Here is a 57671-nt window from a genome sequence, read left to right as displayed (position 1 = left end):
AACCCCCCATCAATCTCACGAGTAACTTGCACCTTTTCACCATCAACCACAACTTGCGATGCAAATGTGCCTTGTGATGCGTTCATGAGTGCTGAGAGCATTTGCCCTGTCTGATTATTATCATCGTCAATCGCCTGCTTGCCAAGCAAGATAAGTGGCACATCTTCTGACTCTGCCACGCCTTTTAGGATTTTGGCGACGTGTAGTGGGTATGGCTTTTCGTCTGTCTGAACCAAAATACCACGATCAGCACCAAGTGCCATCGCTGAACGCAGTTGTTCTTGGGCTTGGGTCGTGCCAACAGACACAGCAATAATCTCACTCACCACGCCTTTTTCTTTTAGGCGAACCGCTTCTTCAATGGCAATCTCACAAAATGGATTGATGCTCATCTTGGCATTGGCAAGCTCCATGCCAGATTCATCTGCCTTGACACGCACTTTGACGTTGTGATCAACAACACGTTTTACCGCAACTAATACTTTCATGATAGCTCCGTAATTTATTATGGGTACGCCTTTCTTTATATCATTTACACGCTGTTTTGTAAATAGTTTCAAATCATTCGCAAGCAGGATACTTATCCGCTTAAGATTTATTTTGCAAAATAAGTACCAATTGAGCAAACGATTAACGTGAACGGCAAGTCATTTTTTTTGGTATATTTTTTTTATCGGCATAAAAAACACCGCAAAAAGCGGTGTTTTTAAATCAAATAAACTTAGATTTTTTCGATTTCTTCGGCTTGTAGACCTTTAGGGCCTTCACCAAGAATGAAAGAAACCTTTTGACCTTCGGCAAGAGTTTTAAAACCTGAACCTGAGATAGCACTAAAATGAGCAAATACGTCTTGACCGCCGTTGTCTTGAGCGATAAAACCAAAGCCTTTTGCTTCGTTAAACCATTTTACAGTGCCTTGAACTTTGTTTGACATGAGATAATTCCTAAATGAGTTGAAAATTAAGACGACTAACGTCTATGAATGCCATTCATGTTGCTGAATGTATAAAACAAGATACAGACGTTGGGTTGCCCCATTTTTCACTCACCAAAAAGGCTTTCAAAAACGCCTTGACTATCACTGCCTTGTCATGGAAACGGTGCATTAGCACAAAACCATGATTTTAGTCTAAACTTACAGCGGTACATAAATACCATACGCCTAGTATAACAAAATTTATCCCGTTTGGGGATTATTTTTTCAAAAAAAATTAAAATAATCTTGCTAACAACTTTATTTTAGGACTTCAGGCACTATCACAAACACAATCTATACGATTAAAATGAGCATATCTAGCTCATCCTTATCATGGTATAAAATAGGTCGTACATAAGACAAAGATTGATAAAATGGCGAACGCAATGGCAAAAGATTTAGAAAACACAAGATATTTGGCAGGAACCACAAAATCAGCTGGATTATCTGGAACATCTGTCTTAGCCATAAGTTTAGCACCATAGAACCAGCCTAATACCGAGTACACCCCATACATCACAGGCACAGCCATCGCAAAGCTGTCAAATTCTAAGAACCACAAAGCAAGTCCAGATATCACAAGCCATGATGATGTAATCATACTCACCATCATAAATCCCACTTGCTCTGGTAGCTTGCCGTCATTACAACTTAGCATGGTCGCTTCTATCCAAATCATCACCGCAACGATCAAACTTGCCACAATATACGCTTTTTCCCAATAACCCAAGGAGATAGCCAACATACTTACATCAAAATTATTCATATCATTCTAGTAATTTATAAAAAACGATCGCCTAAGCGACCGTTTATTGTACAACAAATCAAGGCAAAAAATCAGTTCTTTTGTTTATCAATGATTTTGTTGCCACCAATCCAAGGCATCATGGCACGCAGTTTCGCCCCTGTTTTTTCAATCTCATGCTCAGCCGTTTGGCGGCGGCGAGCGGTCATTGATGGGTAGTTAAGCTGACCTTCACTGATGAACATCTTGGCATATTCGCCTGATTGAATGCGTTTTAGGGCATGACGCATAGCTTCACGAGACTGCTCATTGATGACTTCTACGCCTGTTACATATTCGCCAAATTCAGCGTTGTTCGAGATAGAATAATTCATGTCAGCGATACCGCCTTCATACATCAAATCCACGATGAGTTTTAGCTCATGCAAGCATTCAAAATACGCCATTTCTGGGGCATAACCTGCTTCCACTAAGGTCTCAAAGCCCATCTTGACAAGCTCCACCGCACCACCGCACAGCACGGCTTGCTCGCCAAATAGGTCGGTTTCGGTTTCGTCTTTAAAGCTTGTCTCAATGATACCAGAGCGACCACCACCCACACCTGACGCATAAGATAACGCCAGTTGCTTGGCATTGCCTGATGCGTCTTGATAAATGGCTATCAAATCAGGAATACCACCACCTTTGACAAATTCAGAACGCACGGTATGACCTGGGGCTTTTGGGGCAACCATAATCACATCAAGGTCGGCTCGTGGCTCAATTTGGTTATAATGAATGGCAAAGCCGTGAGCAAAGGCAAGCGTTGCCCCTTGTTTAATATTTGGCTCAATGGTGTCTTGGTATAATTGACGCTGAAATTCATCAGGGGTCAAAATCATCACCACATCCGCTCCTGCCACCGCTTTGGCAGTTTCGGCAACTTTTAGCCCAGCGTTCTCAGCCTTTTTCCAAGATGGTGAACCTTCACGCAAGCCTACGGTTACGTCCACACCGCTGTCTTGTAGGTTTAGGGCATGGGCATGACCTTGTGAGCCGTAGCCGATGATGGCAACTTTTTTGCCTTGAATGATGGACAAATCACAATCTTTGTCATAATAGATGTTTAAGCTCATACGAGTTTCCTTAAATTATGCCACCAATGAGATTGGGGCGGTTGGGTTGAGATATACTCAAAAATAAACTTTATGATTTAATTGAGGTCAAAAGCCCAACAAATATCAATAAAGCACCAATGTAACCATAAAATCCTAACAAATCACCAAAAAATATAAACGCAAATAAGGTGGCAAAAAGTGGGTCGCTTGTTTCTATAATTTGCACTTTACTTGCCTCACCCAATTCTACGGCTTTGGTTGTAAAATAAAACCCGCCAATAGTAGGCAATAACACCAAACAAAGTATAGCAACCCATGCAAAACTTGCTGGTATTTGCATACCATCTATTAACCATGGTACAAACAAAATAAACTACCAAATAAAAACAACCAAAAAAGTTGAGCGATACCACTGCCTACTTTTAAAATTTTTGACATAAAAATAAATAACGCATAACCTAACCCACCAAGCAGTGCAAAAACAACACCAAACAAACTACCCTTGACATCTTTTGCAAACAACAACATAAAAAAGACACCCGCAATAATACTACAAAATGCGATTATCTTATAAACTGTGATTTTTTCTTTTAAAAATATTACCGATAACAATAAAGTAATAATACCTGCTGCATAAGTTAGAAAGGACACCAAAGGGATACTAGCCTGATTGAATGCCCAAGTTTCAAAAAAGTATAAACAAAAAATCCCCAAAAAACTCAATAACGCAAATTTTTTCCAATGTTTTACAAGCCCTATTACATCTTTTGTGAGCTGATTATTGATGGTGCAAAAAATTGCCATCAATACAAAAGCCAAAAAACACTTCCAAAATGCTAATGTCGCAGGCGTGGTATTTAAATTAAACGCCCACCTTGTGAATACGCCACTTGTGCCATTTAATATGGCGGCGATGACAGCAAAAATCTCTGGTTTAAAAATTATTTTATTCATCATCATATTGCGATTAGGGCGGTTTTTTTAAAATTACAATCTGCAAGATTTTATCGCAAGTTTCTTTTATTGTGTCTTATATCGCGTCTTATTTGACAGTAAACCGCCCTTGCACCAACCGAACGAGCGTCCCTACAATGAGTAAGCACACACCTGCATTAGCTACCCAAAACGCCGTGTGTGCCACCACACCGAGCTGGCTGTGCTGATAAAGAATCCCTGCCGTACCCATCATAGATGCCAAACCAAACGAAAACGACCAAAGTCCAATCACAAAGCCTTTTTCGGCAATCCAAGGCAATAATCTTAATAAAATCAACGCCTGCAATAAACCATAGCCCCACAGGATTTTTGCGAAAGTATCTACCTGACCATGATTGATACTAAGATATGCCATACTGCCCACAAAAGCAGGAGCCAGCACAATTCCCAAGGTTGGACGCAATGCCTGATTATGGGTATAACTGCGTAGGTTTTGTAGGATAATCGGCTCAATAATCACCCATGCAATCATCCCTGCCCCAAAAAATAAATACGCCACATCGGTAAAACCAAGCAACGCCATTGCCCCTGCACTGCTAAAATTCGCCGCCACAAAAGGCAAATAAAACGGTGGCATCACCGATTCTTGACAAAAATTACCCTTCCAAAGTGGGGCGACCCGCCAAAATACAAACGCCAATTGCCCAACAATGCCTAATATCATGAGTAGCTCGCCCACTGGTCTGTACCACGCATACCAAATATCGCCCATGATGATGGTTGTGATGGGTATCATACTTAAAAACGAAAATTGTATGGGGTGTTGCCATTCATCAGACAGCTGATTTGGATAGCGTATCATCTTAATGATAAAGGCGATGATGTGCAAAAGCCACACCACACTTGCCATCACACCCAGCACCAAGCTTATTTGTGCATATCCATCAAAAAACACCTGCGCGTGTCGCCACGCAAGAGTCGATGCCCCAAGCCCCAATGAAATCCCAAGATAACTGGTGGGAATAGGAAATTTTCGCTCATTCATGTTTGTCATACGTTTTTACATTAGTCCAACAACTCAATCAAAGGCTCATCACATCTTTTGACATCAGTAGAAATTTTGCCCCAAGCTGATGAACGAACGCGGTTTTTAATGATATTCAAAAGCAGCTTTATTAACAAATTTTTCATATATCCAGTATTTATTTTGACATTCATTATCTAAGCGAATGTCAAATACCAAACAGCCTTGTTCTTGCTTAGTCAATTTAATATGCTCATCTAATGCTGACAAAATCTGTACTTTCTTCTCATTTGGGATAAAAATAAAGCCTTTTAAAACCACTTTTGTCATCTTTAAGCCTTTATTTGATTACACCGCAAGCGTCCGCTCGCCCCGTGCAATACCAATCACCCCAGACCGCACGACTTCTAGAATTTTGTCTCGTCCGATGACATCAATAAAACCATCTAATTTGCCTGTATCGCCTGTAATCAAGATGGTATAAAGATTTGCCGATACGTCCACGATTTGGGCACGAAAAATATCCGCCGTGCGATACACTTCTTCACGGCACGCCCCCACCGCTCGTACTTTAATTAGCATAAGTTCTCGTTCTATTTGATTGCCATTAGACACTTCTGATAAATTTTGTACTTTGACCACTTCAATGAGCTTGTGTAGCTGTTTGGTGATTTGCTCTATCTTGTCGGACGTGGTGATGGTCGTCAAAGTCAAACGAGACAGCGTCGGGTCTTCAGTGGCGGCGACATTGAGCGTATCAATATTATAACCACGCTGACTAAATAACCCCACCACACGAGACAACGAGCCTGCTTCGTTTTCCATGAGTACTGAAATTAAGTGCTTTTGTATTTGGTCTTGTTGTACATTCGCCATTAGGTACGCTCCCCTTTTGATAGCCACATATCACGCATGGATTGCCCTGCAACCTGCATGGGGTAGACATGCTCGCTTTTATCCACATACACATCAATGAATACCAATCCGTCCATTTCTAGGGCTTGTTTTAATTCTTGCTCCATGGTGGCAGGATTGGTAATTTTTACCCCTTTATGTCCATAGCTTTCGGCAAGTTTGACAAAATCAGGCAACGACTGCATATAGCTTTGGGCGTGGCGACCTTCATACAGCATATCTTGCCACTGCTTGACCATGCCAAGCTGAGCGTTGTTCAGATTTAAAATTTTGACAGGCAGGTTGTATTGTAGACACGTGGACAACTCTTGGATATTCATCTGAATAGAGCCTTCGCCTGTGATGCACACAACCGTGCGTTCAGGATAAGCAAGTTTGGCAGCCATCGCATAGGGCAAACCCACACCCATCGTGCCAAGTCCGCCAGAATTTAGCCACTGTCTAGGCTCGTCATATTTGTAATATAAAGCGGCAAACATCTGGTGCTGACCGACATCGCTTGTGATAATCGCTTTGCCATCAGTTAGTTTATAAAGCGTCTCCACCACACGCTGGGGCATGATGGCATGAATGGGTGCGTCTGTGTCAGGGTCATAACGCAATCCATGGCGAGCTCGCCACTCCAAGATTTGTTTCCACCAATCAGCCAATGCTTTGTCATCTAAGCGTCTGTCGCCCCCTTTGATGATGTTTAACATCTCAGCAAGGACGAATTTGACATCGCCGACAATGGGAATGTGGGCGTTGATGGTCTTTGAAATACTGGTTGGGTCAATGTCAATGTGGATAATTTGGGCATTGGGACAAAACTTTTTGACGTTATTGGTAACACGGTCATCAAATCTTGCTCCCACCGCCAAAATCACGTCCGCATGGTGCATGGTCATGTTGGCTTCATAAGTCCCGTGCATACCAAGCATACCCAAAAACTGTCTGCTTGTGGCAGGATACGCCCCAAGCCCCATCAATGTGTTGGTAACAGGCAAATTGAGCAAATCCGCCAATTCACGAAGCTTATCACACCCATCGCCTTGCACCACACCACCGCCTGCATACACTACAGGGCGTTTGGCGGATAATAAAACATCGATGGCTTTTTTGATTTGACCGCCATGTCCTTTACTGGTGGGTTGATAAGAACGTAGTGACACACTGTTTGGCATGACATAATCAAATTTATCCGCAGGATTGGTCATGTCTTTGGGGATATCCACCACCACAGGACCCGGTCGCCCTGAGCTTGCGATATAAAAGGCTTTTTTGATGATGGTTGGAATGTCAGCAGGGTTTCGGATTTGAAAGCTGTGTTTGACCACAGGACGAGAGATGCCAACCATGTCGCATTCTTGAAAAGCGTCATCGCCAATCAAAGTCGTAGGCACTTGCCCTGCCAAGACCACCATCGGAATGCTATCCATAAAGGCAGTGGCGATGGCGGTAACTGTATTGGTTACACCAGGACCTGATGTGGCAAGCACCACGCCTGTTTTGCCTGTTACACGGCTATAAGCGTCCGCCATATGCCCTGCCGCTTGTTCATGGCGGACGAGAATGTGTTCAATTTTATCTTGTTTAAAAAGGGCATCATAGATGTGTAGCACCGCCCCACCTGGATAGCCAAAAATGTGTGTAACACCTTCATCTACTAGGGCTTGGACGAGTAGCTCAGCACCACTCATGGCAACTGTTTCACCACGGGCGAGTTTGGCTTGATTTTCGTGGAAATTTTTGGCGGCATCTGCCGTCTGAGTATGCCCTGTCATATTAGGGGCTTGGGTGGTTTGCTCTGTCATTGCCAATCCTTTTTTTAATTTCCCAAAATAGGTAAATCAACCGAACACAATAAAGTCGCTACAAAAGACAGGCACAAGCATGACCGACAAAAAAGGAGATTTTGACATAGGTTGTCTTGCTGACCGATAAGCCTTAAGCAATGTCAAATCATCACAAGCAAACGGTAATCTGCTGATTTTGATTTGACAAACGTCATCTTGGATAAAAATAACGCCGACTTAATGATATAAACCATCATTAAAATATTACACCAATCTTACCCCAATTTCTCGCCTTTGCCAAGCAATTTTTTAGCATTTCATTTATAGAAATAATTTTAAAAATTTATTATTATTTCATAAATTATAATAAAATTAAGCTATAAATTATAATTAAACACCAAAGCGACTTTGTTAAGCTTACTTATTTTATTTCCTACCATAATGTTCTATAATGGTCAAATATTTGCACCTAGATTAAACAAAAGATATGACCCCATCTGTTTGGCATAATTTATCAAAAACTGCACGACTTTCTACGTCGTCTTTTTGTCATGCCAAAACTAAAAAGCAAAAAAAACACACCCTTAAATCATCAAAAAAACTGGTGGTGATTTTGGTATGCTTGGCTTTAGCAAATGGTCAAGCAGCCCATGCCAAGCCTAGTATTTTTGAGCCACTTCTAAAGATTTTATTGCCCTTTTATCAAGGCGATAAGGCAAAGCACGAAAATCCACCCATTGACGAGCCGATACCTACCAAAGAAGTTCTTGAGACCGATGAGATACCTTCTGTGCCAGATGATGGTAGCGATGAAGATTATACACCAGCGTACACATATACTCCTAACCCTAGCACGAATGCTTTAATTTGGGAGCTTGATTGGCTGGCAGCCGATGACAGCCAGCCTGTGCTTGATAAGCCTGATTTATTACAGTTACTGACAGCAGAGTTTGCCGCCGATCGTAATGCCCCCGCTACAGCACTGGCGATTTATAAGGCTGAATCGTTTAAAAAAGATGCCACACCTGTCTTTGAGCGTGCCTTAGCATTATCAATCCGCTATGAAAGCCCAAAGGATTCTCTTGCCTTTGCCAGTGCATGGCAAAAACGCAATCCTGAGCATACGCCTGCATGGTTTTATGTAACCCATCTGGCAATTAAAGCTGGAAAGTATGAGCAAGCTGCTAAAACCTTAGCGATGATTTTAGACTACGATCCTAGTGCTGATTTAACTCAGATTTTTACAGGGATTTTTCCTGATGAGCCTGATGATCAGCGTGCATTATTTATTGCACTTCGTGGCGTGCATAGTAATAACGCTTCGGTATCTGTTTTAAGGGCAGGTCTATTAACTCGACTTGGTGATCACAAAGCAGCATTATTAAATATCAATCACGCCTTAAAGCTTGAACCAAAAAACCTTGCTTTTATTAACCTAAAAATTGATATTTTAAAGGCAGATCATCAAACGGACGCGATGTGGCAATTTATCAAAGAAAAAAGAAAGCAGCTACCACATGAGCAAAGCCTATATCTGTATGAAATCCGCACCTTAATCAATCAAGGTGACCTTGCTGGGGCGTGGCAACTGCTCGAACAAGCCATTAAAAATACCCACAATCCAGACGTGGCACTGCTTGGCGGGTTAGTTGGGCTTGACCTTGGTAAATATAAAGAATCCATCGCCATTTTAACACCACTTACTCACAATCCAGAGCTTAGCAGTCAGGCACACTATTATCTAGGCATTGGTTATGAAAGACTACAAGATTCATCTAAAGCACGCACTCATTACGAAAAAGTGAGCGACTACGACCATGTGCTAGATGCTCGCAAAAAAGTAGTAGCGTTCTACTTACTTGAAGAACGCACCGATGCTGCAATCGCAACTTTAGTGCGTCTAAGAGATGAATATGAAGCCTTCGCTGCCGACAGCTACATCTTACAAGCAGAAATCTACTTACGCCAACAAAACAAGCAAGCTGCCAAAGACTTACTAACCGCCGCTAATCAAAAATACCCAGATGATGATCGGCTGCTGTTTGCTAGTTATCAGTTGCTAGAAAAAGAACTCAGCGATGACGAAAAACAAGAAGTGGTCAATGCCTTGTTAGCACTTGATGATCAAAACCCCAACTACCAGCTTGCCGATGCTAAGCTTAAACTTAACAAAAATGCTAGCGATCAAGACACCATTGATACTATCACAACGATAAGTCAGCTTGATATTAAAAATCCTTATTATAGCAATGCATTACAGCTAGAAGCACTTTTATTGCTTGCTGAGCACGCCTTAAGCCAAGGGGACTATGCTATGGTTATTGGGTATCTGCAAGCCCCTTATAATGCCGCTCCCAATCTTCAAGCGGGCATTTTATTATTACAAGCATATCGAGAGTTAGGAGATATTGATAAAACTCAGCAGCTCATCAACGACCTAGAAAACCGCTTCGCCTTCGGACAAAAAGACGAGTACACAGAACAAAATTACTAACCTACTCTTTTCACGCTTTATACTTTTATTAAACGTGATAGAATGTAAAAAATTGTAATGATACGCTTATGAATACCATCAAAATCCTAATTACAGCAGGACTGCTTAGCCTTACTCTGGTAGGCTGTCAGTCAATGAACCAGCCAACCGTCGCACCAATAACTGCTACCATCAATCAAGACAGCTTACAGTTTACCATCACAGGTAAAATTGGCGTCATGCAGCCCACGACAGATGGTAAGCAAGCTGGCAGTGCCTTTTATGCATGGAATCAAGACGATGACAGGTTTGCCATTGACTTAACAGGTGCTTTTGGGATTGGAGCGACTGCCATCAGCTATGATGGTAACACTGCCACACTAACAAGTGAGCGTACAGGCAGCATTACTGCTGATACGCCAGAAGATTTATTATATCATGCCACAGGCTGGCAAGCCCCCATCAGTCAGCTGCCCTACTGGATTATGGGACGCTCTACACCCAGCGATATCTCTAAGATGACAGATGAAAAAGGTCGCCTAATCACAGCTAAAAATGACGCTTGGACTTGTCATTTTATTTATGATGGCGATAACAAACACCCCGATCGCCTACGTATCACCCACACAGATGGCACACGAATAACGCTCACCATCAATCATCAGGCATAGCAATATGGCGACCATATCATTATTTTCACCCGCCAAGATTAATCTATTTTTACACATTATAGGTAAAAGAAATGATGGCTATCATGACTTGCAAAGCGTCTTTCGAGCTTTAGATTTCGGTGATTGGCTTCATTTTACGACCAATGATGGTGCAGATGATATGATTACTTTGCTTGGTGATAATTTACCTTGCGATTTTTCGGATAATTTAATCATCAAGGCGGTCAAACTGTTAACTGATAATTTTCCAAGACAGGCACGTCCAATCACCATCACACTTGATAAACACATACCAACTGGTGCAGGACTTGGCGGTGGCTCATCAAACTGTGCAACCACACTCATCGCCATAAATAAACTATGGAATCTTGAGCTTAAGATGGATGATTTGTTAATCTATGGTGCAGCTTTAGGTGCTGATGTACCCTTTTTTATTTTTCATCACTACCAAAAAACCGACGCCATCGCACTTGGCATTGGAGAAAAGCTGACTGCCATCTCATTGCCAAGTAGTCGCTATCTACTAGTTATGCCTGATGAGCACTTAGCGACGGCTGACTTTTTTGCACATAACACTCTCCAAAAAAACACAGCTCTTATCACCGATCTTAGCCATCAAACAGAAAAATTCACTTGGCACTTACAAGCCCCTTTTCATAACTGCTTTGAGCCATTGGCTGTAACTGCTTCTGCCAAAGTTGCTAATGCTTTATCATACCTTCGCACACTACAAGAACAAGCTGATGCTACTGCTCGCATGACAGGCACAGGCAGTGCGGTATTTTTACCCATTAGTGATGATGTTGATGATAAAACCTTACATGCTTGGCAACAAGCCTCCCCAAGTCGTGCCATCGTCACAAGCAGCCTGCCGTGATTAGCTCATTTTTTATAATAATTTTAAAAAAAATTTTAAAAATACACTTGCAAATTTTGAAATTATCTGTATAATTGTCGCCCTATATAGGGGTATCGCCAAGTTGGTAAGGCATCAGGTTTTGATCCTGACATCCGTTGGTTCGAGTCCAGCTACCCCTGCCATTTTTTTGGTAAGTTTTGTAAAACTTGCACCCTAGGGGTATCGCCAAGTTGGTAAGGCATCAGGTTTTGATCCTGACATCCGTTGGTTCGAGTCCAGCTACCCCTGCCATATATAAAAAGCCAATTCATCCGAATTGGCTTTTTTATTGCATTTTTGTTACTTTAAACTAAAAAATAGCCTGTAAAACTTCTGTAAAAATGCTAAAATAGACAAGCCAATTTCCCTTTATCGGGCGTTTAACTTTATTACGCCCAACAGACTTTTATTAGGACTTTGCTTATGTCATCTTATATAGCCGTCTTTTCGGGTTCTGCCAACCCACAGCTTGCAAAAACTGTCGCTGATCACCTGCACATTCCTTTGGGTAAAGCAGACATTACTCGCTTTTCTGACGGCGAGATTGCCATCGAGATTAAAGAAAACGTACGTGGTAAGGACGTCTTTATCCTGCAGCCAACGTGTGTACCAACCAATGACAATCTGATGGAAATCGTACTTCTAGCAGATGCCCTGCGTCGCTCAAGTGCAGGTCGTATCACAGCGGTGATTCCATACTTTGGCTATGCACGCCAAGACCGCAGACCACGTTCAGCTCGTGTGCCAATCTCTGCAAAAGTTGTGGCAGATATGTTATCTATCGCTGGCATTGACCGTGTGATGGTGGTAGATTTACACGCTGACCAAATTCAAGGTTTCTTTGATGTGCCAGTAGATAACCTATACGGTACACCTGTCTTGCTGCGTGATCTGAAACAAAAAAATTATGACAATCTAATGGTTGTCTCACCTGATGTTGGTGGCGTGGTGCGTGCTCGTGCTATGGCAAAACTACTGGGCGAAGCTGAACTTGCCATCATCGATAAACGCCGTGCCAAAGCCAACGAATCTCAGGTTATGCACATCATCGGTGATGTCAAAGACCGTGATTGTGTGATTGTTGATGACATCGTTGATACTGCAGGTACACTATGTAAAGCCGCTGCCGCCCTTAAAGAAAAGGGAGCAAGACGTGTCGTAGGCTATATCACACACCCTGTGCTTTCAGGTAAAGCGATTGAGACCATCTCAAACTCTGCACTCGATGAGCTTGTGGTAACTGATACCATTCCACTATCAGAAGAAGCACAAAACTGTGCAAACATTCGCCAAATCACCATAGGCCCTATGATCGCTGAAAGCCTTCGCCGTATCAATAATGATGAGTCAATCAGTGCCATGTTTGAGTACGAATCTTAATAAATCACTGATAGACCATCTATTAATAAGCCGTCATTATTTTAATGATGGCTTATTATTTGTATTGATAAAGGCAATGGTTGAATAAACACCATCTACTGCCATTTACCCAAAATTAAAACCCAGCTCATCATGAACTGGGTTTTATATTCATAGCAGGTTAATGCATTAGAGTTATTTTTTCTCGGTTGCTTCTGGCTGAGTTGTTGATGTTTCTTCAACTGCCACTGCTTCTTTATCCGCTACTTCATTACCCACTGTTGCAATCTTCTCACCATCTTGAACTAGGCGAAATTCAATACGACGGTTTTGGAAACGCCCTTGTTCAGTAGCGTTACTTGCCACAGGGAAGTCATAGCTTGCACCCAAGATTGTCAAACGATCAGCTGACACGCCTTTAGATACTAAATAATCACGAACAGCTGCAGCACGCTTTTCTGATAACTCTTGGTTATACTCGTGAGATGCTTGGTTGTCAGTGTGTCCAACGATTGTTAAAGCTAAATCAGGTAGCTCTTTGAACTTATCAGCTGCCAAATCAAGAATTTCTTTATTCTCGGCAGGGATTTCAGCAGAATCTAATTCAAAGTTGATGATTTGTAGGTTTAATGCACGAATTAAGCCTTCAACTGTTGGTTGCTCGCCCATATTTGTGATGGCAACTTTAGCTGACTCAACGCTTTGAGCAACTTTAGCAGCAACGTCAAGTGCTGGCTCAGCAACGACGGTAAAGTCGCTTGGTACGATTGCTGTGGTGTCTGCGATCAATTTCTCAATATCAGCTTCATTAGCTGCGTTAAAATAGATAGTCTTATCAACGATATTAACCGTTGAGCTTGGTACATCTTTCATCAAACCAAAAATGGCTGGTAAATATTCGGCAGCTGGTAGGTTATCTGCATAATCATTGTGCGTATTTAGGCTACAGTTCTCAGTACCGAACACGCCTGCAATGGCAGTACGTACACTGCTTAGTACGCCTTCAGAGCTTGCATTAGCAGAGCATGAGTAGATTGCTTTACCTGTTTCGTCAACTGCTAAGCTTACAGTAGCAGGCTGAACGTCGGCATTGGCAGCAACTGCTGGCACTTCTTGAGTACTTGCAACTGGTGCAGCGACTGGAGCAGGCTTATCTTGGCAAGCACGCAATAAAAGCCATGCAAGTAAACCTAGGATAATTAGACCAATTAACGGCAACAACCCTTTTAAAAATCCGCCTTTGTTTTCTTTTTCTACTTTTTCAAGCTTACCAACTACTGGAGCAGGCTCAACATGCGTTGCCGCTGGAGCTGCTAACAGCCCTGCTGGTAGTAGTGCTAATGCCCATGCAGGGATATGGCTCTTAAGACCGGCAAGTTCGTCACGCAAATAAACGCCTGTACCCTTAACGCTTGACCATTCTCTAATTTTCGCTAAAATTAATGGTGCACTCACTGAAGTCAAAGCACCAGCAGTCTCAGCTGATAGATTATGATCTTGTGCCAAACGGCTGTTTAGTTCTGCTTCTTCAGAACCAAATAATGCACGCAAAATGCTGTTACCATCTTGCTGATTAGCTACTAAAGCAGCTTGTTCGTGTTTATCTTCTGATAAACGAGCGGCAAAAATAGCATAAAAGGCTGTCAATAGGTTTGACTTATTTGCTTCATCGCCAGCACGGTCAACAGTAGCTGCCAATACATTTGGCGTAACTTCATGTTGCAATTTATTAATAAGGGTCATAAAAACTCCAATTATCTACGTTAATATTACTTTTTCCGTTGGTCTTGCTTGATTTTTTCACAATCTTGCAGATTAATGGCATTATGACCGATTTTGCTTGAAATTTAAAGACTTGGAAACAATAGTTAAACAAAAATTTCCATAATTCTTGTATAATTTTATGATAAATTACAAATAATTACATTTTTTAATGATTGTGTATAATAGATAGGTCTTGTTAAGTCTTTTTAAATCGTCATCAAACTGCTATACTGACCTAAAACCAAAAGTAATCACTATGAATCACACAACCGCTATTATCATCATCACCGTCATCGCAAGTATTCTTGCTTGGCAAAATAACTCGCTTATGGGAAGGCTAATTTTTGACCCTACACGCATTAGTCGTTATAAGCAGTTCGACCGCTTTATCACGCATGGCTTTATCCATGCTGATGGCATGCACTTGTTATTTAATATGTTTACGCTGTACTTTTTTGGTCGTGCTATTGAGCGATTTTACCTTGCTAAGCTTGGGCAATTTGGCTTTTTGGCGTTCTACGTTATTGCCATCATCATCGCTGCCATACCAAGCTACCTAAAACATAAAAACAACCCACGCTATCTATCGCTTGGGGCGTCTGGCGGTGTATCTGCTGTGCTTTTCGCCTTTATCTTATTTGCACCATGGGAAACGCTGTATTTATTTGCCATCTTACCCATTCCCGCCATCGTCTTTGCCATCGCTTACACAGCTTATAGTCTATATGCCCAAAAGCGTGGCACAGGCAATGTTGATCACTTGGCACATTTAACTGGGGCGGCATTTGGCATTATTGCAAGCATTCTTATAGAGCCATCACTTGTGCAGCATTTTTTCTCACATTTGCTACATCCAAGTTTTTAGTGGGTAAATAAACTATGGTTTATGACATCATCGGCGATATCCATGGGCAGGCAGATAAATTAAAAGGACTGCTCACCAAACTGGGCTATCGTCATAATGGCGTGTGTTATATCGCTCCAAAGGGTCACCAAGCCGTATTTATCGGTGATTTGATTGATCGTGGCAACCAAGAGCTAGCAACACTCTTTATCGTCTTTGATATGATTGACAATAAGCAAGCCATCGCTGTCATGGGCAATCATGAGTACAATGCCATCGGCTATGCCACACCAAACACCATCACCAATGACGGTTCGTACTTAAGAGTGCATAGCCAGCATAATACCCATCAACACCAAGCTTTCTTAGATGAAGTGGGATTTAACTCCAAGCTTCACCGCCACTGGATAAGCCGTCTATACGAGTTGCCCTTATGGATTGAAACACCACACGCCATTTTTATCCATGCCTGCTATGACACTTGTAGCATGCGGCAGCTACAGCCTTTATTAACCCAGCACAATCAGCTAACAGAACACGCCGTTCAGCTAATGGGACAACCGAACACGCCCATATTTTTTGCAGCTGAACGCCTATTAAAAGGCATTGATGTACCGTTACCAAAGGGTATAACCAAAACCGACAAGACAGGCATCAGTCGCACCAGAGCCCGAGTAAAATGGTGGGAGGATGACTGGCAAAACCGTCCTATCAGTGAAATCTTAATGGCAGATAACCTACCAAATACCACACTAAGCTTATCGCCTGACCTACAAAACTTTCATATCAATACAGATAAGTTTATTTTTATTGGGCATTATTGGCTTGATGGCAAGCCTACTCCCTTAACTGATCAAGTGGTGTGCATTGACTACTCAGCAGGTAAAGATGGAGTATTAACCGCCTATCGCTTTGATACGAATAACCCCACCTTAAGTGCTGATAATTTCATCTGGTAACCTATTAACGCCCCAAGTCTAATGCATAAAGTGATTGCTATTTTAGCTCAATTATGGTAATTTTTTTGTTTTAACTTAAGGAAAACCATGTCAAATACGCTTCCTAGTCCAATCATCTCACCTAAGGGCGAGCCTAAAGTTGGTATCATCATGGGGTCACAATCTGACTGGGAAACCATGCAGCATGGCGTACAGCTTTTAGCAGATTTTGGTGTACCATTCGTATGTGAAGTGGTGTCAGCTCACCGTACCCCTGACCGTCTGTTTGACTTTGCCAAATCTGCCAAACAAAATGGACTTCAAGTCATCATTGCAGGGGCAGGTGGGGCTGCCCATCTACCTGGTATGTGTGCGTCTCAGACCGCCCTACCTGTGCTTGGCGTGCCTGTCAAATCAAGCACGCTCTCAGGCTGGGATAGCCTGCTATCCATCGTGCAGATGCCAAAAGGGGTGGCGGTAGGAACGCTTGCCATCGGTACGGCAGGGGCATTTAATGCAGGGCTTTTAGCCATTCAAATGCTTGCTTTACATGATGAAAAGCTAGCAAAGCAGCTAGAAGAGTTTCGTCAATCCCAAACCGAAAGCATTTTGGCAAATCCAACCCCAGGGATTATAAGCTAACCTAACATCAAGTAGCACCCATCAACGCACAAATAATCCATAACGCTGATACAGCTATGCAAATGTGCGAATATTTACGCCAATTTTCATCAAAATATGCGATAATATCCGAAAATTTTACTTAAGTTTTCGGATATTTTTATGGCAAACACCACCAAAACCATCGGTATTTTAGGAGGCGGTCAGCTTGGCATGATGCTGGCCAAAGCCGCTTTGCAACTTGGGCATACTTGCGTGTTTTTAGAAGACGCACCCCATGCTCCTGCCAGTCTGTATGGGCAGGTGTACAGCAGTGAGCAGTTAGACGAATTTATCAAAGCGTCCGATGTTTTTAGCCTAGAATTTGAAAATACGCCCATCGCCACCGCCAAGCTTTTGGCGACCCAAAAAGGCGGTATTTTCCCACCACCCATCGCTTTGACAGTCGCCCAAGACCGTTTGCGTGAAAAAGCCTTATTTAATGAGCTTGGCATCACCACCGTGCCTTATCGTGCTATCCATTCATTAGATGAACTAAACCAAGCCTGTGATGAATTGGGTCTGCCACTTGTGCTTAAAACCTCTCGTGGTGGCTATGATGGCAAGGGGCAATTTGTCATACACACCCAAAGCGACATCGCCACCGCTTGGCATGAATTGGGCAAGGCGACCACAGAAGGGGCGATGCCTGCACCCTTGATTGCAGAAGGCTTTATTGACTTTGAACGTGAAGTATCGCTCATCGCTGTACGTGGTCAAGATGGCAGTATTGGCTATTATCCCCTTGTCCAAAACACCCACACAAATGGCATACTGATCAAGACAGTCGCCCCTGCCCCCGATGTAGAGCATTTGACCAAATCCGCCCAAGAAAACATCGCCAAGATTTTAGAAAAACTAGACTATGTGGGCGTATTGACCTTGGAGCTTTTTGTTACCAAAGCAGGGTTGATTGCCAATGAAATCGCCCCACGAGTGCATAATTCTGGGCATTGGAGCATTGAAGGGGCAAATACCAGCCAATTTGAAAATCATATCCGTGCTGTCTTAGACTTGCCACTTGGCGACACAAGCATCGTCAAGCCGTCTGTCATGTTAAACGTCATTGGCACTTATCCTGATGAAAGCCGACTACTTGCCATTGATGGCGTGCATTATCATCATTATCACAAGTCTGAGCGAGACGGTCGCAAGATTGGGCATATTACCGTGATGGGCGATAAGGTGGCAGAGGCAGAAGCTGTACTTGATGAACGATAACACCCATGATTATCTACATAGACGCAGATGCCATTCCCACGATTGCCAAAGAGCTTATCATCAAAACCGCCAATCGCACAGGCGTGCAGGCGGTGTTTGTTGCCAATCGCTTTACCAAGCTACCGCCATCGCCTTATTTAAAATCTATCATTGTTTCTCAAGGCTTTGACGTAGCGGATAATTATATCGTGGATACGGTATTGGCAGGGGATCTGGTGATTACAGGCGACATTCCACTTGCCAATGACGCACTAAATAAGGGAGCAAAAGTGCTGACATCTCGGGGTGATGAACTGACGATAGAGAATATCAAGCCTAAACTTAGCACTCGTGATTTTATGGAAAGTTTGCGTGGCACAAATGTACTCGACCTAAATGAGATGGGCGGACAAAAACCATATGGCGATAAAGATAAAATCGCCTTTGCCAATGGGTTAAATCGCCTAATCACCACCAAGCCCAACACCCAAACCCAAAACTAAGCCACAAACCCACTTGTATCAATCAAGCAACAAAATTTAAAAATTCTTTGCAAATTACCCCACATCAAACAAGCTATTTTTAAAAATTTAAGGCATAATAGGCATTTTATTTTACCCACATTGCGACTCCAATCATGATTGAACACTGGAACAAAGAACTCATCGTACGGCGGCTGTTGGCACTTACGTTATTGGTGATTTTGCTGATTTTATGCTTTAAAATCGTGCATTTTTTTATCGTGCCTGCAATTTGGGCAGCGATTTTAGCGTATGTTACCTTTCCCTTGTATCGTTTTTTTTATCATAAGGTTCGTCTTAGCAAGACCTTATCTGCGTTAATCATGACTGCCTTTATCTCGCTTTTGATTGGCATTCCTTTGATTGTCGGCGTTTTTTTTCTGCAACAAGAGGTTATCAGCTTTGTCAGCATGGTCATCCGTCGTATTCAAGCAGGCTATGTTGACGTTCCTGACAACATCAAAAACCTGCCTGTCATTGGACAACAAATCAAAGACACACTGTGGGAGATTAATAAAAATCCCGAAGGCACAATGGAACTTGTGCGAGCATGGATTCAGTCTCACCTGTATTATGGCAAAGTAGCATTCGATGTGGTGCTAAAATCGGTTGCAAAGCTTGGCATGGCACTTATGACGTTATTTTTCTTTTATCGTGATGGCACAAGCCTAATCCATCAGATTCGCCAAGGCTTAAGAAATGTCATTGGCGATCGTATTGATGGTTACATTGATTCTGTTGGTGCGACAACCCAAGCCGTGGTGTATGGCATCGGGCTTACTGCGGTCGCCCAAGCAGTCTTAGCAGGTATCGGCTATGCAGTTGCTGGAGCTCCTAACCCCATTCTACTGACGCTTATCACGTTTATTGTTGCTCTAATTCCATTTGGGACGCCTTTTGCATGGGGCGGTGTGGCGGTGTGGCTACTCACACAAGGACACACCGCCGAAGGTATCGGACTTGCGTTATGGGGAATCTTAGTAATCAGCTGGGTGGATAACTTAATACGCCCCATCGTCATTAGTGGAGCAACTAAAATCCCTTTCATCATTATCTTTATCGGCGTGCTTGGGGGCTTAACAGCATTTGGTATGGTGGGTCTGTTCATCGGCCCTGTGGTTTTAGCCATCGCACTCACCATTTGGCGTGAATGGGTGAATCAACATAAACAAGAACTTAGCCCATTTATTGAAGCTGCCAAGGACGAATAATCATGCTAACTGTCATCGCTGATGAAAACATCGCTCATGTGCATGATTATTTTAATCATGTTCGCCTTATCACCCTAAAAGGACGAGACATTAACCAATCTGTCATCGATCAATACACTCCAGACGCCCTACTCATCCGCTCGGTAACGCCCGTGAATGAGCAGACATTTCATGACCTAAAAAATGTGAAATTTATCGGCTCAGCGACGATTGGCACCGATCATGTAGATGAAGCATTTTTGGCTAAGAACGATATTTGTTTTGCCAATGCTAAAGGTTGTAGTAAGCATTCGGTGGCTCAGTATGTCATCACCGCCATTTTCCACGTTTGTCCAAATGCTCTTAGCAATGGGGTTACACTTGGCATTATTGGACTGGGTAATATCGGCAGCACCCTTGCCAAATACGCCAAAGACCTAAATTGGGATATCTTAGGTCATGACCCATACCTGCCCCCATCATCTATCAATAACACGACTTTTGACGACCTGCTTGATGGCAGTGATATCATCTCCATTCACACCCCTTTGACGCATACAGGCAATTATCCTACTCATCAGTTATTCAACCAATCTGCATTTGGCAAAATCAAACACAACGCCCTACTCATCAACACCGCTCGTGGTGAGATTATCTACCAAGATGATTTATTACAAGCGATAGATGATAAAAATTTGCAGGTTATTTTAGATGTTTTTCCACATGAACCCAATATAGACAAAGCCTTACTTGACAGACTTGCCATCGCCACGCCACATATCGCAGGCTATACGCTAGAAGGCAAGCTGCGTGGTACTGATATGATTTATCAAAACTTTTGTCGTTATTTTGGCTTGCCAATCACCCAAAAGCTAGACGACTTATTACCACCTAACCCCCACACTTGGCATAACATTAAAACCGCCTTACAAAACCAAGACACACCAACACTACAATCCCACTATGACATCCAAAAAGACGATGATAGTCTTCGGCAAGTTTGTCATGCCGATGGTGTAATGGGTAATGACTTTGATGAACTAAGAAAAAATTATCACCTAAAACGAGAATGGCTGTTTAATGACTAAAGATACTGATTTTCGCCCAAGTATGTCACTGGCACTAGCCCAAAAAAAGGCTAAAATGCTGCATGATATCCGTCAGTTTTTCATAAAAAAAGACGTGCTTGAGATTACCACGCCAGTACTATCTCATTATGGTAATACCGATGTTTTTATTGAAAGTATATCAGCAAATTTTCATCATGGTGGTCAATTAAAAACAGGTTATCTACATACATCGCCTGAATTTGCGATGAAGCGAGTGCTTGCTGATTATGGCGTGCCGATTTTTCAGATCTGCCAAGTGTTTCGAGATAATGAACGCAGCTTAAGGCATAATATTGAATTTACGATGCTAGAATGGTACCGCCCAAACTTTTGCTTAAGCGACTTAGCTGATGAGCTTGGTGAATTACTAAGCACCGTTCTTGGTAACAGCATAACTGTTAAGAGCTACTCTTATAAGCAGGTGTTTTTGGATACCTTGGGCGTTCACCCTTTTACTGCAGACATTAGTACGCTTAGACATACCGCTCAGATACATGGCATTAATCTGGATATGGGTGATGATAGACAAGGCTGGCTTGACTTGTTATTTAGCCATTTTATTGAGCCAAATTTAGGCTTTGACACACCGATACTGATTACCGATTATCCGCCAAAAACTGCCGCCTTAGCGAAGATTTGTCATGACGATGAAGGTTTGCCTGTGGCACAGCGTTTTGAGCTGTATATAAACGGCTTAGAGATTGCCAATGCTTATGACGAGTTGGCAGATAGTCAGGCACTTTTAGAGCGGTTTAAGGCTGATAATGCAAAGCGTTACGCCTTGCAGTTGCCTATTATGCCGATTGATATGAATCTGGTGCACGCCTGCGATCATCTGCCATCTTGTAGTGGCATTGCACTTGGTATTGATCGGCTGTTTATGGTGCGTGAGCAGTTATCAAACATCGGTGAAGCCATCACCATCACTACAGATAACGCATAAAAGCCCATCAAATGCGACGGGCTTTTAAAGACAGCTTATGCTTATAGCGATACTTTAGAATTAAATGCCATCAGTCTTTGATAACGATTTTCTAAAAGTTCTGCTGTGTCAAGCTGTGTCAATTCATCAAGCTGCTGAGTGAGCAAAGATTTTAGTGCTGCCATCACAGGCTTACTATCTTCAGACGCTGGCATAACTTCTGCTACCACTTCATCAATCAAGCCAAGCGAATACAAGTTACTTGCGGTAAGCTTTAGAGCTTCTGAAGCATCGGCTGCTTTTTCTGCTGTTTTCCATAAAATAGACGCACAGCCTTCAGGAGAAATCACCGAATAAATGCTATTTTCTAGCATATTTACTTTATCAGCAACACCGATTGCCAACGCTCCACCACTACCGCCCTCGCCAATAACCGTAGCGATGACGGGGGTTTTTAGGCTAGAAAATACCGCAATAGATTTAGCGATCGCTTCAGCTTGTCCACGCTCTTCAGCACCCACACCAGGATAAGCTCCCGGTGTGTCAATAAAAGTTAAAACAGGCAAGCTAAAGCGTTCTGCCATCTGAACCAAACGAATCACCTTACGATAACCCTCAGGGCTTGCCATGCCAAAATTATGTGCGATACGCTCACGAGTGGATTTACCACGATGCTGACCGATTACCATCACAGGTCTACCATCTAAGCGTGCCAATCCACCCAAAATCGCACGGTCGTCGGCAAAGGCACGATCGCCATGCAATTCATCAAACTCAGTAAATAAATCTGCCACATAATCCAAGAATAATGGACGCTTGGCATCACGGGCCAACTGTACGCTTTGCCAGACTGTATTCATACTAATTCCTTTGTATAATAAATGAACAAATGTAAACTTAAATAGTTTAGCATATTTTTTGTCGTTTGGATATGTTCAATTCACATCACCAACAATCAGCGTAACACCCCATTTGGCAAACTGCGAGCTATCAGCCTTTAACTGCGATGCAATAAGATCAGCATGCAGACCATCGCCCACCATAACCTGCCATTCATCTGGACGACTAAGAGTTAATGAGATGCGTGCAGCTTTTGTGGTACGGCTTTGGCTAGCTTGCACCGCCAATCGTAAAATTAGGCATAAATAAACCAGCTTACGACCACCTAAATTCTCCACAGTGCTTAGCATATCTGCCTTAAGCTTGCGACGATGATAAAGTACAATCTGTGCCATCATTGCTTGCTCAACCTGAGAAAAGCCTGCAATATCAGAAAACTCTAATAAATAAGCACTGTGCTTTTGGTAGTTACTATGTCCTACTGCAAGCCCAATCTCAAATAATGCTGCCGCACGACGCAATAAATCTCCGTCTTCTTTATCAAGTCCTAATACGTCTTTGGCAGCCTCAAATAAAGGCGTAATAGTTGTCATCACACGACCCGCTTGCTTAACATCCACCGAGTATCGCTGAGCTAAGGCGGTTACGCTGCGATCTCTGACATCTTCATCATCTAATCGCCCAAGCATATCATACATCACACCTTCTCTTAATGCACCATCTGAATAGTCAATCGTGGCAATATCTAAAGTTTTCATAATGGCATAAAGCTCTGCTACACCAGCAGGAAACACCGCTTGACGATGAGCTTTCACACCATCAAAATGAATCTTATCAATATGACCTAGCTTTAAAAGATGGTTGATGAGTTTTTCCATACCATCACGTGTGATAACATCATGAGCAAAACCAAGCTCAGTAAGTACAAGCTTAGCAGCTTTCGCCGACCCTGATGATGCAATCACATGATCCCAGCCTACTTTTTTATAGCGTTTGGTGATTGAGAGCATCTCTGTTTGAGTGGCTGTAATCGCTTGCTCGAAAGCTTTTTTGGTGATTTTACCATCGCTAAAAAATTTACGAGTAAAAGAAACGCAGCCCATCTGCAGGCTTTCTGTTTCAATCGGGTCAAAACCTTGACCGATGATAAATTCGGTTGAACCGCCACCAATATCAATCACAAGTCGCTTATCGGTACTGGCGTTGGTATGCGACACACCCAAATAAATCAAACGAGCCTCTTCACGCCCTGCGATAACCTCAATTGGTGTCGGCAAAAGCGTGTTTGCACGGCGGATAAACTCCTGTGCATTCACCGCCTTTCTAAGAGCGTTAGTCGCCACAACCCTTAGGCGTTCTGGATGAATCTCGGTAACATGCTGAGCAAAGCGGTGCAAGCAGTCAAGCCCACGCTGCATTGCTTCTTCGGACAATACATTATGTTCATCAAGACCTGCTGCTAATTGCACCTTCTCAGAAATGCTAGCTACTTTTCGCACTTCACCATGATCTAGCCTTGCAATCGCCAGATGAAAGCTATTTGACCCTAAGTCAATCGCTCCTAATAAGTCGTCTAAATCAATCGCCTTAGCTTCACCAATAGATTTGGCAATTTGTTCGTGGCGTGCGGTCGTATCAACTAATATGGTTTTCATCAGTTTCCTTTATGTGCAACGTGCAGATTTGTGCATTGTACCTTGTTTCATGGGATTTGTTAATCATCATTTATAGCTGATGGCTAACATCGCTTGGCAATAATGCTGCCCACGTACTTGGTATCTGTGAACAAAATTTGTGATGCTCACCATCACCTGCTAAGCTTAGTCGCCAAGCGTGCAAGCATAGATGCTTAACACTAAAAAAGCTTGTGCCACGATGGTACTTATCATCACCCAATAAAGCATGACCGATACTGGCTAAATGCACCCGAATTTGGTGCGTGCGCCCTGTTTTTGGGCTTGCCTGAACCAAGCTGACAGGCTTACCATCTAACGTAAATCTTGCTAAAACCTTGATGGCTGTCTGACTTTGCTTGCCCTCAGCACTTACTCGCACACGGCGTTCACCGCTTGCCAAAGTGTACCGAAGTAATGGCTTATCAATGGTCTGCATATCTGAATTAACATGACCATCTACTAGGCATAAATAGGTCTTTTGTATGGTTTTTTCACGAAATTGTTCTTGCAAATTTTTTAAGACACTGCGTTTTTTGGCAATCAACAGTAGCCCTGATGTGTCTTTATCAATGCGATGAACCAATTCTAAATACTTCTTACCCATCGCCACTCGCATCGCTTCAATCACCCCACAGCTCTCACCAGACCCACCATGCACTGCCAAGCCATGCGGTTTATCAAGCACAATCAGTCCATCATCTTCATGGATAATACGCTCAAGCAAACCTTTGGCAAAATCATCGCTGATAATTGGAGCGTCTTTTGCCGACAAACGCACAGGAGCTACTCTTACTACATCGCCAGTATAAACTCGTGTATGTGGCTTACAGCGTTTTTTGTTGATACGAATCTCATCATCTCGTATCATTTTATACAAATGCGAGCGTGGCAACCCCTTTAAACGTGCCAACAAAAAATTATCAATCCGCTGTCCGTCTTGATTTATCGTTACGGTGATGAAATTGACTTTGGCAAAATCTGTGATGACATCATCGGCAGATAAGGATTTGGGTGAATTAGGCTTTGGCGAATGGGGTTTGGGTGAGCGGGGTTTAGACGACTTAGCTTTGGGCGACTTAACTTTGGGTGAGTGGGATTTGATCGGTTGGTTGGGGCGGTTTTTTTGCATCACAGACTCATGAATGGTTATTTGATGCTATTTTACTACAATAAACCAACTTTGATAAAAATACTTTTACAACTCAAAAAACTCAAATTTGCCAATCAGTGATTGTTGTTATAATATACTGTATATCCACGCTCAATTTAATTTTAACTTTCAAAAAAAATCAATGGTGGCTTGTGCTTATAAGTGAAACGAAACCCAGCACATGAACAAAACCTAACACATAAATGAAAACTTTGGGTTTCACAGTCGCTAAACTAAGCCTACAATGACAAGCTCATTCACTACTGGCTCATCTTTACAATTTGAAAGATTTTTAAGTTGATTGTGGGATATAATAAATTGGATAAACCAATGAAAAAAAACATATTTTTTGATATAGATGGGACGCTTCACCAAGAAGACATCTTTTTACAATTTATCCTATTTTCTGCAAAACACAGAATATTTAATTTCATTGTATTTTTTCCTGTGATTCTACTTGGTGCAATCATTCACTATATTTCGCCCATGTCAAAAATTGGCATAAATATTATTTTGTTTTTTATATTTTTTAACATACAACACAAAGAACTAGATTTCATCATTGAAAAATTTTGTTCCTATTTCTTGGCAATCAAAACAGATCATCACAACGTTTTGGACATCATGAATGACTACATCAATCATGATTACATTATCTATTTAATATCAGGAAGCCCTGATATACTCATACAAAAAATACATCATCAAATAATACAGCAGGACAATGTTTGTTTGATATGCACAACAACCAAGATGGGCTACAACTCACTGTTCATCACCCAAAGATGCGTAGGAATAAATAAACTGACCATGCTCAATCATCATCAAAAAAATATTTATTTTCATGCAGGTTATAGCGACAGTAGCAGTGATCAATTCATCTTAGACAGATGTAGGCAAGTTTATATGATTAGCAAAAGCGGTGAAATCATTTGAATGAATGGCTTGCCCAATTTGGAGTTAAAGCATGGTAAAAATGTTAATTTTAGTGGAAAATTCATCAAAAAACTGTTATAGTTTGACAGTTGCACTTTAACCGTGATGATTTTGCCAACAATGGCGTGGTTTTCAACAACTTTTTAAGCACCGTTTGCATTGAAAAATTCATCACAGCAACCGACCATATTTTATTTTTATTTTGCACATCAAGGTGCGTAAGGTTTCACTTAAATACACACAAAAGCACAAGACAAACACTGCCTTTGTAGAAGACCGTATTTAGGTTCATCGGTGCAAGCGATGATGATTATTTAATTTGATGACTTATTTTTGGCGTTGAACTGATTTGATAACGTGTTTATCAAATGGGTTTTATCGGTTTAGTATGAAAATTTAGTATTGTTGTCTTGGTCATGTTGGCTAGATGTTACGGTTATGTTGGTTGGTGGTCTTGTGGTTGATACCAAACTGTATTTACCAAACACCTGTATTTACCAAACATTGATGCCAAGCAAAAGGCGAAAAATAGTTCGCCTAAGCTGACAAACCAACCAAGCGAAAAAATCTCGCCCCAAGACAATACCACAAAATTTAAGCAATTAAAACACACCCAACCATTTGTCTAATAGGCAACGCCCATCTTACCCCTTGATGTCCTTACCTTTTAAGGAACATCATGAAACGCATTTTAATCAACGCCACACACAACGAAGAGATTCGTGTGGCACTTTGTAAAGACAATCACCTATACGATTTTGACCTAGAAAATCGCACTCGTGAACAAAAAAAAGCCAACATCTACAAAGGTCGTATCACCCGTGTTGAGCCATCATTAGAAGCAGCTTTTGTGGAATATGGCTCTCTCAGACAAGGCTTTTTGCCTTTACGTGAGATTGCCCCTGAATATCTACACGGCAACCTGCGTGAAGAGAGCATCAAACAGCTTCTAAAAGAAGGTGATGAAATCATCGTTCAAGTAGAAAAAGAAGAGCGTGGCAACAAAGGGGCTGCCCTATCTACTTACATCTCACTGGCTGGTCGCTATTTGGTACTCATGCCAAATAATGCAAAAGGCGGTGGTATCAGCCGTCAAATCTCAGGCAAAGTGCGTGAAGAGATGAAGCAAATCATCGCAAGCTTAGACATTCCTAAGCACATGAGTATCATCGTGCGTACCGCTGGGCTTGGCAAAGGTTTTGAAGACCTGCAAAACGACCTTAACCACCTACTTGACATCTGGTCATCTATCCAAACCCAAAACAAAACTCGCCCAAGCCCTTGTCTTGTACACCAAGAGGCTGGCGTGGTAACTCGTGCGGTGCGTGATTATCTGCGTGATGACATTGGCGAGATTTGGATTGACAGCGAAAATGCCTACAATGAAGCTGCCAATTTCATCGCCGCCGTCATGCCAACTCAGCTTGACAAACTGCGTAAATACACAGACTACGAACCGATGTTTGCACGTTTTGGCATTGAGCGTCAAATTGAAACTGCCTATCAGCGTGAAGTACGCCTGCCATCAGGCGGTTCAATCGTCATTGACCAAACCGAGGCACTGGTATCTATTGACATCAACTCATCAAAATCCACCAAAGGCTCTGATGTTGCCGAGACCGCCTATCACACCAACCTAGAAGCTGCCGATGAGATTGCCCGCCAACTGCGTCTAAGAGACATGGGCGGTCTGATTGTCATTGATTTTATTGACATGGCAGACGCACGCCACCAAAAAGAAGTAGAAAAACGCCTAATTGAAGCGACACGCCACGACCGTGCTCGGGTACAATTTGCTGAAATCTCCAAGTTTGGACTAATGCAAATGAGCCGTCAAAGACTGCGTCCTAGCCTAGAAGAAGCCACAGGCTACATCTGCCCACGCTGTCATGGCAATGGTATGATTCGAGATTTGCGGTCTTTATCGCTATCAATCATGCGTCAAATAGAGCAAATCGCCCTAAAAGAACGTTCGGGCGAAATCCAAGCAGAAGTGCCGACTGAAATTGCAGCCTTCTTATTGAATGAAAAACGTGAAAGCCTAGTCTACCTAGAACAAGACAGCGGTGCACGTGTTACCATCTTGCCGCACGCTCATCTTGAAAGCCCAAATTTTAGCCTGCATTTTAATCCAGATGGCTTTGCCCCATCTAGCTATGAACGCATCGTCAATGCCGAAGAAGAAGAGATGGGCGACCGTGGCTATGATGTGAATTGGCAAACCCAACAAGCTGAATCTACCAACGCCAAAAATAACCGCTGGCAAGATCAATCTTCTGCTAAGCCAAACGAGAAAAAATCTGCGACAACAAAAACAGAAGAAACCCAAGCCAAACCAGCAGGACACACCCCTCAAGCAGTAGCATGGTTGTCTAATTTATTTGCTCCAAAACCACAAGCAAAGCTTGCAGACAGCCTTAACAGTGCAGATGCTGCTCTTGCGATTGAGTCACTTGTAAACTCTGGTAATGTCAGCTTAGGAGCGGCAGGTCAAATTGCCATCCCCACCAAGACCAACACAGCTCCACAAAATGAACGGGGACAGTACACCGAACGTGATGACAACGAACGCAAGCCTCGCCATAAAAAGCCAAAAAAAGAAACACTAAAAGATGAAAGCAATCCCATCAAAGAACGTCAAGATAATCACAAGAAAAAAGAAGAAAAACGTGAATATCCAAAACGTGAGGTAGGCAGTCGTCGTGAATCTCGAGGCGAAGTAGTTCGCGAGCCATCACTAACGCTTGATGTACCAAACGCTGTCGAAAAAAGCACCAAAAAAGAGTCACAAGAGCGTCCACAAAAGGCAGTAAACAGCACTGATATCGTCTTACATATCACTCCGATTATAAAAGAAAAGCTAGCGACTGAAGTGGTACATGTCTGCTTAGATGGTGATAAATCCACCAAAAAAGCACCATCAAAAACTAAGACAGATTACACAACGAGCAACAAGGCAACACACGCTCAAGGCAACGCTCAACAAGACGCTGATCACACACCTTCTGCCAAAGAAGAAATTCAGCCAAACGAAAAAGATGTTACTGTCGCACCATCAATCCCAGATGTATCCGAAAAACAGGCGATTGATGATACTGCACCAAGTCATGATGCTCACACATCAACACCAAGCAGTCAAGCAGATAAGCCTAAATTGGCAGTGCCAGCAGTAGCCACTTGGTCAAAGGCCGATGATGCTACCAAAGCAAAGCTTGCAGCTCTTGCCAAGCAGACTGGCAGAGCGATTAACGACCCAAGAGTGGTTCGCTCGCTAAGCAGTGCTGTGGCAGACATTACAGGCACGGCAGGCGACTTCATTGAACGCACACTTGGTACGTCTGCTGACGGTGATTTTATTCATCGCTTTATTGCAGCAGTTGTGAAAGCTCGTAGCGGTGAAGCAGTTGATTTTAGTAACTATGGCTATGCCTCGCTTGGTGAAACTTACCTAACAGAGTATGCACAGCAGATTACCGCTAAATCAAAGACGTCTGTTCTGCAAGGTAAGACGGCAGTTACGCCAAGTCCGATTGGTCGCCGTGCATCAAATGACCCTCGTGGTCAGCATCCTGATTTTTATAAATCAGATACGTCTAGTACCGCCGATCAAGCTACGCCAGCAGACAAGCCTATCGCTGATGACGCTGACACATACAATGCTCTAACTGGGGGTGAGGCTGCTTTAGCAGTCAGCGAACAAAGCGAAGCTTTGCTTCATCAGGTAGATGTGATCGACGACAGTCACAAACAAGAAGAGCCAAAAGCGGATGCTACTCAGCCTGACGAATCTCAAGATGCTAATGCAATAACAGCAATAGAGGAGATTAAACAAGCTGATAAAACCGATGGCGATGAGCAGACTGATACACCTGCAAAAAGTGGAGATGATACCCAAGTCGCTGTCATTGATGACAAAACTCCTAAAGTAAAACCCACCCCAAAAGCAAAGGTTAGTGTCTCACGCAATGCCAAAAAAGGCAAGGTCAAGACCAACAGCTATAAAGACATGATTGAAAATGTCGCAGGTCAGCTACTGCCTCAAGTAGGGATTCTTACACTAGCCCAGCCAAAATCCAAGGTTCGTGCTAAGAAAACCTCCAAGGCGGCTCAAAAATCTGAAGTGCGTAAAGCGGGTGCTAAAATAAATAAACCTGAAACGCCAAGCGATACAGATACTAATGGCTAGACTGTACGCTCACCAAAAAACCGTGCTAAATTAGCACGGTTTTTATTTTAGTGATTAAAAATAAAATCACACACCCTAAAAAAGCCAGCTTTATATCACATAAAAAGCAGCCGATTCAGCTGCTTTTTATGATATTAACTACTTTTTATGATGAATGCTAAGATAATTTACCGTGACATTGCTTGTATTTTAGTCCGCTACCACACGGGCAAGGTGCATTACGATTAATATTAGCTGGTATCTGTACATCATCCTCTAGGATATCGGCAGCTTTAGTGGCTGGCGGTGTTGCACCTAAAGTTAATTTCACCGTCTGAGTGGAACGTTTTGGCTCTTGCTTAGTACTTTCTGTCGTATCGCCCTCATGCTCAAACATTAGACGCATTGCCTCAATCTGACGGCGACGCTCTTCTTCCATCTGAGCAATTTCTTCTGGAGTAGCGATATGCACTCGGGCTAAATCTTGAACAACATCAGACTTAATCGCACTAAGCATTGATCGGAATAAATCAAACGACTCACGCTTATATTCTTGCTCAGGATTTTTTTGGGCATAGCTACGCAAATGAATGCCTTTTCTAAGCTGATCCATTTGGGTTAAATGCTCTTTCCAGTGGCGATCTAGGCTCTGAAGCATAAACCCACGCTCTAGCTGAGCGGCGTTCTCATCACCCATCTGAGCACGACGATCTTCATAGCGTGCAATCGCTGCATCAACAATCTTTTTACGCAAGCCTTCTTCATCTAAACGACGGTCCGCATCAAGCCAATCATTAATCGGCATATAGTAACGGAACGCCTCTTCAATCTCATCTTCAAGACCGTCAATATTCCACTGATCATCAACCGATCCAGGCGGTACAAACTGACTGATTAAGGCATTATACACTTCGTGATGCATCGCCTTTAAGCTGTCTTGCAAGTCCGCTTGATTTAACAAGTCATCACGCTGACTGTAAATAACTTTACGCTGCTCATTAGCAACATCATCATACTTGAGCAGATTTTTACGAGCATCAAAATCTCGTGCCTCAACCTTGCCTTGGGCATTCTCGATGGAGCGTGATACCATTTTATGCTCGATCGCTTCATCTTCTTTTAGACCTAATGCACGGAACATATTCGTCACACGTTCACCTGCAAAAATACGCATTAAATCATCTTCTAAGGATAAGAAAAAGCGTGATTGACCCGGGTCGCCTTGTCGGCCTGCACGTCCACGAAGCTGATTATCAATTCGTCTGCTCTCGTGGCGTTCTGAGCCTATGATATGTAAGCCACCTGCTGCTTTTACTGCCTCATTGCGTTTTTGCCACTCGGCTTGCTCTTGGGCTTTTTGTTCCTCGCTTAAGGTGCTTAAGTCGTCAAATCGTGCCTGCCAATTACCGCCTAGAATAATATCTGTACCACGCCCTGCCATGTTGGTTGCAATCGTTACCGACTTTGGATAACCTGCCTGAGCGATAATCTCAGCTTCACGCTCGTGCTGCTTGGCATTTAGCACATTATGCTTGATGCCTTCTTGGTCAAGTAAATAAGACAGCTCTTCAGATGCCTCAATGGTAGCAGTACCCACCAGCACAGGTGCACCTTTCTCCGTGATTTTTTTAATTTCTTCAATAATGCCTTTATATTTACCAAGTTTTGTCAAATAAATCTGATCATCCATATCCACACGGGCGATTGGGCGATGCGTTGGGATAATCACCACATCTAAATCATAGGTAGACTTAAATTCAGCAGCCTCAGTATCTGCCGTCCCTGTCATGCCAGACAATTTGTCATATAAGCGAAAATAGTTTTGGAAAGTGGTGGTTGCCATCGTTTGGTTTTCAGCTTGAATCTCCACGCCTTCTTTGGCTTCCACCGCTTGGTGCAACCCTTCTGACCAACGGCGACCCGGCATAGTACGCCCTGTATTCTCATCAACAATAACCACTTCATTTTCATCGCTGACGATATAATGAATATTCTTAACGAAGATATGATGAGCTCGGATTGCCGCTTGAACGTGTGCCAATAAAGGCAGACGAGCAGGGCTGTATAAGCTTTCGTTCTCACCAAGCTCACCTACCTCCACTAAGAATTTTTCTATTTTCTCATAGCCTTTTTCGCTAATCTCAATGGCACGGTTTTTCTCATCAATCCAAAAATCGCCGTCCTTATTTTCCTTATTCGCCTCTTCATCTTCAGAGCGTACTAGACGTGGAATAATGGTATTAATAAGTGAGTACAAATGAGCAGAATCCTCAGCCTGTCCTGAGATGATGAGCGGTGTGCGTGCTTCATCAATCAAGATAGAGTCAATCTCATCAATGATGCAATAATTGAGTGGTCGTTGTTTCTTCTCTTCAAGACTAAAGACCATATTATCACGCAGATAATCAAAGCCGTACTCATTATTCGTGCCATAAGTGATGTCAGCACGATAAGCCTCAAATTTGTCTTGGGGTGGCTGCTGGCTATAAATGACACCAACCGTCAAACCTAGAAAATTAAACAGCGGTCGGTTTAGCTCAGCATCACGAGTTGCCAGATAGTCGTTCACAGTAACCACATGTACGCCTTTACCGCTTAAGGCATTAAGATAAATGGCAAGGGTTGCCATCAAGGTCTTGCCCTCGCCTGTCTTCATCTCAGCAATTTTACCCTCATGCAAGGTCATACCGCCAATGAGCTGTACATCATAATGTCGCATACCATTGACACGTTTGGACGCTTCACGACAAACGGCAAAAGCCTCTGGCAAAATCTTATCAAGGCTTTCGCCATTTTGATAGCGTGCCTTAAATTCTGCTGTTTTTTGGCGTAATTCATCATCAGATAATACTAAAATAGCAGGCTCAAAGGCATTGATGGCATTAACCACCTTACGCATACGTTTTAATTCACGGTCATTTTTTGTGCCAATGACACTACTGATTACTTTTACTAACATACAAATTCCAACTTAAACTTAAATTTCAATAACAATTACAAAGTATAAAAACTTGGCAAACCCTTGATTTTTCATAAGATTTTTACACTAAGAATGTACCATCATCCGCACTATATTAGACGTACATAATTTTATAAACTGTAAGTTGGGCAAAACTTGCGATACCCAAAATTATCAACAACCAAAAATACCAATAGGTTGATACAAAATCTTTTTTTTTGCAAGTCCTTATATAATTACAATTTAAAGAAAAACAAGGAGAATTGGCTTTGGTAGATTAAAGTAGCTTATTTATCTATCCAAATTTATCTACTCAAAATTACAGCTTTAATGACTAAGCACTGTTATTAATAACACTCCCTTAGTTAAAAGCCACCTCTTTTATGACTAATAAATATCGCCTTATTGCCTAATTATAATTATTGACAACTTTAGGTGACGTACTTATCGCTATTACCCGCTCAATAAGTTTGTGCAGCATACTAATTGCAAGTACAAATTTAAAGCTAGTAGACCAAATTAAGCCTTAATGTCAAAAAAATCTCGCCATCATCTACCAATAATCTAAAAAACACAAATCCATAGCAAAATTCACCAAATCTTGCACATTCCACAAAGACAAGGTGACTCAAAGATAGTCGACACTTAACCTGTACAAAATCTAAGCATGATAAGCTGTGCTAAACTGATGCAAAAATCAGAAGGATAATACAAAAGATAAATACTAGCAGTGATGAAGACCGCTACAAACACCGACCTGTTATAAAATTAGGAGAGCTGTAACGGTTTATCATGCTGTTTTACTACACCATGCTTGCAAATACGCCATCTGCAACTTTTAAGGTCTCATCAATATCTTCATCAGTGTGGGTGATAGACATAAATGCCGCCTCAAAAGCAGATGGAGCAAGATATACGCCACCTTCTAACATTCCGTGGAAAAACTTGGCAAATTTTTGGCTGTCAGTCTGACTTACATCATTAAAATTCTTAGGCAGACTATCTGCAAAAAATAATCCAAACATACCGCCCACATGACAAGTCTTAAATGGCACACCATGCTTGTCGGCAAGGGCTTGTAAGCCATTAACAAGCTTTGCAGTTTTGGCGGTTAAATCATGATAAAAGCCGTCTGCTGTTAATTCATCAAACATCGCCTTACCCGCTCGCATTGCCAAAGGGTTGCCAGAGAGCGTACCTGCCTGATACACCCCACCTGTTGGGGCGATATGCTCCATGATTTCACGCTTACCACCAAATGCACCGACAGGCAGACCTGCACCGATGATTTTACCAAAAGTGGTCAAATCAGGTGTGATACCAAAATACGCCTGAGCACCTCCAAGCCCCACACGAAAACCTGTCATCACCTCATCAAAAATCAGCACTGCACCGTTATTCGTACAAAGCTCACGCAGCGTCTCATGGAAATCTTGGCTTGGGATAATCATATTCATATTGCCTGCAATCGGCTCAACAATAACGCAAGCAATCTCTTGACCAAACTTATCAAAAGCTTCTTTTAAGACATTCACATCGTTATAAGGCAAGGTTAGGGTATGTTTGGCAAAATCTGCTGGCACGCCACGAGAAGTCGGCTCACCAATATCAAGCATACCAGAACCTGCTTTTACCAAAAGACTGTCAGAATGCCCATGATAACAACCTTCAAACTTAACAATCTTATCACGCCCTGTATAGCCCCTCGCAAGACGAATGGCGGACATGGTCGCCTCTGTGCCAGAGCTTGTCATACGGAGCAAATCAATACTAGGCACGATATCAGCAATAATGTCTGCCATCGTCGTCTCGTAAGGCGTTGGAGCTCCAAAAGATAGCCCATCATCGGCAGCATCCTTAACTGCCTTGATAACCTTAGGATGTGCATGCCCCAAAATCATCGGACCCCAAGAACCCACATAATCAATGTACGCCTTGCCATCTGTGTCGTACATTTTTGAGCCCTTTGCACGACTGATAAAGACTGGCGTACCACCCACGCCTGCAAAGGCACGTACAGGAGAGTTCACACCGCCTGCGATGTGGCGTTTGGCATTGTCAAATAATGTTTGGTTAGTAGTCATGACATTCTCTTTTAGTCTTAAGTGATTGATTAATAACTGTAAAGCTGCATCACACTTAGCAAGCAATTAGGCTTTTTTTACTACGCTTGATTTTAATTTCATTGCCCCAAAACCATCAACTTTACAGTCGATATCATGATCATCTGGTGCGTCATAAATTAGGCGGATAGATTTTACCTTAGTGCCAACTTTAATCGGCGTCGATGAGCCTTTAACTTTTAAGTCCTTAATCACCGTTACCGCATCGCCATCATTAAGCACATTACCCACAGCGTCTTTAATAACAGGTGTATCAGCATCAGCATCAGCCTCGCCATCTTTCCACTCGTAGGCACACATCGGACAAATTAGTAAATCACCGTCAGCATAGGTATAATCTTCATTGCATTTAGGGCAAGCAGGTAAACTCATAATCACTTCCAAAAATTGATAAAACGACATTATAGCATTTTTGGGTAATTTTAGTGTTAAAATGTTACAATAAAGCGATGAAAACTATGGGGATAAATGATGAAGTTTAGTAAAATCACCTTATCAGGTGCTGACAATGCCAAATTCTTACAAGGTCAGCTAACTGTCAATGTAGATAAATTAAGCAAAAAGCTTACGCCTTGTGCTATCAGCAATCTAAAGGGTCGTGTGCAGTTTGGTCTGTGGGCGTATAAGTCAGATGATGACTTTGTGTTAATCATCGCAAGCGACTTAGCAGATGAATTTATCGCTCACCTTAAAAAGTACGGTGCATTTTCCAAAATTAACATCGCTGATGTTTCTGACGTCTATGCTTGCGTGGTAGATGGTCTGCCAAGCTTTCATGAAGACGCCAGTCTTGCTGATTTTAAGGCATGGGCAGCACTAAGCATCCAAACTGGCAATGCGTGGATTACTAAGGCGACCACCGAACTGTTTCAGCCACAAGAATTACGCCTACATCAGCGTCATGGCGTGGATTATGACAAAGGCTGTTATTTGGGTCAAGAAATCATCGCAAGGCTGTACTTTAAGGCAAGCCCTAAAGCCTATCTACATCGTATGCACACCCCCATAAAAGTCGCTGATGGCGATAAGCTTGACAAAATTCAAGTGGTTAATGCCATCGCAACGCCTGATGGTTATGAGTGCTTGGTGATTGGCTCGCCTGAACAAGTTGCCAAAACTGGGCAGATATTACCCTTGCCTAGTGGGTTAAATGGCGATGTCGCACGAGTATCCTAATGTGGCGTGTGCCATTTTTATGACATCAATCATCACACTTGTAACAGAAAATTAATCGGACCATCATTGGTGGCGGTTACCATCATATCCGCCCCAAATTCACCCGTTTGCACTGCTTGGTGGCAGGATTTAGCATAGTTGACAAGCTCATTAAACAGTACTTTAGCATCGCTTGGTGGCATTGCTTGTGTAAAATCAGGACGGCGACCATTTTTAGTATTTGCCATCAAGGTAAACTGCGATACCAAAAGCAGCTCACCACCAATATCACTAAGCGATTGGTCTAGCTTTCCTTGTGCATTCTCAAAAATACGATAGCTTAAAATCTTATCAATCAATTTAACCGCTTTATTAAAGTCGTCTTCATGTCCAATGCCAATATATGCCAAAACACCCAAGCCAATCTGCCCCACCATCCGCTCACCAACAACCACATCGGCACGGCGTACCCGCTGAATTAATGCTTTCATCATTTACCCCAAAACTGCTTACAATACACATCAGCCCATCAGACTAATGCCAAACCACCAATCCACAACAATTATCTTGCCATCGCAAATACACCCCAAACAAATGCGTGCCAAGCAAAGTAACAGCTTAGCCCCTAAGTCTAAAGAATGCCAACGATAATGAGCCTAATCAAAGACTTACCAAGCCAAATCGGCAATGCTGGCAAAATCTACACCTATCATCACAGCATGTCTTTATGCAGCCAATCATTGCAATCACTAAGATAAGATTTATGATAAATGCTATATTTTGTCATGCTTTTTTGCGATGAATGGTAAAGCGTATATAATCATATAACCAATGAAAAATAAAAGCATACACCATAATGGCAAGCGATAACCCAATATCCATTACCAATGCTTGCCAAAACGACAGTGATAACCCAATAGCAACCACAGGCACGGTAAATAACAGCAGCCCACTTTCAAATAAACACACCTGTAATGTGCGTACCACGATGGTGCGATTAAGCCTTTCGCCTACAAATACCTGATCAAAACCATAATTAAACACCACATTCCACACCATCGCAATCACTGAAATAATGACAGATACCACCACGCCACTTATGACCGCATGATCTGATAGCTTAATAATCCACACCGACAGCGATACCGCCCCCATCTCAAATAATACCGCCTGAAAAATGCGTTCGGCGGCGGTCATAGGCTTGGCAAGGTGAGTCATAAACTGTATATAGCTTGTGAAATTACTGATATTATAGCAAACTTGGTGTACAATACCTTAACATCTTTGACCACTCTTGGTATATCACCACCACACATAGGAAACAGCTTTATGAATTTATTTGCTACTTTACAAAACATCGTCCCGCAGCAAGCTTTATCCAAACTTGCTGGCACACTCGCCAAAAGCCAAAATCCCTACATTAAAAAAGCCTTTATCCATACTTTTGCTAAAGCCTATGATATCCGCCTTAATGAGTATGCACGTGGCGATTTTGGGGATTATGCCAGCTTTAATGACTTTTTTACTCGTGAACTACAAGCAGGCAGTCGCCCTATCGATGATACGCCCAATGGCATCGCTTGCCCTGCTGATGGCGTCATCTCCCAGATCGGGCATATCCACTTAGGACAGCTAATCCAAGCTAAGGGGCGTGAGTATGATGTCGGTCAGCTGCTTGCAGATTTTGAGCTTGGCAAGAGTTTTGAAAACGGTGCATTTGCCACCATCTACCTTGCACCAAGCAACTACCACCGTGTGCATATGCCTTTTGATGGAACATTAGTTGCCACGCATTATGTGCCTGGCACGCTGTTCTCGGTGAATGACACCACCGCCCAAAATATCCCTGATTTATTTGCTCGCAATGAACGCTTGGTCTGTGTATTTGATACCGCCTTTGGCAAGGCGTGCGTGGTCTTGGTTGGGGCGATGATTGTCGCTGGAATCGAATGCGTCGCAACAGGTAAAATCAAACGCACACCTTATATTCAGCATCGTACACATGACTTAGCCTTACATAAAGGTGATGAATTGGGGCGATTTTATTTAGGCTCAACTGCCATTGTTGTACTGCCAAAATCTGCACAAACTTTATGGCATGAAGCTTTTAAACATGGCAAAAAAACGCTCATGGGTGAAAAACTAGGCACATTGCAAGGCATTTAAGGCGACTAGCCACACTTTTAGGGCGTAGGCAGATGGCATACGCCCTATTTTATCACTTTATAAAAATTGCCATCAACCATAATACAGCAATCAAGCTAAGTGTTACAAACTGAGCTGCCGATCCGACATCTTTGGCAATCTTTGCCAGCATATGCCGTTCAGTAGAAATACGGTCAATTGTCGCTTCTAGCCCTGTGTTAAACAGCTCCACCACAATAGAGATTGCCGATGCCATCACTAAAATCATCTTCACAGGCAGTAAAAACGGCGTAAAGATTAAAACCACAATCAAAACAGCATTTAGCCAAACAACTTGGCGAAAGGCTGCTTCATGGCGATACGCTGCTAAAAAACCATCTTTAGAATAGCCTGCCGCTTTTTTAATACGGCTAATGCCTGTTTTGCCTTTAATTTGGGCGGCATAGCCATCTAAGTGGCTGTGGATTTTTTGGTCTTGGTAGGCTTGCTTTTTCATAATGCACCATGTTTGTCTTAAGGAATAATTCTACACAAAAAAGGCGATTAAATACAAGTGTCAAAATCAGCCTCCAATAACAATAAACAAATAAAGCCAGATAATAAGCAAATAAAAAAGCGGATAATCAATCCGCTTTTTTATCTTGTGAATAAATTAGAAAGTCAGCTCCATGCCAAGCGTGAAGTTGCGACCGGGGGCGGCATATCGGCTTGGACTTAGGTTTTGATGACCAACCAAATCCGTGCCTTTGCTTGATGACTGTCTGGCACTCTCCCATGTGGTGTAGCGGTAGTTTAGCACGTTATTGATGCCTGCTCGCAGACTAACGGCATCATTGACATGATAATAACCTGACAAATCTAATGTCATCCACGGCTTGGTGGTGAGTGCGGTGGTGGTTTTGTCATAGCCACTACCAAAACTTGTGCGGTTAAAGGCAAGCTCATCAAGATTTTTTGACTTAGAGTATATCCATGTTGCTGTGGCACCCCATTTTTCATTTGGATTGTCATACGATAGACCATAGACAAACCGCCCCGGTTGCACCGCTTCTAGTGGATAAGATTCTACCGTATGCCAATCGCCTTTATTTAAAAATAAGCGGTCAGCTTTGATTTTGCTGTATGAGCCGAATGCCACAAGGCCTTCTGGGATTGGTTCATACAAGGCGTTCAAATCCACACGTCCACGCACATTCACACCTTTTAGATCGGCATTTTGGGCGTTGTGATAGCCTGTTTGTTGGGCTTTTGGCAGATTGCAGTTCATGTTGGGCAAGCACAGTGTACCTTTGGCGATTAAATCTCGGTATTGGCTACTAAATATGCTCGTCTCTACGTCTATCACGCCATTATTAAAGCGGATACCCAGTTCACGGCTTTTGGATTTTTCTGAATTTAAATCTTGGACAAAGAAATATTCTCCGCCACGTTCATTACCAGCGATGCCGTCATAACCATAGATTTCTTGGAAACTTGGCACACGAAAACCTGTGGAGATTTTGCCAAGTAAGGCAATGTTATCGGTCAAATCATAATTTAGACCAATACCCCATGATTGGTTGCGATAGGTTTTGTTGCGTACGGCTTTGTCGTCTGATTTGACCGCCGATTTGTCAAAGCGTGCAGATGCACTTAGCGACAGCTTATCCCAACGGCTGATGTTAGATAGACCAATGAAAGTATTTTTCATGCTAATTGGCAGACGAGTGCAGTTGACTTTATCATAGCACGTATCTTCACTAAAAATCTTCACGCCCAAATCTTTATAAATATCTATGCCATTGTCTGAACCAATGATGTCAGCAAGATGGCGTGCGTGGCGTGCGGTGTTGGTGCGGTGATAATTGGCGGTATTTTGACTTGCCCCCAATAAAATCTGGGTGCGGTGGTCGGTGTTGCCAAGCGACCAGTTTTTATTAAGATTTAGGTTGCCAAGATGGGTTTTTTCGCCATAGTAGGCTTTTTCGTTGATGGCAAATGAGCCTGCTTTGTCGGTGCTGACATCGCAATTTTCGTCCACGCTTGGATATAAGCTACACCCTTTTTTGGTGGAAGCGGTGTTCTGGTTGATTTTTTGGTAGGTATAATTGGCGCTGATTTTATCAAAAAACGGAGCATTGGTGTAGTCATAAGACAGACTGGCGCGCTGTTTTTTGTGCAATTCATCAAGCAGTTTGACACGAGTGTATTTTAAGGAAGGCAATATTGTGTCGCCTTTTTTGTGTATGCCAGTTAGTTCAAAAGATGAAGCATTTTTGGGCAAATCTGAACTACTGCGGTTATAAGTTGTCAAAAACGCCATGCCAGTATCACAGCGACCTTTGGCATCGGTTGGCAGGTAGTTACAATAGCTCATATCACGGCTGTCATAGCGTTGGCGTGTGTCTTCTAAGATTAATCCAAAATTATGGTTTTCGTTTGGCGTAAAGGTAAAGTTGCCAAGATAAGAATCAGATTCATAATCCATCGGATTGGGCAAAAGTCTCTCATAGCCTGCATAATCTTTGGCAGAGACCGTTTCAGTTTTGTGTTGCATATTTGCATATTGAGCTTTTTCTATCTCTGATAAATCATCATAAGAACGACCGCCCAAAATGATTTTTTCGCTCGTAGGCTTTAAAAAGTACATCACACAATCAGCACCAGTACAATCATCAAAGCGAAAACGGTTGTACGGCGTGTCTTTATCGCGCAAATCATACTTTTCTTCATAAGAGCTTAACCGCTCAAACGTATGTGTGCCCTTGCCTGCGTCCTTATGAGCGTGAACGCCTTCACCTTTGCGTTTGGTGTATTGAATCAGTCCGCTGGCTGTGTCTGATTGCATGGCAGCCGCCAATGTTTGGGTGAATCGCTTATCACGACTGGTATAGGTGCTTTGGCTTTTAAAGACGTGGTCTTTGTCGGCAGGAATAATGTGGCTTGCTTTTTTGGTGGTAAATTCCACCGAGCCACCCAACGCCCCACTGCCTGCGAACGCCCCATTACTGCCTTTGGCGATGTCTACGGCATACACATTGGCAATTTCTACTTCATTCATAGAGCCTGTATTGCCAGAGTTACTGGTCTCGTCCACATAAGACTGCGACTGTGCTACGCCGTCCACAGTAACGGCGACTCGGTTTTTGTCCACGCCATAAATGGCATAGCCACTGCTACCGCCACGTCCTTGCTCTACGACCGAGACCCCTGCGTCATATTTGACCATATCTCGTATGCCAGTAACCTGCTCTTTTTTTAGGTCATCTTGGCTTTTACTGATTCGAGACAGACCACTCACGTCCTTTTTGAAGCGAGTGGGTTTGGCATTGACAGTAACTTTGGTGGTTTGTAATTGAACGCTGGGCGTTTTTTTGCCATTATGTGTATCATCAGCGAATGCGGTCGTGGTACACAAAATCGCCAAAATTTGACACGTTAAAAATTTCTTTTGAAACATCATTTATCCTTATCACAAACTTAGTCAGTATGATGGGTGTAATTGGCTATTTGCCTTATTTCTCGTCTTTTTTTGCCCCAAAGACCATGCCAAGTCGTATGCTTTCGTCGTTAAAGCTACTTGGCTTACCGTCATTATTATTATAATGAATACTGCCACCAAGCTCTGCCCCATTATCGCCATAAAATCCGCCCATCACTTTGGCATCTTTGATATGAATGGTCTCAGTCGCCCCAGTACTAAAACGGTTAAAGGTAAAGCCTGCGTCTTCGGTTTTTGCCGTGCCACTAAATGCTGTGCCATTGATTTTGGCGTTCATATCAAGCACAGGCTGCGTACCTGTCAAAAATCTGCCTATTAGTGTTTTTTGACCAAAATCAGCGGTAAACTTAGCGGTGTTATTTTGAGCATCATCAGAAAAATAATTTTTGACAAAAGGATTGTTGTCATACTTAGCGTCTGTCTCTTTTCTTGGGCGAGTGCTGTCAATAAAGCCTGTCCAATGCCCTGAATAAGTGGCGGTGCCTGTATCAGGAATGGCTTTTGAACGCTGACCTTGTACAAAGTAACGTGTGTCTGTCATGTCGCCGACATTAAAACGCCCAAACTTGGTATATGCCAAATTATCACAGCACACATGGATAAATTTGGTGGACGTTTTGCCATCATCGGTTTGGGCAAGCACAAAGGTGCGAGCTTGACCGTTTTTTGTAACTTGAATGACTTGGGTGTCGGCAAGCACTTCATCTACTTTTGTAGCATTGAGATTATAAGATTTACCACCCACACGTAGGCGAGCAGGGTCGCCAAAGCTTGCCAGCTCACTTGTGCTAACTTGGCTAGATATTTGCCCACGTGCGGTGTTAAGATAGTTGGCTCTGGCTTTTTCAAAAGCACTGTCCATTGCCACCAATTCTTCATCCTCTAAGGTAAAATCTTCATAAGCCTTTAATTTTTCGTCCATCTCTTCGTCGGTACTATCCCCACGAAATACTTCCCAAAAAGCGGGGGTTTGTTTTAATTTTTCAATTTGCCCATCAAAGATAGCACTAAACAGATTATCTTCTATCGTCATTGCCAATGGTTGGCTTATCGTTTGCTTGGCATATTCGTTCTCAAAGGCTTCACTGATTGCAAAGTACTGGTCTTCAATTTTAACTTTTTCTTCGCTACTTAATTGATCAAAATTTATCAAAGTTTCATCAAGATTTGGTATGCCACCTTCAAGCTTTGTCCAAAAATCACCCAACTCATCTTGGATTTTTGTTTGAACGTCGGTGTTGCTTGCCAAATTAGCAAATTCCGTAGGGATATAAGCAGGCAGCTCTTTTGGTACTTCACGCACAACATTGGTCAAATCTTTATTATAAATCACACGGTCATGGCTTGGGGTGATTAAAGTGGCGTCAAAGAGCTTTTGACTATCTTTGGTTTCGGTGGTCTTTTTTGCCCCAAACACACCGACTAAGTCGTTGGTGTTCGTTACAAATTTCCCAGCAAGCTCTGCTGCATCATCCCCATAAAATCCGCCTTCTACCACGCCATCTGACGCAAATAACGCCTTGTCGGTGCGAGTGTCCTTTTGTGTGTAGGTTGTGCCATAGTGCTTGATGGTGCGTGGCTTGCCGTCTTTATCTACTTGCGATTTGATGTCGCCTGTGAAACGATTTTGTTTGATGTCGCCGTTGATTTTGTACAAGGGCGTGTAAGGTTGTCGCATTTTGGCAAGCTTTTCTTGTTTGACTTGCTCGCTGTCGCCATCTTTGATTTCTACTTTTTGTGGATGTTTTTGCTCGTATGGGTTTTCATAGCCAAGTGTGCCGCTTAGTTTCTTGTCAGCAAAATCAACGGTAAAATCAGCAATCATATTGTCATAGCGATTTTCAGTATTGGCAGACGACATATCACCATTACGTGCAAGATGGTTGGCACTAGAAAATTTAGCATTGCCCCGAGCGTCATTAAAATTGATTAAATCATGATGATATTTACTGTTATCGGCGCCGTGTATATCCACGTTGATGGTTTCATCTTTTTCGGCTTTTTTATCTTGGGCATCGCTCATATAAAGCCAATGACCTTTGTAGTGTATGCTATTTTCCACAGGCATGGCAGATGATGGGCTGTCGCCATGATAGAACGTGTAGATGAGCGGAATTTGTCTGTCGTTTTTGCCTACGTTGCTCTCTTGAATGAGATGTCCGAAGCGAACATATGTGTAATCGCCATAGTTGTCTTGATAGCGGATAAATTGTTTATTGGGATTGACGGCTTTTAAATCGCCAAGTCCTGTGATGGTAACCGCACCATCGCCATGAAATAGGCTGTGGTTAAAATCAGGGTTGTCGCCAAGGGAAGTGATGTCATCTGTATTGATTGATTTGATTTGGCTACCATCATCACGCACCACACCTTTCATCAAAAATCCCAATGCAGGCTTGGTCAGCGCGTCGGTATTTTCGCTATTGGCATTTGGTATGGTTTCAGGTTGTGGATTGCTTGGGGCTTTACTTGGTATCACGGTTGGGGTAGCGTGATTGACTGCACCAAAATCACCGCCCACACAGCCTGTTAAAATACCCATCATCGCCACAGACATGGCTTGATATAAGCGGGTGCGTTTATGTATAGACACTGGTTACTCCTAAGATAAATTCCATAAAATAGATAAGCTATGTATGATATGTAGTAACTATCGTACACGATTGTTACAATTATATACTTAATAAAAATCATTATCAATATCTTTTGTGTTTTTGATAATAAATATTTAAGTAGTATTTCTTTGGTTGCTAGGGCTAAAATATTCACAGCTAAGTTGTGTATTGATTTGATAATGCAATGAGTGAGCTTGGTGCAGATTGATTAGCGAAAGATTTATCAAGGTTATCTTGATGATGGATTTATAAAATCAAGCCACCGCCTGCATCTAAAAGACATCTTATGAAAAATACCTTTGTTAATTGCAAGCGATCTAAGACGATGGCGATACGTTATGCCAAACTGCTTATTTGTTTTCAGGGTTTACAAGTACTAGCCTTTTACTTGCCAGTAGATAAAATTGTTAAGAATGTTTAACACGTTTTGCTTAAATATTGTTAAAATAACCAATTTTTGTTAAGAGTTATTTTGATGAATAAAAACACCCTAAGCATCGGCTTTATGCTGTTTGCTTTTTTCTTTGGCTCAGGCAATCTGATTTTTCCGCCCAAACTCGGGTTTGAGAGCGGAGAGTTTTTTACTCCTGCAATTGTTGCATTTATTTTGACAGGGGTGGGACTGCCTTTACTAAGTTTGATGATTGGTGCTAAATATGAAGGCGGTTATCAGTCTGCCTTGGCACGCATACACCCTTGGTTCTCTGTGGCGTTGCTTGTGGCGATTTATTTGACGCTTGCTCCTTTATTTGTCATTCCACGTACAGGGGCGGTGGCTTACGAGATGGCGGTCGTGCCATTTTTGGATATGCCAAACTGGATAAGCCTACTTGTTTTTACGCTGATTTATTATGCCTTGTCGCTGTGGTTGTCATTAAGCCCCGGTAAGATGATTGATCGCATTGGGGCGGTTTTGACTCCTGTGCTACTTTTGACGATACTATCTTTGATTGTGATGTCTTTGATTATCCTAAATGCCAATCCTGTTAGTACAGCAACCCCTGCCTATGCTGATGGGGCGTTTTTTGCAGGGTTTTTGGAAGGCTATAATACGATGGACGTGCTGGCAGCTGTGGCGTTCTCAGGCATTGTGATGAATGTCATTCGTGAAAAAGCAGGGGCTAATGCAAATCTATTTTCCCAAACCACAAAAGCAGGACTGATTGCAACTTTTGGGCTTGCACTTATTTATCTGTCTTTGGGGTGGATTGGTAATCATTTGCCCATATCGGCAGATGAGATGGCTCAAATTAGCAATAAGGGACAAAATATCGGCACGTTTATTTTGACTCAATCGGCGGTTTTGGGCTTTTGGTCATTAGGGGGTGTGGTGCTTGGGCTGATTGCGTCTTTGGCGTGTCTGACGACAACTGTGGGGCTGACGGTCTCTGCGTCTGAATATTTTTATGAAACTTTCCCTAAAATTGGCGGTGTTCATTTATCCTACAAAAGCTATGTCATCATCTTTACTTTGGTCGGTTTTGTCTTGGCAAACCAAGGGCTAAGTGCTGTGATTAGCAAGTCCATTCCTGTGCTACTTGTGTTATATCCCATCACAATGACGGCGATAGCCTTGCTTGGCATTCATCTGCTCAAACCCATGCCGATGATTGCTCAGCGTGTCAGTCTGTTATTCGTTGCGATGGTGTCTATTTTATCGGTGGCAGGCGTGAATTTGCCATTAAAGGCGTATTCTATGGAGTGGCTGCCTTTTGCCATTGTAGGATTTGTGGTGGGATTTGTATTTCATAAAATAGCAAGAAAAAAAGCCTAATCATTTCATGCTGTGATATTTCATACTTTTGTATTCAAAAAAAAGACTTGTGATTGACAAGTCTTTTTTTTTAAGCGGTGAGATGGCTTATTGAGCGGTATTGGTTTTTTGAATGGTGCCAAATACGCCATTGCCATAGGTGTTATTTTGCCAAATGCCGACCGCTTCTTTGGCATGGTCGCCAAAAAATGCACCTTGAACGCTTGTGCCTTCATGTGTACCAATAAAGGTATTGTCTTTGATGGTCGCTTGAATATTCAGATAATCTTTGGCTTTGGCGTTTAGGTCTATTTGCTCTGGGGGAATGCGGATTTCGGCACTGTGGATTTGTCCAGTCAAATTTTTGGTTGTAAAATTGGCCGTTAGGGTAATGTCGCCTGTTTTTTTGGCAACACCATCTTTGATGATTAAGCCGACCCCTTCATAATGAACGATGCCTTTTGGTAGGTCGCTTGTGGCTGTGAGATTGCCTTGATAAAACAGATGGCTTTTTTTGGTGATGTCATCTGATAGCCAGCCTGCTTTTGTGTTAAGATTGTAATTGGCATGACGTATATTTTCGCTATCTGTTGCTGTCAGTGCAAATACTTTGCCGTCAATGCTAATGCTGTTGATGTCAGTATTGCCATTAATAATACGAACCTTGTCTGTGCCATCTGCCTGAGTATGCCCAACAATGAGCGATGGCAAGCTAACGTTTGGAGCAGGGGCTGGGCTTGTTAGAGCTGACTTGGTTTGTTGGTCTGTGTTTTGTTGGTTTAGCGTGGGCGTGGGATTTACGGTATTGCCATGAGTTGTGCCACCACAAGCTGTGAGCAATAACGTGGGTAGTAATAATGTGGATAATGCAAAGGGGGTGATGGCTGTTTTCATATATATACCTATAAAAGTGGGCTGTTATCGATAAGGGTAAAAATTTGATGTCCAATTATCAGACTAAATTTAGCATCAGACCAAACTTAATTTATCTTTATTTTAATTATATCATAAATTTAAGTTGGGTTAATTTATTTTGGAATACACTAAAATAACGCCTGTATTTACCAGTATTATGCATAAAGTAATTGATTATAAATTATTAAAACCCCCACCCAAAACCACTTAGGTTTTTCATCGTCCAATAAAACATTAACAAAATGGTATAAAATTTAGGGCTAATCTGATTTGAATCCCAATTAAAAAAGCCACTTTTGATTAAAAGTGGCTTTTAAATGCTTAGAGCTAAATATTTGGAGCGGGAAACGAGATTCGAACTCGCGACCCCAACCTTGGCAAGGTTGTGCTCTACCAACTGAGCTATTCCCGCTTATCAGCATTTGCTGTATGGGTGCGTATTATACCCACTTTTTAGGGTGTGTCAATAGTTTTTTTTAAGAAAAATTTATTGATTGTCATACATAATCAAGATTAGTTTAAGATTTAAGTAAATCTGCCCAACTGACCTTACAAAAATTGCCACAATCACTAGCAATTTTAATGTAATAATGTCATACTTATTACTTGAAAATTTAAAATCCAACAAACACAAAAAATGTGTTAGAAACGACGGTTATGTTATGAGTAAAGCCATTACTTTTTTTGGCAAAATGCTAAATTTTAGTCGCCTAAAAATCCACACAAGCGATTTAAGCGACATCAAAAACACCTTAAGCGAGTTATCCGATAAGCACACTGTCAAAGGCGTACTCGTCATTATTGATAGCGATATTGATCTAGACTTGAATGCACTGCTTGATTTATTGCGTGATTTTGGTTTGCAGCCAATTGGGGTCGTTGATAGCGTGCTTAGCTCACAAGCAAAGCAGCTAAAACTTGCCATATTCCCAGCCGATGAACGCATTCAGCACATCCATCCAAAAAAAACCAAAGCACCAAAAAGCCCTGACATCACAGACGCCAAAGCGGATAACCGAGACACCAAAGAACAAACCAACGCTTACGCCACAACCGATATCGTTCACAATCAAATTGTGCGATCTGGTCAAAGCTTACAGCACCTTGGGGGCGATCTGACTATTATTGGCAGTGTAAATGCTGGTGGCGAAGCCATTACAGATGGCAATCTACATATCTATGGCAAGGGGCTTGGCAGGCTGGTAGCGGGGGCAACAGGCGATAAAGATGCACGCATCTTTTGTCAAAAATTCAATCCCCTTTTGGTATCGGTGGCAGGAACGTATTGCTTGCGTGAAGCGATTCCACCAGAAATGCTTGATCAATGCGTTATTGTCAGCTATAACGACCAAAAAGGCTTAGTGTTTGATCTACTAGAGCTTTAATTTGTCTTTTAATTTTTAGTAAAAAGCGTGCATTAAGCTTAATATATCCATAAAAAACAATTTAGTATATCAGTAATTTATGATATGCTAGAGTATGGAAATATGAATGTATTGCGATTAGTTATTTAAGGAGTGCCAAGTGGCAAAAATTATCGTGGTTACCTCAGGTAAAGGCGGTGTTGGCAAGACCACCACCAGTGCATCAATTGGTGCAGGACTTGCCAATCGTGGATTTAAGACGGTTGTGATTGACTTTGATGTGGGCTTGCGTAATCTTGATTTAATCATGGGTTGTGAGAACCGCATTGTTTATGACTTTGTTGATGTTATCTCTGGTACAGCCAAGCTTAGCCAAGCTTTAGTAAAAGATAAAAAGCTTGAAAACCTATACATTCTACCAGCTTCTCAGACTCGTGATAAAGACGCTCTAACCGATGAAGGCGTGGCAGCAGTCATGAAAGAGCTGGCTGAAGAGATGAATTTTGATTACATCGTCTGCGACAGTCCAGCAGGCATAGAACGTGGTGCTCAGCTTGCAATGTATCATGCAGATGAGGCCTTAATCGTAACCAACCCTGAAGTATCAAGTGTGCGTGACTCAGATCGCATCATCGGCATTCTACAATCACGCACCAAAAAAGTCGAAGAAGGCGGCAGTGTTCGTGAGCATCTCATCATTACTCGCTACAATCCAGAGCGTGCTGCTCAAGGGGAAATGATGGACTTAGACACCATTGCTAATGAAATCTTACGAGTGCCATTACTTGGCGTCGTCCCAGAAAGCAATGCTGTCCTAGAAGCTTCAAACCACGGTCAACCTGTCATTCACTACCCTGAATCTGCCGCAGGTCAATGTTATGATGACATCGTGGCACGATTCTTAGGCGAAGAACGTCCTTTACGTCACCTAGATGTGAAGAAAAAAGGATTCTTCCAAAGACTGTTCGGAGGCTAAAATGAAAAAAGGATTTTGGAGCTCACTGTTTGGTAATAACAGCGGCCCAAGCAGTGCTGATATCGCCAAAGACAGACTAAAAGTCATCGTAGCAAGCTCAGACCGACTAAACACTCGCCTAACAGCCGAACGTATTGAACAGATGAAGCGTGAAGTGCTTGAGGTGGTTAATAAATACGTCAGCGGCGTACAATTAGATCAAGTCAATATCAATCACCATCATGAAGATGATGTCGATATGCTTGAAATGAGCATTAGCTTGCCAGATCGCAAATAAACAAAAAACGCTCACTAAATAGTGGGCATTTTTTTTAGTGATGCTTTGCATTTTTAGCGACTATCTTATGCTTAAGCTAATTATAAAAAAATACATAACAGCACTTGGCTAACTCAGCACATAACATCACTTCATGCGAGCAATGAGGTTATCTTTAACGATAAACTGATGATATAAAGCCGCTGCAATATGTGCAACAATTAGTGCTAGCATTGCAGGAAAAATAATATCAGTATGCCACTCGTTCATCAGCTTTGCCATGGCACGATCTGGCGACACCATAACTGGAATTTGCACAATCCCAAAAACATCAACCGCCCTGCCACCATACATTGACATTAATATACCGCTGATAGGCTGGGCTAACATCAGCACATACAGCCCCAAATGCGTCAAGTGAGCAAGTGCTGTCTGCCAAGCAGGTGCTGGCACAGGCTTAGGCGTTGCCGTAACTAATCTACCTATGATACGAAGTAATGTCCATAATAAAAAGCTTGCACCCACCGCCTTATGCAAACCTACATAATCATCAGCCAGCAGGTATGCCACCAAAATAAGCAAAGCACCAACCCAATGGAACACTCGTGCAATAATGTGGTATTTTTGGGTAGATATATCTTTCATGGTTATCGCCTTACTTATTACAATAAATCAAATTGTCACATAGTCTAGCCCAAACACCAATTAAAATCCAGCCTTAAGTTTTTTCTTAAGGCTTTTGAAATTTTTGATGAAATCATGCTAAGATAAAACATCGATCTAATTTTTATCACTCATATATTAATAACGCACATCATGAAACGATTAGTTAAAACTGCCGCATCTGTTAGCCTGATGATGGTTTTTGGCATAACAGCTGCTTGTGATTTAAGCAACCACGACCGCCCTGATGACATTATAGAAGTTCAGCCACACAGCACTACCGAAGACACTGTTGTCATCTCAAAAGATGACATCGCCTTAGTTAAGATGGATCGTTACCAACCAAGCCTAGAGCTTGCAGGTAGGCTTATCGCCACCAATCAACTAACGCTAGCTTATAATGAAAAAGCAGCTTTAACCAGCTTATACGTCACGCCAAGCAGCATTGCAAAAAAAGATGATAAGCTTGCAGACTTTATCACGCCAAATGGCGATGTCATAACGCTAAATGCCCCATTTGATGGCATTGTTGATAAGATTTACCAAAGTCCTAGTAGCGATGTCTTGCCTAGCAATACGCCTATTTTACAACTGTCTGATGTGGCAAGCTTTGAGTTTATCAGCCAAATCCCCGCTCATTTATCTCACTATTTTGTTATCGGCAATCTGGTTACCTTCGTCATTGATAAAGAGCAGTTTAGCGGGCAAATCACTCAAGTTCACCCAAGTGCTGACAACCCTGAGCTACTAGACATCAGCGTTAATATTTTACCTGAAGCTGCCGATAAAATAAGTCTTATGAATGGCAAAACCACCAAAGGTCGCTTTGAGTTTGGGCAAATACAAGTAGGTGCGTTGTTACCAGATTTTGCCATTTTTGGTGATGATTTAAATACAGCCAACTTATCACACCTAAAGACACCACCTTATCACAGCGAGCTACCCTTGCCTGTGTTTGTGTGGGTGATCAAGCAAGACCATAGATTATCACTGTCAAAAGCCCATGTTATTAAGTATCAGCCAAATACTGGGCGGTTTTTGGTAACGGGTATTACCGATGATAGTCTGGTGGTGCAAAAACGCCTCCCCAAATCAGCAGATGGCAGCTTAATTGAAATACGATAACAGCGTTTATGTCAAATGTATATCACATCTATCACAAGCTTGCCATCATGAGCAATATTGATAGCTAAGTATTGCCAAACCGTTTATTTTTTGCAAAAACCCTAGAAATTCTAAGAATTGACACAATTTAATACTTGTCAATCTACAAAATGCTTGGCAAGATACACACATTACAATTTATTTTTAGGATTTTTATACTAAGGCATTTTTATGAACAAGCAAATTTTACTTATTGAAGACGATCCTGATTTGGCGGAACTTATCAGCGATTACCTTTCTGTGAACTACTATGAAGTTCATCACGCCGCCACCGCTCAAGGTGGGCTTGATCTATTAGACAGTAAAGATCATAACTTTAGCCTTGTCGTTCTTGATCTTATGCTGCCTGACATGGACGGTATGCAAGTATGCCAAAAAGTGCGTGGCTCAAAAAACAGCAGTATTAGTACCATGCCAATCGTCATGCTGACTGCCAAAGGAGACACCACCGATCGTGTTTTAGGGCTTGAAATGGGGGCAGACGACTACATCTCTAAGCCATTTGAACCAAGAGAGTTATTGGCTCGTATTAGAGCGGTATTGCGTCGCCATGAGATGCCAAATCAAGCCAGTAAAAGTAGCGATAAACTCATCTTTGGACGGCTCGCCATATTCCCAGAAAGCCATGAAGTAACCATTGATGGTAAAGTTGTGCGTTTAACCACCCACCAATTCCAGCTGCTTCACTACTTCGCTACTCATGCAGGCAAGGTACTAAATCGTGAACAGCTATGGCACGCTATGCCAAATGACGACAGCTCAGAAAACATTGATAGAGCGATTGATGTGCATATCTCACGCCTGCGTGCTTTGATTGAAGATAACCCACGCCAACCAAAGCGTATCATCACTGTGCGTGGTGTTGGTTATCAATTTGCCACCGATCAAGTCTAATCTTTTTAAGCCACCAAGCGTCTTTGGTGGCTTTTTATAAGCATTCTTATGAGTCATAATACCTATACCAGCTTTGGCTTTCGGTCAGTTTTCGCACGATTATTCATCAGTGTGTTTTTAGCACTTGTGGCTTTTGCCATCGCTATGATTTTACTCATGCAGCTTGTGCATAATAATTCAGACAGCCTACGCTCTCGTGCTATTGCTTCACAGATTATGACTCAGATTGATCCTTTGGTTCAAGAAGCTGAGACGCTAAGTGCAAATAAGCAAGATTTACAAGCTCGCTTTGTGTTGGCAGTTATCAAAAAAAGCCTTGATATTTTTGATGAAAGCTTGCATGCAAAAATTGCTCTATACAGCCCAGCTGGTACGCTTATTCTACAGACTGAGAATACCAACCTGCCAGCACAGCTAAGTACACAATCGTCATGGTCAGATGGCATCATGCCTTTTAGCACGCCCACCAATCACCATGTCGTAATTCACAGTCAAAACGGCTACTCACTGTGGTATGAAAGCCGAACACCGCCAAAAAAACGTCCGCTTTCTGCAGCGTTCAACCTATTTACAGGCACTTTATTATTACTCATCATCATGACAGCAGTACTTTGGTGGATATCGCATAACATCACTTGGCGTATTAACCAAATGAGTCACCAGATGGCAAAATTAGGCGAAGGTGATTTTAGCGTTCGTGTCAGCGAAAAAGGCAATGATGAGATTGCTGTCTTAGCCTACGGCTTTAACCAATCCGCCCAAAAAATAGAACAGCTTATTAATGCAAATAGCTTATTGTTAGCTCACGCATCGCACGAGTTTCGCACCCCCATCACACGCATTCGCTTACAGATTGAGATGATGGATATGCTGACATCTAAGCTTAATGACGAAGATAAGGTGAAGTTTGATAAACGTGCTGCCGCCATCAATCGTGATTTAACAGGGCTTAATGACTTAATTGAAAGCATTCTACTCGTCAGTCGCCTAGACGCTGGGCATGCTGTGCAACATACTGAGCTTGTCGATCTGCGAGAGCTTGTACGCCTTGAGTGCCAGCATTATCCAAAAGCCACGCTATTTGCCGAACCTGTGGAGCTGATGGCACAGCCAAAATTACTCACCCATCTGGTGAGAAATCTGCTAAATAACGCCATGATTCATGGTGTGCTACCTATTGAAGTATATCTGTACTACGCCCACAACCAAAAAGACGCCACAACCATTCCTGATAATCTTGGTGATGCTGAGATTATCGTAACAGACGGCGATGGCAAAAAAAGTGCCAACATTCTTAAACGCTTTTCTCGCCAAAAAGATAAGGATGATCAAAAGCCTGAACCAACATTTGCTGTACTCGCCTTTATCGATCACGGCACAGGCATTCCTGATGAAAAACGCACAGATATTTTTAGTCCTTTTGTGCGTCTAAAACAAGAAAAAAAAGGCACAGGTCTTGGGTTATCCTTAGTTTCTCAGATTGTCGAAGCACACAGCGGACAGATTATCACTGATACTTGGCAAGGTAAAACTCGCTTTTTAGTCACGCTACCCATCAAGCAGCGTCCCCTTACTTTAGAAAAAACCTAATCTGATAGCCATAAAAACACCCCAAGGCTAGATATCTAGCTTTTGGGGTGCAGTTTGATAGCAGTGATTTTTGATAATTTTAGCCTAATGGGCATCAAACATCAATGTCGCTGCCTCAGTGATGTACGCCTCATCTTCTGGTAGTTTTGGACGTTCGTTTTCTTTCATGGCGGCACGTTCTTCTGCTCGTGCATCAAGATAAGCTTGATAAGTCGCCCAACTTACAAAAGGCGTCTGACCTGTGGCACGGCGGCGAGCGTTCTCAGCGGCGAGCGTTCGTTTTTCGATATCATCAAGCTTAGCTCTACGTTGGTCAATATCCACTTTGGCAGGCTTTTTCTCATCATCCATCTTGCGAATAGCGTTTAGCTCTGCTAGATAAATAAACTGCGGATCGCTTAGCTGGCGTGCTTTAGACTCTTTAGACAGTCGCTCAATCAACGGTTTGGCATATTTGCCTTCTGGCACAAATGGGGCTGCCTGAATGGTATCCCATGTCAATGGATTTTTATACTCACGCTCACCAAATTCCATGCCTTCATAGATATTCACAAGCTCAATATCTGGCACAACACCCTTATTCTGAGTACTGCCACCTGTAGCACGATAAAACTTACGCTGCGTTACATTTGCTGAACCCAGTATAATGTCATCACGTTGAACTTGAGCTGACCCCTTACCTGTGGTGGTACTACCCACAACAAGACCACGCCCATAATCTTGGATTGCCGCTGCAAAGATTTCTGATGCTGATGCTGAACCTAGATTGATAAGTACTGCAAGCTTGCCATCATACAGCTGCTTACCACCGTCTCGGTCAGTGTAGACTTGCACACGACCTTGATTATCACGAATCTGCACAAGCGGACCTTGTTTTAAGAACATCGCTAGCATCTTTGATACTTCATCAAGCGATCCGCCCGGGTTATTGCGTAAATCCACCACCAAGCCATCAATGTGCTGCTGATTTAAGGCTGTCAATGCTTTAGCAGTATCAATACTTACCGAACGATAATCGTTAATGTCTGCACCACTTCGACGTGCCTCAAAATTCAAATAAAAACTTGGAATCTCAAGTACGCCTACACGTTTGACACCGCCTTGATAAGGCACTTCCACCACACGGTGCTGCACGCCTGCTTCTTCTTGCTTGACGATATCACGCACGATGGTTACGGTGCGAGCATTAGAATCTGTCGTATTTGGCTGACGCACCTTTAAAGTAACAGGCGTGCCGCGTTTACCGCGAATCACCGACACAATCTCACGAGTGCTCCAGCCGATAACATCTACCATGGGTTCGTTTTCTTGGGCGACACCGATAATCAAATCATTAGGACGAATCTGCCCTGTCTTGGCAGCAGGTCCGCCATCAACCAATGAAATAATGCGTGTGTAATCAGGATTTTTACGGTCAGCACGAATACTTACCCCAATCCCTTCTAGTTGTAGATTAGATTGAATGTGCATTTCGTTGGCTTGCACTGGTGCAAAATAACTGCTGTGCGGATCATAAGTTTGCATGGCATTATTTAACACCGTCTCCATGATTTCATCATTTTTTAGGCGAGACAGTTGCTGCTGCTGACGATTTAGGCGATTAATCAAAATTTCTTGGGGGGTGCGTTTTTCATTTTTAACCAAATCTTGACCACGAGACAGTTCAGGGTGCTCTAAGAACGCCTTATCTTTTGCAATATCATCTTCTTGTGATAGCGTCATTCCGATCAGTGAAAATGTCGTCTGATTTTGCCAATGCTGACGCTGCTCTTCTTTAGTTTTAAAGCGCGGTGCTTCTTCACGATCAAGAACAATGGTTTGGTTGGTATGTAAATTGACATCATGAGCCAGCATATCTTTTGCAAAGTCATAGTACTCATTGGCACGGGTACGATACCGCTCAAAAATCTCAATGCCAGCACTTAGATCACCTTGTCTTAATCTTATAGCAAATGTGTCAGCATATTTTTTGGTAAATTCATCAACATCTGACTGCAGTAGCATGGTGCGTGCTGGATCTAAGCGATCAAAATACATCGCCAAAATCTTCTCGCCCATCGCCTTATTTAAAGGCTGATCTAGATAGTGCATCTTATCAAGCAAAATTGACACTTGGCGTGCGGTAATTTTTTGTTCAATGGTTGGTGTAAATCCTGCTTTATCTTGGCTTGATGCAAAAGCAATATGGCTTTGGCTTAATAACACACCACAAATAGCAGCTGTCAACCCTGATAATAGCCATTGTTTTTTCATGAAATACTCCAAATTTATTATGTGCATATTTAGTGAATAGTATCTTAACATACAAACTATTGCTTGTCTGATGGTTTTTGCACATTCCACTCCAAATGATCGCCCGTTCCAACCCAAACCTAGACACTTATTCCACTCCATGCTGATCGCCTACAAATTGTGCTAATTTTCTATTAGTGTTTAAAAATAAAAAACAATTAAAACAAATCACGAATTACTTGCATTGATAATTTTATGTATGTTAAAATCTAGTAACATTGTTACATAAATGGAAGCCTAGTGTTATGGATAATAAAAGATTTGCAGTTGAAAACAAAAGATTGAAATATTTACCCTTCCTTCTGTTATTATATATCTCAAATTCATCGCTTGCTCTCAATAACCAGCAAGATAATTATCAACAACTTATCCAATCTCAGTCTATCTTGGAGCAACGCCAGTTTGAGCAAGTGCAGAGCTTAGTGCAAGACTCTCTCTTGCAGGCACAAGAATTGCAAACAATCCATACCAATAAAAAAAGTTAATATTCCTAAAGAATCACCTTGTTTTCAGATTTCTCAAATTATTATTGATGCACCCAA

49 protein-coding genes, 3 tRNA genes and 1 pseudogene (2 of these 53 cut by a window edge) are annotated in these 57671 nt (G+C 42.3%); 27 read left to right on the top strand and 26 right to left on the bottom strand.

Annotated elements, in window-relative coordinates; genetic code table 11:
• The 10 genes from LU293_RS06745 to LU293_RS06700 form a co-directional block, all read right to left on the bottom strand.
• Positions 1-488 carry the 5' portion of an electron transfer flavoprotein subunit beta/FixA family protein gene (locus tag LU293_RS06745; RefSeq protein ID WP_242746647.1) on the bottom strand. The gene continues 262 nt to the left of window position 1, outside the view, so 488 of the gene's 750 nt are visible here — the first part of the coding sequence; it begins with the start codon at positions 486-488; its stop codon lies off the left edge, out of view.
• A gap of 233 nt (positions 489-721) precedes the next feature.
• On the bottom strand, positions 722-934 hold the full coding sequence (locus LU293_RS06740) for a cold-shock protein (RefSeq protein ID WP_242746644.1): 213 nt from the start codon (positions 932-934) through the stop codon (positions 722-724).
• Between the two features lie 373 nt (positions 935-1307).
• On the bottom strand, positions 1308-1742 hold the full coding sequence (locus LU293_RS06735; RefSeq protein ID WP_242746641.1) for a hypothetical protein: 435 nt from the start codon (positions 1740-1742) through the stop codon (positions 1308-1310).
• Positions 1743-1813: 71 nt separating this feature from the next.
• Complete coding sequence (ilvC, locus tag LU293_RS06730) at positions 1814-2836, bottom strand: ketol-acid reductoisomerase (RefSeq protein ID WP_242746638.1); 1023 nt, start codon at positions 2834-2836, stop codon at positions 1814-1816.
• A 70-nt stretch (positions 2837-2906) separates the two neighbouring features.
• Positions 2907-3158: an EamA family transporter gene (locus LU293_RS06725; RefSeq protein ID WP_242746636.1), complete on the bottom strand. Its 252-nt coding sequence runs from the start codon at positions 3156-3158 to the stop codon at positions 2907-2909.
• Positions 3159-3166: 8 nt separating this feature from the next.
• The gene (locus tag LU293_RS06720) at positions 3167-3775 is read right to left on the bottom strand and encodes a DMT family transporter (RefSeq protein ID WP_242746633.1); all 609 of its coding nucleotides are present in this window, start codon (positions 3773-3775) and stop codon (positions 3167-3169) included.
• A gap of 85 nt (positions 3776-3860) precedes the next feature.
• Positions 3861-4808, bottom strand: a complete 948-nt coding sequence (gene tehA / locus LU293_RS06715; protein WP_242746628.1) for a dicarboxylate transporter/tellurite-resistance protein TehA — start codon at positions 4806-4808, stop codon at positions 3861-3863.
• A 96-nt stretch (positions 4809-4904) separates the two neighbouring features.
• Entirely contained in the window at positions 4905-5108 is a 204-nt protein-coding gene (locus LU293_RS06710; RefSeq protein ID WP_242746627.1) for a putative quinol monooxygenase, read from the bottom strand.
• An 18-nt stretch (positions 5109-5126) separates the two neighbouring features.
• Positions 5127-5654, bottom strand: a complete 528-nt coding sequence (gene ilvN / locus LU293_RS06705) for an acetolactate synthase small subunit (RefSeq protein ID WP_242746623.1) — start codon at positions 5652-5654, stop codon at positions 5127-5129.
• Complete coding sequence (locus tag LU293_RS06700; protein ID WP_242749702.1) at positions 5654-7372, bottom strand: acetolactate synthase 3 large subunit; 1719 nt, start codon at positions 7370-7372, stop codon at positions 5654-5656. The genes ilvN and LU293_RS06700 overlap by 1 nt, the downstream gene beginning before the upstream one ends.
• A 583-nt stretch (positions 7373-7955) precedes the next feature.
• On the opposite strand from LU293_RS06700, the gene LU293_RS06695 reads away from it, so the two are divergent.
• The 6 genes from LU293_RS06695 (at position 7956) to LU293_RS06670 (ending at position 12890) form a co-directional block, all read left to right on the top strand.
• On the top strand, positions 7956-9962 hold the full coding sequence (locus LU293_RS06695) for a tetratricopeptide repeat protein (RefSeq protein ID WP_242746620.1): 2007 nt from the start codon (positions 7956-7958) through the stop codon (positions 9960-9962).
• A gap of 68 nt (positions 9963-10030) precedes the next feature.
• Positions 10031-10612, top strand: coding sequence for a lipoprotein insertase outer membrane protein LolB (gene lolB, locus LU293_RS06690; RefSeq protein ID WP_242746618.1), 582 nt, complete (start codon positions 10031-10033; stop codon positions 10610-10612).
• 4 nt (positions 10613-10616) lie between these two features.
• Positions 10617-11489 (top strand): 4-(cytidine 5'-diphospho)-2-C-methyl-D-erythritol kinase, encoded by an 873-nt coding sequence (gene ispE / locus LU293_RS06685; protein WP_242746615.1) that lies wholly within the window; start codon positions 10617-10619, stop codon positions 11487-11489.
• 88 nt (positions 11490-11577) lie between these two features.
• Positions 11578-11653, top strand: a tRNA-Gln gene (locus LU293_RS06680).
• Between the two features lie 33 nt (positions 11654-11686).
• A tRNA-Gln gene (locus LU293_RS06675) sits at positions 11687-11762 on the top strand.
• A gap of 171 nt (positions 11763-11933) precedes the next feature.
• Positions 11934-12890: a ribose-phosphate pyrophosphokinase gene (locus tag LU293_RS06670; protein ID WP_242746612.1), complete on the top strand. Its 957-nt coding sequence runs from the start codon at positions 11934-11936 to the stop codon at positions 12888-12890.
• A 174-nt stretch (positions 12891-13064) separates the two neighbouring features.
• On the opposite strand, the gene LU293_RS06665 is transcribed toward LU293_RS06670, so the two are convergent.
• Positions 13065-14612: an OmpA family protein gene (locus LU293_RS06665; protein WP_242746610.1), complete on the bottom strand. Its 1548-nt coding sequence runs from the start codon at positions 14610-14612 to the stop codon at positions 13065-13067.
• Positions 14613-14889: 277 nt separating this feature from the next.
• On the opposite strand from LU293_RS06665, the gene LU293_RS06660 reads away from it, so the two are divergent.
• The 8 genes from LU293_RS06660 (at position 14890) to epmA (ending at position 22038) form a co-directional block, all read left to right on the top strand.
• The gene (locus LU293_RS06660; protein ID WP_242746608.1) at positions 14890-15498 is read left to right on the top strand and encodes a rhomboid family intramembrane serine protease; all 609 of its coding nucleotides are present in this window, start codon (positions 14890-14892) and stop codon (positions 15496-15498) included.
• 14 nt (positions 15499-15512) lie between these two features.
• Positions 15513-16436: a metallophosphoesterase gene (locus LU293_RS06655; RefSeq protein WP_242746605.1), complete on the top strand. Its 924-nt coding sequence runs from the start codon at positions 15513-15515 to the stop codon at positions 16434-16436.
• A gap of 87 nt (positions 16437-16523) precedes the next feature.
• A complete protein-coding gene (gene purE, locus LU293_RS06650; RefSeq protein ID WP_242746603.1) occupies positions 16524-17057 on the top strand; it encodes a 5-(carboxyamino)imidazole ribonucleotide mutase in 534 nt (177 codons plus the stop codon).
• A gap of 141 nt (positions 17058-17198) precedes the next feature.
• Positions 17199-18296, top strand: coding sequence for a 5-(carboxyamino)imidazole ribonucleotide synthase (locus tag LU293_RS06645; RefSeq protein ID WP_242746600.1), 1098 nt, complete (start codon positions 17199-17201; stop codon positions 18294-18296).
• Between the two features lie 5 nt (positions 18297-18301).
• Positions 18302-18778, top strand: coding sequence for a YaiI/YqxD family protein (locus LU293_RS06640; RefSeq protein WP_242746598.1), 477 nt, complete (start codon positions 18302-18304; stop codon positions 18776-18778).
• Positions 18779-18912: 134 nt separating this feature from the next.
• Entirely contained in the window at positions 18913-20007 is a 1095-nt protein-coding gene (locus tag LU293_RS06635; protein ID WP_242746595.1) for an AI-2E family transporter, read from the top strand.
• 2 nt (positions 20008-20009) lie between these two features.
• On the top strand, positions 20010-21074 hold the full coding sequence (locus tag LU293_RS06630; RefSeq protein WP_375540324.1) for a 4-phosphoerythronate dehydrogenase: 1065 nt from the start codon (positions 20010-20012) through the stop codon (positions 21072-21074).
• Positions 21067-22038 (top strand): EF-P lysine aminoacylase EpmA, encoded by a 972-nt coding sequence (gene epmA, locus LU293_RS06625; protein WP_242746592.1) that lies wholly within the window; start codon positions 21067-21069, stop codon positions 22036-22038. Before LU293_RS06630 ends, epmA begins: the two co-directional genes overlap by 8 nt.
• A 41-nt stretch (positions 22039-22079) precedes the next feature.
• Here epmA and LU293_RS06620 read toward each other — a convergent pair whose 3' ends face one another.
• The 3 genes from LU293_RS06620 to LU293_RS06610 all read right to left on the bottom strand — a co-directional run bounded on the left by LU293_RS06620 (position 22080) and on the right by LU293_RS06610 (position 25662).
• The gene (locus LU293_RS06620; protein WP_242746589.1) at positions 22080-22877 is read right to left on the bottom strand and encodes an acetyl-CoA carboxylase carboxyltransferase subunit alpha; all 798 of its coding nucleotides are present in this window, start codon (positions 22875-22877) and stop codon (positions 22080-22082) included.
• 75 nt (positions 22878-22952) lie between these two features.
• A complete protein-coding gene (gene ppx, locus LU293_RS06615; protein ID WP_242746587.1) occupies positions 22953-24512 on the bottom strand; it encodes an exopolyphosphatase in 1560 nt (519 codons plus the stop codon).
• A gap of 70 nt (positions 24513-24582) precedes the next feature.
• Entirely contained in the window at positions 24583-25662 is a 1080-nt protein-coding gene (locus LU293_RS06610) for an RluA family pseudouridine synthase (protein WP_242746583.1), read from the bottom strand.
• A 351-nt stretch (positions 25663-26013) separates the two neighbouring features.
• On the opposite strand from LU293_RS06610, the gene LU293_RS06605 reads away from it, so the two are divergent.
• Positions 26014-26619 carry an HAD family hydrolase gene (locus LU293_RS06605; protein ID WP_242746582.1) on the top strand — a complete coding sequence of 202 codons (606 nt, stop codon included), beginning with the start codon at positions 26014-26016 and terminating at the stop codon, positions 26617-26619.
• A gap of 679 nt (positions 26620-27298) precedes the next feature.
• Positions 27299-30805 carry an Rne/Rng family ribonuclease gene (locus tag LU293_RS06600; RefSeq protein WP_242746579.1) on the top strand — a complete coding sequence of 1169 codons (3507 nt, stop codon included), beginning with the start codon at positions 27299-27301 and terminating at the stop codon, positions 30803-30805.
• 157 nt (positions 30806-30962) lie between these two features.
• Here LU293_RS06600 and secA read toward each other — a convergent pair whose 3' ends face one another.
• From secA to LU293_RS06585, 3 genes are all read right to left on the bottom strand, one after another.
• Positions 30963-33743, bottom strand: a complete 2781-nt coding sequence (gene secA / locus LU293_RS06595; protein ID WP_242746575.1) for a preprotein translocase subunit SecA — start codon at positions 33741-33743, stop codon at positions 30963-30965.
• Positions 33744-34546: 803 nt separating this feature from the next.
• Positions 34547-35827 (bottom strand): glutamate-1-semialdehyde 2,1-aminomutase, encoded by a 1281-nt coding sequence (gene hemL, locus LU293_RS06590; RefSeq protein WP_242746572.1) that lies wholly within the window; start codon positions 35825-35827, stop codon positions 34547-34549.
• Between the two features lie 66 nt (positions 35828-35893).
• Positions 35894-36238 (bottom strand): zinc ribbon domain-containing protein YjdM, encoded by a 345-nt coding sequence (locus LU293_RS06585; RefSeq protein WP_311195304.1) that lies wholly within the window; start codon positions 36236-36238, stop codon positions 35894-35896.
• Positions 36239-36334: 96 nt separating this feature from the next.
• Here LU293_RS06585 and ygfZ point away from each other — a divergent pair, with 96 nt between their 5' ends.
• Complete coding sequence (ygfZ, locus tag LU293_RS06580) at positions 36335-37042, top strand: CAF17-like 4Fe-4S cluster assembly/insertion protein YgfZ (RefSeq protein ID WP_242746569.1); 708 nt, start codon at positions 36335-36337, stop codon at positions 37040-37042.
• A gap of 32 nt (positions 37043-37074) precedes the next feature.
• Here the strand turns inward: ygfZ and dtd are convergent, their stop codons facing one another.
• Together dtd and LU293_RS06570 are read right to left on the bottom strand one after the other, a co-directional pair.
• Positions 37075-37512, bottom strand: coding sequence for a D-aminoacyl-tRNA deacylase (gene dtd, locus LU293_RS06575; protein ID WP_242749696.1), 438 nt, complete (start codon positions 37510-37512; stop codon positions 37075-37077).
• Positions 37513-37804: 292 nt separating this feature from the next.
• Positions 37805-38239, bottom strand: coding sequence for a PACE efflux transporter (locus LU293_RS06570; RefSeq protein WP_242746566.1), 435 nt, complete (start codon positions 38237-38239; stop codon positions 37805-37807).
• A 111-nt stretch (positions 38240-38350) separates the two neighbouring features.
• On the opposite strand from LU293_RS06570, the gene asd reads away from it, so the two are divergent.
• The gene (asd, locus tag LU293_RS06565; protein ID WP_242746563.1) at positions 38351-39187 is read left to right on the top strand and encodes an archaetidylserine decarboxylase; all 837 of its coding nucleotides are present in this window, start codon (positions 38351-38353) and stop codon (positions 39185-39187) included.
• 52 nt (positions 39188-39239) lie between these two features.
• On the opposite strand, the gene LU293_RS06560 is transcribed toward asd, so the two are convergent.
• The 3 genes from LU293_RS06560 to LU293_RS06550 form a co-directional block, all read right to left on the bottom strand.
• A complete protein-coding gene (locus LU293_RS06560) occupies positions 39240-39662 on the bottom strand; it encodes a diacylglycerol kinase (protein WP_242746561.1) in 423 nt (140 codons plus the stop codon).
• 156 nt (positions 39663-39818) lie between these two features.
• Positions 39819-42605: a lactoferrin/transferrin family TonB-dependent receptor gene (locus LU293_RS06555; RefSeq protein WP_242746560.1), complete on the bottom strand. Its 2787-nt coding sequence runs from the start codon at positions 42603-42605 to the stop codon at positions 39819-39821.
• Positions 42606-42660: 55 nt separating this feature from the next.
• Complete coding sequence (locus LU293_RS06550; RefSeq protein WP_242746559.1) at positions 42661-45240, bottom strand: transferrin-binding protein-like solute binding protein; 2580 nt, start codon at positions 45238-45240, stop codon at positions 42661-42663.
• 497 nt (positions 45241-45737) lie between these two features.
• Here LU293_RS06550 and brnQ point away from each other — a divergent pair, with 497 nt between their 5' ends.
• Entirely contained in the window at positions 45738-47036 is a 1299-nt protein-coding gene (brnQ, locus tag LU293_RS06545; protein ID WP_242746558.1) for a branched-chain amino acid transport system II carrier protein, read from the top strand.
• An 87-nt stretch (positions 47037-47123) separates the two neighbouring features.
• Here brnQ and LU293_RS06540 read toward each other — a convergent pair whose 3' ends face one another.
• Entirely contained in the window at positions 47124-47909 is a 786-nt protein-coding gene (locus LU293_RS06540; RefSeq protein ID WP_242746557.1) for a transferrin-binding protein-like solute binding protein, read from the bottom strand.
• A gap of 357 nt (positions 47910-48266) precedes the next feature.
• A tRNA-Gly gene (locus LU293_RS06535) sits at positions 48267-48342 on the bottom strand.
• Between the two features lie 250 nt (positions 48343-48592).
• On the opposite strand from LU293_RS06535, the gene minC reads away from it, so the two are divergent.
• The 3 genes from minC (at position 48593) to minE (ending at position 50547) form a co-directional block, all read left to right on the top strand.
• Positions 48593-49315: a septum site-determining protein MinC gene (gene minC, locus LU293_RS06530; RefSeq protein ID WP_242746556.1), complete on the top strand. Its 723-nt coding sequence runs from the start codon at positions 48593-48595 to the stop codon at positions 49313-49315.
• Between the two features lie 139 nt (positions 49316-49454).
• The gene (minD, locus tag LU293_RS06525) at positions 49455-50270 is read left to right on the top strand and encodes a septum site-determining protein MinD (RefSeq protein ID WP_242746554.1); all 816 of its coding nucleotides are present in this window, start codon (positions 49455-49457) and stop codon (positions 50268-50270) included.
• 1 nt (position 50271) lies between these two features.
• Positions 50272-50547 carry a cell division topological specificity factor MinE gene (gene minE / locus LU293_RS06520; RefSeq protein ID WP_242746553.1) on the top strand — a complete coding sequence of 92 codons (276 nt, stop codon included), beginning with the start codon at positions 50272-50274 and terminating at the stop codon, positions 50545-50547.
• 126 nt (positions 50548-50673) lie between these two features.
• On the opposite strand, the gene LU293_RS06515 is transcribed toward minE, so the two are convergent.
• Positions 50674-51171 (bottom strand): cytochrome b, encoded by a 498-nt coding sequence (locus LU293_RS06515; protein WP_242746551.1) that lies wholly within the window; start codon positions 51169-51171, stop codon positions 50674-50676.
• Positions 51172-51342: 171 nt separating this feature from the next.
• Here LU293_RS06515 and LU293_RS06510 point away from each other — a divergent pair, with 171 nt between their 5' ends.
• From LU293_RS06510 to LU293_RS06500, 3 genes are all read left to right on the top strand, one after another.
• Positions 51343-52314 carry an efflux RND transporter periplasmic adaptor subunit gene (locus LU293_RS06510; RefSeq protein WP_242746549.1) on the top strand — a complete coding sequence of 324 codons (972 nt, stop codon included), beginning with the start codon at positions 51343-51345 and terminating at the stop codon, positions 52312-52314.
• Positions 52315-52524: 210 nt separating this feature from the next.
• Positions 52525-53247: a response regulator transcription factor gene (locus tag LU293_RS06505; protein WP_242746546.1), complete on the top strand. Its 723-nt coding sequence runs from the start codon at positions 52525-52527 to the stop codon at positions 53245-53247.
• Between the two features lie 48 nt (positions 53248-53295).
• Positions 53296-54837, top strand: coding sequence for a sensor histidine kinase (locus LU293_RS06500; RefSeq protein WP_242746543.1), 1542 nt, complete (start codon positions 53296-53298; stop codon positions 54835-54837).
• A gap of 84 nt (positions 54838-54921) precedes the next feature.
• On the opposite strand, the gene LU293_RS06495 is transcribed toward LU293_RS06500, so the two are convergent.
• Positions 54922-57090, bottom strand: coding sequence for a carboxy terminal-processing peptidase (locus tag LU293_RS06495; protein ID WP_242746540.1), 2169 nt, complete (start codon positions 57088-57090; stop codon positions 54922-54924).
• A 284-nt stretch (positions 57091-57374) separates the two neighbouring features.
• On the opposite strand from LU293_RS06495, the gene LU293_RS06490 reads away from it, so the two are divergent.
• Positions 57375-57614, top strand: a complete 240-nt coding sequence (locus tag LU293_RS06490) for a hypothetical protein (protein WP_242746537.1) — start codon at positions 57375-57377, stop codon at positions 57612-57614.
• Positions 57595-57671, top strand: a pseudogene (locus tag LU293_RS09925) (POTRA domain-containing protein) (its annotated part continues 199 nt past the right edge of the window); the annotation flags it as partial. The gene LU293_RS06490 and the pseudogene LU293_RS09925, both read left to right, overlap by 20 nt.

This window comes from Moraxella nasovis (genome assembly GCF_022701215.1).
Taxonomy (GTDB): Bacteria; Pseudomonadota; Gammaproteobacteria; order Pseudomonadales; family Moraxellaceae; genus Moraxella; species Moraxella nasovis.
This window is presented reverse-complemented; position numbering and strand designations above follow the sequence as displayed.

What these genes read in the sequence shown, in the direction of transcription:
- LU293_RS06555 (WP_242746560.1), bottom strand. Translation starts at nt 42,605, where the DNA reads ATGTTTCAAAAGAAATTTTTAACGTGTCAAATTTTGGCGATTTTGTGT.
- LU293_RS06585 (WP_311195304.1), bottom strand. Translation starts at nt 36,238, where the DNA reads ATGAGTTTACCTGCTTGCCCTAAATGCAATGAAGATTATACCTATGCT.
- LU293_RS06695 (WP_242746620.1), top strand. Translation starts at nt 7,956, where the DNA reads ATGACCCCATCTGTTTGGCATAATTTATCAAAAACTGCACGACTTTCT.
- dtd (WP_242749696.1), bottom strand. Translation starts at nt 37,512, where the DNA reads ATGAAAGCATTAATTCAGCGGGTACGCCGTGCCGATGTGGTTGTTGGT.
- LU293_RS06505 (WP_242746546.1), top strand. Translation starts at nt 52,525, where the DNA reads ATGAACAAGCAAATTTTACTTATTGAAGACGATCCTGATTTGGCGGAA.
- ygfZ (WP_242746569.1), top strand. Translation starts at nt 36,335, where the DNA reads ATGATGAAGTTTAGTAAAATCACCTTATCAGGTGCTGACAATGCCAAA.
- LU293_RS06630 (WP_375540324.1), top strand. Translation starts at nt 20,010, where the DNA reads ATGCTAACTGTCATCGCTGATGAAAACATCGCTCATGTGCATGATTAT.
- LU293_RS06495 (WP_242746540.1), bottom strand. Translation starts at nt 57,090, where the DNA reads ATGAAAAAACAATGGCTATTATCAGGGTTGACAGCTGCTATTTGTGGT.
- ispE (WP_242746615.1), top strand. Translation starts at nt 10,617, where the DNA reads ATGGCGACCATATCATTATTTTCACCCGCCAAGATTAATCTATTTTTA.
- LU293_RS06670 (WP_242746612.1), top strand. Translation starts at nt 11,934, where the DNA reads ATGTCATCTTATATAGCCGTCTTTTCGGGTTCTGCCAACCCACAGCTT.
- ppx (WP_242746587.1), bottom strand. Translation starts at nt 24,512, where the DNA reads ATGAAAACCATATTAGTTGATACGACCGCACGCCACGAACAAATTGCC.
- LU293_RS06655 (WP_242746605.1), top strand. Translation starts at nt 15,513, where the DNA reads ATGGTTTATGACATCATCGGCGATATCCATGGGCAGGCAGATAAATTA.
- LU293_RS06610 (WP_242746583.1), bottom strand. Translation starts at nt 25,662, where the DNA reads ATGCAAAAAAACCGCCCCAACCAACCGATCAAATCCCACTCACCCAAA.
- LU293_RS06490 (WP_242746537.1), top strand. Translation starts at nt 57,375, where the DNA reads ATGGATAATAAAAGATTTGCAGTTGAAAACAAAAGATTGAAATATTTA.
- tehA (WP_242746628.1), bottom strand. Translation starts at nt 4,808, where the DNA reads ATGACAAACATGAATGAGCGAAAATTTCCTATTCCCACCAGTTATCTT.
- ilvC (WP_242746638.1), bottom strand. Translation starts at nt 2,836, where the DNA reads ATGAGCTTAAACATCTATTATGACAAAGATTGTGATTTGTCCATCATT.
- LU293_RS06665 (WP_242746610.1), bottom strand. Translation starts at nt 14,612, where the DNA reads ATGACCCTTATTAATAAATTGCAACATGAAGTTACGCCAAATGTATTG.
- LU293_RS06725 (WP_242746636.1), bottom strand. Translation starts at nt 3,158, where the DNA reads ATGCAAATACCAGCAAGTTTTGCATGGGTTGCTATACTTTGTTTGGTG.
- purE (WP_242746603.1), top strand. Translation starts at nt 16,524, where the DNA reads ATGTCAAATACGCTTCCTAGTCCAATCATCTCACCTAAGGGCGAGCCT.
- minC (WP_242746556.1), top strand. Translation starts at nt 48,593, where the DNA reads ATGAGTAAAGCCATTACTTTTTTTGGCAAAATGCTAAATTTTAGTCGC.
- secA (WP_242746575.1), bottom strand. Translation starts at nt 33,743, where the DNA reads ATGTTAGTAAAAGTAATCAGTAGTGTCATTGGCACAAAAAATGACCGT.
- LU293_RS06700 (WP_242749702.1), bottom strand. Translation starts at nt 7,372, where the DNA reads ATGAGTGGTGCTGAGCTACTCGTCCAAGCCCTAGTAGATGAAGGTGTT.
- LU293_RS06635 (WP_242746595.1), top strand. Translation starts at nt 18,913, where the DNA reads ATGATTGAACACTGGAACAAAGAACTCATCGTACGGCGGCTGTTGGCA.
- LU293_RS06515 (WP_242746551.1), bottom strand. Translation starts at nt 51,171, where the DNA reads ATGAAAGATATATCTACCCAAAAATACCACATTATTGCACGAGTGTTC.
- LU293_RS06735 (WP_242746641.1), bottom strand. Translation starts at nt 1,742, where the DNA reads ATGAATAATTTTGATGTAAGTATGTTGGCTATCTCCTTGGGTTATTGG.
- asd (WP_242746563.1), top strand. Translation starts at nt 38,351, where the DNA reads ATGAATTTATTTGCTACTTTACAAAACATCGTCCCGCAGCAAGCTTTA.
- LU293_RS06620 (WP_242746589.1), bottom strand. Translation starts at nt 22,877, where the DNA reads ATGAATACAGTCTGGCAAAGCGTACAGTTGGCCCGTGATGCCAAGCGT.
- epmA (WP_242746592.1), top strand. Translation starts at nt 21,067, where the DNA reads ATGACTAAAGATACTGATTTTCGCCCAAGTATGTCACTGGCACTAGCC.
- LU293_RS06560 (WP_242746561.1), bottom strand. Translation starts at nt 39,662, where the DNA reads ATGAAAAAGCAAGCCTACCAAGACCAAAAAATCCACAGCCACTTAGAT.
- LU293_RS06605 (WP_242746582.1), top strand. Translation starts at nt 26,014, where the DNA reads ATGAAAAAAAACATATTTTTTGATATAGATGGGACGCTTCACCAAGAA.
- LU293_RS06640 (WP_242746598.1), top strand. Translation starts at nt 18,302, where the DNA reads ATGATTATCTACATAGACGCAGATGCCATTCCCACGATTGCCAAAGAG.
- LU293_RS06510 (WP_242746549.1), top strand. Translation starts at nt 51,343, where the DNA reads ATGAAACGATTAGTTAAAACTGCCGCATCTGTTAGCCTGATGATGGTT.
- LU293_RS06645 (WP_242746600.1), top strand. Translation starts at nt 17,199, where the DNA reads ATGGCAAACACCACCAAAACCATCGGTATTTTAGGAGGCGGTCAGCTT.
- LU293_RS06540 (WP_242746557.1), bottom strand. Translation starts at nt 47,909, where the DNA reads ATGAAAACAGCCATCACCCCCTTTGCATTATCCACATTATTACTACCC.
- LU293_RS06570 (WP_242746566.1), bottom strand. Translation starts at nt 38,239, where the DNA reads ATGACTCACCTTGCCAAGCCTATGACCGCCGCCGAACGCATTTTTCAG.
- LU293_RS06500 (WP_242746543.1), top strand. Translation starts at nt 53,296, where the DNA reads ATGAGTCATAATACCTATACCAGCTTTGGCTTTCGGTCAGTTTTCGCA.
- ilvN (WP_242746623.1), bottom strand. Translation starts at nt 5,654, where the DNA reads ATGGCGAATGTACAACAAGACCAAATACAAAAGCACTTAATTTCAGTA.
- hemL (WP_242746572.1), bottom strand. Translation starts at nt 35,827, where the DNA reads ATGACTACTAACCAAACATTATTTGACAATGCCAAACGCCACATCGCA.
- lolB (WP_242746618.1), top strand. Translation starts at nt 10,031, where the DNA reads ATGAATACCATCAAAATCCTAATTACAGCAGGACTGCTTAGCCTTACT.
- LU293_RS06740 (WP_242746644.1), bottom strand. Translation starts at nt 934, where the DNA reads ATGTCAAACAAAGTTCAAGGCACTGTAAAATGGTTTAACGAAGCAAAA.
- brnQ (WP_242746558.1), top strand. Translation starts at nt 45,738, where the DNA reads ATGAATAAAAACACCCTAAGCATCGGCTTTATGCTGTTTGCTTTTTTC.
- LU293_RS06710 (WP_242746627.1), bottom strand. Translation starts at nt 5,108, where the DNA reads ATGACAAAAGTGGTTTTAAAAGGCTTTATTTTTATCCCAAATGAGAAG.
- minE (WP_242746553.1), top strand. Translation starts at nt 50,272, where the DNA reads ATGAAAAAAGGATTTTGGAGCTCACTGTTTGGTAATAACAGCGGCCCA.
- LU293_RS06660 (WP_242746608.1), top strand. Translation starts at nt 14,890, where the DNA reads ATGAATCACACAACCGCTATTATCATCATCACCGTCATCGCAAGTATT.
- LU293_RS06720 (WP_242746633.1), bottom strand. Translation starts at nt 3,775, where the DNA reads ATGATGAATAAAATAATTTTTAAACCAGAGATTTTTGCTGTCATCGCC.
- LU293_RS06600 (WP_242746579.1), top strand. Translation starts at nt 27,299, where the DNA reads ATGAAACGCATTTTAATCAACGCCACACACAACGAAGAGATTCGTGTG.